49 protein-coding genes, 1 tRNA gene and 2 pseudogenes (1 of these 52 running past the window's edge) are annotated in these 57,671 nt (G+C 45.2%); 28 read left to right on the top strand and 24 right to left on the bottom strand.

The features are described 5' to 3' along the window. Window positions 1-401: the 3' end of an N-succinylarginine dihydrolase gene (gene astB, locus ACVA58_RS10980; protein ID WP_446510485.1), read on the top strand. The gene continues 946 nt to the left of window position 1, outside the view; only the last 401 of its 1,347 coding nucleotides appear in the window; its start codon lies off the left edge, out of view; it ends in the stop codon at window positions 399-401. Window positions 402-526: 125 nt separating this feature from the next. Then, complete coding sequence (locus ACVA58_RS10975; protein WP_446510484.1) at window positions 527-1,048, top strand: DUF2058 domain-containing protein; 522 nt, start codon at window positions 527-529, stop codon at window positions 1,046-1,048. A 60-nt stretch (window positions 1,049-1,108) separates the two neighbouring features. Here the strand turns inward: ACVA58_RS10975 and ACVA58_RS10970 are convergent, their stop codons facing one another. Together ACVA58_RS10970 and ACVA58_RS10965 are read right to left on the bottom strand one after the other, a co-directional pair. Further along, window positions 1,109-2,026 carry an alpha/beta fold hydrolase gene (locus ACVA58_RS10970; RefSeq protein WP_446510483.1) on the bottom strand — a complete coding sequence of 306 codons (918 nt, stop codon included), beginning with the start codon at window positions 2,024-2,026 and terminating at the stop codon, window positions 1,109-1,111. Continuing rightward, window positions 1,977-2,948 (bottom strand): LysR family transcriptional regulator, encoded by a 972-nt coding sequence (locus ACVA58_RS10965; RefSeq protein ID WP_446510482.1) that lies wholly within the window; start codon window positions 2,946-2,948, stop codon window positions 1,977-1,979. The genes ACVA58_RS10970 and ACVA58_RS10965 overlap by 50 nt, the downstream gene beginning before the upstream one ends. A gap of 285 nt (window positions 2,949-3,233) precedes the next feature. Here ACVA58_RS10965 and fabG point away from each other — a divergent pair, with 285 nt between their 5' ends. From fabG to ACVA58_RS10940, 5 genes are all read left to right on the top strand, one after another. Beyond that, the gene (gene fabG, locus ACVA58_RS10960) at window positions 3,234-3,968 is read left to right on the top strand and encodes a 3-oxoacyl-ACP reductase FabG (RefSeq protein ID WP_446510481.1); all 735 of its coding nucleotides are present in this window, start codon (window positions 3,234-3,236) and stop codon (window positions 3,966-3,968) included. A gap of 230 nt (window positions 3,969-4,198) precedes the next feature. Further along, window positions 4,199-5,524: a serine/threonine protein kinase gene (locus ACVA58_RS10955; protein ID WP_446510480.1), complete on the top strand. Its 1,326-nt coding sequence runs from the start codon at window positions 4,199-4,201 to the stop codon at window positions 5,522-5,524. Window positions 5,525-5,573: 49 nt separating this feature from the next. Beyond that, on the top strand, window positions 5,574-7,010 hold the full coding sequence (locus ACVA58_RS10950) for a chromosome partitioning protein ParA (RefSeq protein ID WP_446510702.1): 1,437 nt from the start codon (window positions 5,574-5,576) through the stop codon (window positions 7,008-7,010). Continuing rightward, entirely contained in the window at window positions 7,010-7,582 is a 573-nt protein-coding gene (locus ACVA58_RS10945) for a sigma-70 family RNA polymerase sigma factor (protein WP_446510479.1), read from the top strand. The genes ACVA58_RS10950 and ACVA58_RS10945 overlap by 1 nt, the downstream gene beginning before the upstream one ends. A gap of 6 nt (window positions 7,583-7,588) precedes the next feature. Further along, a complete protein-coding gene (locus ACVA58_RS10940; protein ID WP_446510478.1) occupies window positions 7,589-9,280 on the top strand; it encodes a hypothetical protein in 1,692 nt (563 codons plus the stop codon). A 54-nt stretch (window positions 9,281-9,334) separates the two neighbouring features. Here the strand turns inward: ACVA58_RS10940 and ACVA58_RS10935 are convergent, their stop codons facing one another. Continuing rightward, entirely contained in the window at window positions 9,335-10,195 is an 861-nt protein-coding gene (locus ACVA58_RS10935) for a hypothetical protein (RefSeq protein WP_446510477.1), read from the bottom strand. Window positions 10,196-10,434: 239 nt separating this feature from the next. Between ACVA58_RS10935 and ACVA58_RS10930 the strand changes: the two genes are divergently transcribed. Then, entirely contained in the window at window positions 10,435-12,741 is a 2,307-nt protein-coding gene (locus ACVA58_RS10930) for a hypothetical protein (RefSeq protein ID WP_446510476.1), read from the top strand. Between the two features lie 526 nt (window positions 12,742-13,267). On the opposite strand, the gene ACVA58_RS10925 is transcribed toward ACVA58_RS10930, so the two are convergent. The 6 genes from ACVA58_RS10925 to rbsD form a co-directional block, all read right to left on the bottom strand. Next, window positions 13,268-14,272 (bottom strand): substrate-binding domain-containing protein, encoded by a 1,005-nt coding sequence (locus tag ACVA58_RS10925; protein ID WP_446510475.1) that lies wholly within the window; start codon window positions 14,270-14,272, stop codon window positions 13,268-13,270. A gap of 44 nt (window positions 14,273-14,316) precedes the next feature. Then, window positions 14,317-15,237 carry a ribokinase gene (rbsK, locus tag ACVA58_RS10920; RefSeq protein ID WP_446510474.1) on the bottom strand — a complete coding sequence of 307 codons (921 nt, stop codon included), beginning with the start codon at window positions 15,235-15,237 and terminating at the stop codon, window positions 14,317-14,319. Between the two features lie 185 nt (window positions 15,238-15,422). Next, on the bottom strand, window positions 15,423-16,301 hold the full coding sequence (gene rbsB, locus ACVA58_RS10915) for a ribose ABC transporter substrate-binding protein RbsB (RefSeq protein ID WP_446510473.1): 879 nt from the start codon (window positions 16,299-16,301) through the stop codon (window positions 15,423-15,425). A 61-nt stretch (window positions 16,302-16,362) separates the two neighbouring features. Continuing rightward, complete coding sequence (rbsC, locus tag ACVA58_RS10910) at window positions 16,363-17,346, bottom strand: ribose ABC transporter permease (RefSeq protein ID WP_446510472.1); 984 nt, start codon at window positions 17,344-17,346, stop codon at window positions 16,363-16,365. Next, window positions 17,343-18,848: a ribose ABC transporter ATP-binding protein RbsA gene (rbsA, locus tag ACVA58_RS10905; RefSeq protein ID WP_446510471.1), complete on the bottom strand. Its 1,506-nt coding sequence runs from the start codon at window positions 18,846-18,848 to the stop codon at window positions 17,343-17,345. The genes rbsC and rbsA overlap by 4 nt, the downstream gene beginning before the upstream one ends. Window positions 18,849-18,890: 42 nt before the next feature. Beyond that, window positions 18,891-19,310 (bottom strand): D-ribose pyranase, encoded by a 420-nt coding sequence (gene rbsD / locus ACVA58_RS10900; protein WP_446510470.1) that lies wholly within the window; start codon window positions 19,308-19,310, stop codon window positions 18,891-18,893. A 380-nt stretch (window positions 19,311-19,690) separates the two neighbouring features. On the opposite strand from rbsD, the gene ACVA58_RS10895 reads away from it, so the two are divergent. Next, entirely contained in the window at window positions 19,691-19,936 is a 246-nt protein-coding gene (locus tag ACVA58_RS10895) for a hypothetical protein (protein ID WP_446510469.1), read from the top strand. Window positions 19,937-19,963: 27 nt separating this feature from the next. Here ACVA58_RS10895 and ACVA58_RS10890 read toward each other — a convergent pair whose 3' ends face one another. Then, window positions 19,964-20,797 carry a TOBE domain-containing protein gene (locus tag ACVA58_RS10890; protein WP_446510468.1) on the bottom strand — a complete coding sequence of 278 codons (834 nt, stop codon included), beginning with the start codon at window positions 20,795-20,797 and terminating at the stop codon, window positions 19,964-19,966. 137 nt (window positions 20,798-20,934) lie between these two features. Here ACVA58_RS10890 and ACVA58_RS10885 point away from each other — a divergent pair, with 137 nt between their 5' ends. After that, on the top strand, window positions 20,935-21,300 hold the full coding sequence (locus tag ACVA58_RS10885) for a DsrE/DsrF/TusD sulfur relay family protein (RefSeq protein ID WP_446510467.1): 366 nt from the start codon (window positions 20,935-20,937) through the stop codon (window positions 21,298-21,300). Window positions 21,301-21,325: 25 nt separating this feature from the next. Here the strand turns inward: ACVA58_RS10885 and ACVA58_RS10880 are convergent, their stop codons facing one another. After that, window positions 21,326-22,225, bottom strand: coding sequence for a LysR family transcriptional regulator (locus tag ACVA58_RS10880; protein WP_446510466.1), 900 nt, complete (start codon window positions 22,223-22,225; stop codon window positions 21,326-21,328). A 124-nt stretch (window positions 22,226-22,349) separates the two neighbouring features. On the opposite strand from ACVA58_RS10880, the gene ACVA58_RS10875 reads away from it, so the two are divergent. Beyond that, on the top strand, window positions 22,350-22,715 hold the full coding sequence (locus ACVA58_RS10875; RefSeq protein ID WP_446510465.1) for a YybH family protein: 366 nt from the start codon (window positions 22,350-22,352) through the stop codon (window positions 22,713-22,715). A gap of 108 nt (window positions 22,716-22,823) precedes the next feature. On the opposite strand, the gene ACVA58_RS10870 is transcribed toward ACVA58_RS10875, so the two are convergent. The 4 genes and pseudogenes from ACVA58_RS10870 to ACVA58_RS10855 all read right to left on the bottom strand — a co-directional run bounded on the left by ACVA58_RS10870 (window position 22,824) and on the right by ACVA58_RS10855 (window position 27,227). Continuing rightward, entirely contained in the window at window positions 22,824-23,597 is a 774-nt protein-coding gene (locus ACVA58_RS10870) for a DeoR/GlpR family DNA-binding transcription regulator (protein ID WP_446510464.1), read from the bottom strand. A 29-nt stretch (window positions 23,598-23,626) separates the two neighbouring features. After that, window positions 23,627-24,148 (bottom strand): annotated as a pseudogene (locus ACVA58_RS10865) (PfkB family carbohydrate kinase). 166 nt (window positions 24,149-24,314) lie between these two features. Beyond that, window positions 24,315-25,802, bottom strand: a complete 1,488-nt coding sequence (locus ACVA58_RS10860) for an oligopeptide:H+ symporter (protein WP_446510463.1) — start codon at window positions 25,800-25,802, stop codon at window positions 24,315-24,317. A 27-nt stretch (window positions 25,803-25,829) separates the two neighbouring features. After that, a complete protein-coding gene (locus ACVA58_RS10855; RefSeq protein ID WP_446510462.1) occupies window positions 25,830-27,227 on the bottom strand; it encodes an aminopeptidase in 1,398 nt (465 codons plus the stop codon). An 899-nt stretch (window positions 27,228-28,126) separates the two neighbouring features. On the opposite strand from ACVA58_RS10855, the gene trxB reads away from it, so the two are divergent. The 12 genes from trxB to ACVA58_RS10795 all read left to right on the top strand — a co-directional run bounded on the left by trxB (window position 28,127) and on the right by ACVA58_RS10795 (window position 40,500). Next, window positions 28,127-29,338 carry a thioredoxin-disulfide reductase gene (gene trxB, locus ACVA58_RS10850; RefSeq protein WP_446510461.1) on the top strand — a complete coding sequence of 404 codons (1,212 nt, stop codon included), beginning with the start codon at window positions 28,127-28,129 and terminating at the stop codon, window positions 29,336-29,338. A gap of 10 nt (window positions 29,339-29,348) precedes the next feature. Beyond that, the gene (trxA, locus tag ACVA58_RS10845) at window positions 29,349-29,675 is read left to right on the top strand and encodes a thioredoxin TrxA (RefSeq protein ID WP_446510460.1); all 327 of its coding nucleotides are present in this window, start codon (window positions 29,349-29,351) and stop codon (window positions 29,673-29,675) included. Between the two features lie 139 nt (window positions 29,676-29,814). After that, on the top strand, window positions 29,815-30,282 hold the full coding sequence (gene grdA / locus ACVA58_RS10840) for a glycine/sarcosine/betaine reductase complex selenoprotein A (protein ID WP_428648860.1): 468 nt from the start codon (window positions 29,815-29,817) through the stop codon (window positions 30,280-30,282). A gap of 14 nt (window positions 30,283-30,296) precedes the next feature. Next, window positions 30,297-30,761, top strand: coding sequence for a glycine/sarcosine/betaine reductase complex selenoprotein A (grdA, locus tag ACVA58_RS10835; protein WP_446510459.1), 465 nt, complete (start codon window positions 30,297-30,299; stop codon window positions 30,759-30,761). 76 nt (window positions 30,762-30,837) lie between these two features. Then, window positions 30,838-32,379: a glycine/sarcosine/betaine reductase complex component C subunit beta gene (gene grdC / locus ACVA58_RS10830; protein ID WP_446510458.1), complete on the top strand. Its 1,542-nt coding sequence runs from the start codon at window positions 30,838-30,840 to the stop codon at window positions 32,377-32,379. 12 nt (window positions 32,380-32,391) lie between these two features. Continuing rightward, on the top strand, window positions 32,392-33,555 hold the full coding sequence (gene grdD / locus ACVA58_RS10825) for a glycine/sarcosine/betaine reductase complex component C subunit alpha (protein ID WP_446510457.1): 1,164 nt from the start codon (window positions 32,392-32,394) through the stop codon (window positions 33,553-33,555). 131 nt (window positions 33,556-33,686) lie between these two features. After that, entirely contained in the window at window positions 33,687-34,730 is a 1,044-nt protein-coding gene (gene selD / locus ACVA58_RS10820) for a selenide, water dikinase SelD (RefSeq protein WP_446510456.1), read from the top strand. 104 nt (window positions 34,731-34,834) lie between these two features. Next, window positions 34,835-36,127 (top strand): glycine/sarcosine/betaine reductase component B subunit, encoded by a 1,293-nt coding sequence (locus ACVA58_RS10815; protein WP_446510455.1) that lies wholly within the window; start codon window positions 34,835-34,837, stop codon window positions 36,125-36,127. A gap of 14 nt (window positions 36,128-36,141) precedes the next feature. Then, window positions 36,142-37,440: a glycine reductase complex selenoprotein B gene (gene grdB, locus ACVA58_RS10810; protein WP_446510454.1), complete on the top strand. Its 1,299-nt coding sequence runs from the start codon at window positions 36,142-36,144 to the stop codon at window positions 37,438-37,440. A 417-nt stretch (window positions 37,441-37,857) separates the two neighbouring features. Beyond that, window positions 37,858-38,274 (top strand): hypothetical protein, encoded by a 417-nt coding sequence (locus ACVA58_RS10805; protein WP_446510453.1) that lies wholly within the window; start codon window positions 37,858-37,860, stop codon window positions 38,272-38,274. Then, window positions 38,246-39,535 (top strand): cytochrome-c peroxidase, encoded by a 1,290-nt coding sequence (locus ACVA58_RS10800; RefSeq protein ID WP_446510452.1) that lies wholly within the window; start codon window positions 38,246-38,248, stop codon window positions 39,533-39,535. Before ACVA58_RS10805 ends, ACVA58_RS10800 begins: the two co-directional genes overlap by 29 nt. Next, on the top strand, window positions 39,532-40,500 hold the full coding sequence (locus ACVA58_RS10795) for a hypothetical protein (RefSeq protein ID WP_446510451.1): 969 nt from the start codon (window positions 39,532-39,534) through the stop codon (window positions 40,498-40,500). Before ACVA58_RS10800 ends, ACVA58_RS10795 begins: the two co-directional genes overlap by 4 nt. A 58-nt stretch (window positions 40,501-40,558) precedes the next feature. On the opposite strand, the gene ACVA58_RS10790 is transcribed toward ACVA58_RS10795, so the two are convergent. Further along, window positions 40,559-41,044: a VOC family protein gene (locus tag ACVA58_RS10790; RefSeq protein ID WP_446510450.1), complete on the bottom strand. Its 486-nt coding sequence runs from the start codon at window positions 41,042-41,044 to the stop codon at window positions 40,559-40,561. 211 nt (window positions 41,045-41,255) lie between these two features. On the opposite strand from ACVA58_RS10790, the gene ACVA58_RS10785 reads away from it, so the two are divergent. Then, window positions 41,256-42,413 (top strand): winged helix-turn-helix domain-containing protein, encoded by a 1,158-nt coding sequence (locus ACVA58_RS10785; protein ID WP_446510449.1) that lies wholly within the window; start codon window positions 41,256-41,258, stop codon window positions 42,411-42,413. A 62-nt stretch (window positions 42,414-42,475) separates the two neighbouring features. Here ACVA58_RS10785 and ACVA58_RS10780 read toward each other — a convergent pair whose 3' ends face one another. From ACVA58_RS10780 to ACVA58_RS10765, 4 genes are all read right to left on the bottom strand, one after another. Beyond that, the gene (locus ACVA58_RS10780) at window positions 42,476-42,772 is read right to left on the bottom strand and encodes a hypothetical protein (protein WP_446510448.1); all 297 of its coding nucleotides are present in this window, start codon (window positions 42,770-42,772) and stop codon (window positions 42,476-42,478) included. Between the two features lie 70 nt (window positions 42,773-42,842). Then, the gene (locus ACVA58_RS10775; RefSeq protein ID WP_446510447.1) at window positions 42,843-44,366 is read right to left on the bottom strand and encodes a hypothetical protein; all 1,524 of its coding nucleotides are present in this window, start codon (window positions 44,364-44,366) and stop codon (window positions 42,843-42,845) included. A gap of 72 nt (window positions 44,367-44,438) precedes the next feature. After that, window positions 44,439-45,998, bottom strand: coding sequence for a bifunctional metallophosphatase/5'-nucleotidase (locus ACVA58_RS10770; RefSeq protein ID WP_446510446.1), 1,560 nt, complete (start codon window positions 45,996-45,998; stop codon window positions 44,439-44,441). A gap of 265 nt (window positions 45,999-46,263) precedes the next feature. Continuing rightward, window positions 46,264-46,707: a GrdX family protein gene (locus ACVA58_RS10765; RefSeq protein WP_446510445.1), complete on the bottom strand. Its 444-nt coding sequence runs from the start codon at window positions 46,705-46,707 to the stop codon at window positions 46,264-46,266. A gap of 345 nt (window positions 46,708-47,052) precedes the next feature. Here ACVA58_RS10765 and ACVA58_RS10760 point away from each other — a divergent pair. The 4 genes and pseudogenes from ACVA58_RS10760 to ACVA58_RS10745 form a co-directional block, all read left to right on the top strand. Next, window positions 47,053-47,144 (top strand) — tRNA-Sec (locus ACVA58_RS10760). 209 nt (window positions 47,145-47,353) lie between these two features. Then, window positions 47,354-48,718: an L-seryl-tRNA(Sec) selenium transferase gene (gene selA / locus ACVA58_RS10755; protein ID WP_446510444.1), complete on the top strand. Its 1,365-nt coding sequence runs from the start codon at window positions 47,354-47,356 to the stop codon at window positions 48,716-48,718. Further along, on the top strand, window positions 48,718-50,532 hold the full coding sequence (gene selB / locus ACVA58_RS10750; protein ID WP_446510443.1) for a selenocysteine-specific translation elongation factor: 1,815 nt from the start codon (window positions 48,718-48,720) through the stop codon (window positions 50,530-50,532). Before selA ends, selB begins: the two co-directional genes overlap by 1 nt. Before the next feature lie 204 nt (window positions 50,533-50,736). Further along, window positions 50,737-51,427, top strand: a pseudogene (locus ACVA58_RS10745) (IS66 family transposase); the annotation flags it as partial. Between the two features lie 177 nt (window positions 51,428-51,604). On the opposite strand, the gene ACVA58_RS10740 reads toward ACVA58_RS10745, so the two are convergent. From ACVA58_RS10740 to ACVA58_RS10725, 4 genes are all read right to left on the bottom strand, one after another. Then, complete coding sequence (locus tag ACVA58_RS10740; RefSeq protein ID WP_446510442.1) at window positions 51,605-52,411, bottom strand: endonuclease/exonuclease/phosphatase family protein; 807 nt, start codon at window positions 52,409-52,411, stop codon at window positions 51,605-51,607. Window positions 52,412-52,499: 88 nt separating this feature from the next. After that, window positions 52,500-54,128, bottom strand: a complete 1,629-nt coding sequence (locus tag ACVA58_RS10735) for a PTS transporter subunit IIBC (RefSeq protein ID WP_446510441.1) — start codon at window positions 54,126-54,128, stop codon at window positions 52,500-52,502. Between the two features lie 59 nt (window positions 54,129-54,187). Then, entirely contained in the window at window positions 54,188-55,921 is a 1,734-nt protein-coding gene (locus tag ACVA58_RS10730) for a glycoside hydrolase family 13 protein (RefSeq protein ID WP_446510440.1), read from the bottom strand. A 68-nt stretch (window positions 55,922-55,989) separates the two neighbouring features. After that, entirely contained in the window at window positions 55,990-56,955 is a 966-nt protein-coding gene (locus ACVA58_RS10725) for a LacI family DNA-binding transcriptional regulator (protein ID WP_446510439.1), read from the bottom strand. Between the last annotated feature and the right edge of the window lie 716 nt (window positions 56,956-57,671).

The raw sequence follows: 57,671 nt of genomic DNA, 5'->3' as shown, positions 1-57,671 counted from the left end.
TGATCACTACGCCTAACGGTGATAATGTGTTGATCTTGCCAGAAGAGTGCCGGAATAACCCGAGGGTGTGGGCATACTTAGAGCAGCTTCTAGCTAACAAGCAGGGTATTGATGAAATTAAGGTTTTCGATCTAAAACAGAGTATGGCAAATGGCGGGGGGCCGGCATGCTTGAGACTGCGTGTTGCGCTAAATCAGGCTGAGTTGGCAGCTGTAAACCCAAATACAATAATGTCCGATGCTTTGTACAAACAGTTATGCTTGTGGGTAGAAAAAAATTATCGAGATCAACTGGTTGAAACGGATTTAGCTGACCCTTCTTTGTTGTTGGAGTCTCGTACGGCTCTTGATGAGCTTACCCAAATCCTCAATTTAGGCACTGTCTATCCTTTCCAGCGTTAATATTCTGATTTGCGGTGCGATCGTACCGCTTATCTTGCTTATAGTGGGCAACACAAGGTTGACGAGATTCAAGCGACAAAGGGATAATAGGGGGATTAAAATTTAATGCCCGTGACGGAGTCGAAATGGCGAAACTATCCCTTCAAGAGCAGATGCTAAAAGCAGGCCTCATTGATAAGAAAAAACTAAAGAAAGCGGGCAAACAGTCCAAAAAATCCCGTACTCTTCGCAATGAAGCTAAAGCAGCCGTTGAAGCTAACAAGACTGCCCAGCTGGAGCAGGATCAAGAGCTTAACCGTCAAAAGCAGGCTGAGGCTGACAAGAAAGCGATCATATCTCAAGTCAAGCAATTGATTGAAATGAACAAAATTGATATCGCAGACGGAGACATCGGTTATAACTTCACCGATGGTACGTTAGTTAAGAAAATTTATGTTAATAAGCAAACCCAAGATCAGCTTGTTAGTGGACGTTTAGCAATTGCCCGTTACCTGGAAAGCTATGCCGTGATCCCGGGTGTTGTTGCCGATAAGATCAGCCAGCGTGATGAAGCGAGCATTATTGTGAACAATACCTCTTCTGAGCAAGAGGTCGATGAAGACGATCCGTATGCAGATTTCCAGATCCCTGATGATCTAATGTGGTAATACGCTACTGACGATCGTAAAAGCCCAGCGAATGCTGGGCTTTTTATTATCTGTTGAAAATCATTGATTGAGGAACTCGGCTATATGGCAATAAACTTGCTCGCAGCTATCTGGTGTTAGATCCTCCAAGTTTAGAAAAGCGTGAGTCATATTGCTGAAGTGATAGTGCACGCTATGGATCCCTAACATTTTTAACCGCTCGATATACCGTTTTCCTTCATCTTGTATCGGATCAAAGCCCGCTGTTATGAGTATGGTTGCAGGGTGGTTGCTGGGTAATGTTCCAAACAGTGGTGACGCTTTTTTGCGGTTTTTTTCCTGCTGGAAGTATTGGTCAAAATACCATTGGATTTTTGCCGTCTCCAAGATATACCCTTCACGGAAATCAATTAAAGACTCACTAGAGAATGTGTAATCGAGGCTCGGGTAAATCAAGACTAATTGGTGAATGGCATCTGGTTGACGCTGGGCAAGCGTTGCAGCCAATGCACCACCGGCTGAATCACCTGCAATCGATATCGTTGGCTGAAAGGAAATATTCTGTCTCACCAGAGTGTTTACTATCTCTTCAAGGCTCATAATGCAGTCTACTAGGCCTTTTGGGTAAGGGTGCTCGGGAGAGAGCCGATAATCAATCGTGATAACGACGTGCTGGCTGTGATGTGCGAGGCGACGACTTATTGGGTCGTAGACCTCAATACTGCCACACATGTGGCCGCCACCATGGACGAATAACAATATCGGTAATTCATTATCCGGAGACGGGTGGTAAATTCGGCATGGAATTGACGTCCCATGTATGTGTGCATCAATAACTTGCTTTATGGCTACCGGGGTTGTGACACACTGCTGAGTGATAGCCGATAGCCCTAACCGGGCCATCTCAGGCGTTGGCGGAATCTCCATTACCTTTGCTTGTGCTAGGGCATCATTGAATGATTTTAGCCATACTTGCAGGCTTTGTGGCATGTCGGCCATGCGAGCTTCCTTGTTGCTTCAGTCGTTCAATTTCGGGAACGCGTTCGATGAGATAATCTTTGAAATTGGCACAACGCGCTGGCATGTATTTTCGTGGTTTAAAATAAAGGTTTAGCTCAAATTGGCTACTGACGTAATTTTCCAAAACTGGCTGTAAAGTTTTCCTGTCGAGTTCGTTGGCAATTAAACTAAAAGGTAAATACGCAATTCCCCCTCCATGTATGGCTATATTCTTGAGAATTTCACTGTCATCGGCCTCCACTGTCTGAGCTATCTCAACGGTGGAGTACTCGCCATTCAGTTCGAAAATCCAGCGATTACCACCAACCAATGTACTGGCATACAGACAGCGATGGTGTTTGAGATCATCGGGGACAATAGGTCTGCCGTTTTTTTGGATATAGGCCGGCGAGCAGCATGCCATTAATGGCTCTCTCAACAGTGAACGCTTAACTAGCAGGCTATCTTTGTCTTGAAAGCCGCGATAGGTGGCGTTGGCTCGTATTGCAAAGTCAACATCATGAACATGATCAACTTCAAATGCCGTTTCTAGCACGACAAAGTTAATCGATGGGTGAAGTAACAGGTACTCACCGATGATCTGACTCAGATAGTGCTTGGCAAATAACGGGGTACTGGCAATTTTGATGGTACCTTTGTCCTCGCTGCTCATGTTCTGGACTTCGTTGAACACATCGTCAATTTGGGTATACAGCAAGCTGAATCGGTCGAACAGTCGTTGCCCGGCTTGAGTTGGCGTAATTTTACGTGTTGTGCGCTTGAGTAAGCTAACCCCCATCTTTTCTTCCAACTCATTAAGCCACCGACTGGCAGCGGAAGGGGAGATATTATTGTGCTTTGCCGCTTCGCTGATCGAACCGGTTCTCACAACGTGAAGAAAGAAGACAACCTTGTCCAACATGAGTACATCCTAAAATCCATTTACCCTCATACAGTTATAGCAAGAAAATGCAACAAAATGATGAATAAATGCTCAGGCGGCAATGAGCACTGCATGCTGAAGAGGAAGGTATATCGTCATATTAGCAAAGCTGATTTGCATTAATGTGAGTAATATATTGGGGGGAATCCTCTAAAATACCAGAATACAGTGAGTTGTGTTGCCCGTCACAACTGCAGGCACTCGCTAATACCAGTTACAACCGTTTTGATGTCAACAGTTTGGTATTCATATAGGGGAATTAAAATGCTAAATAACAAAGTGTGTATAGTGACAGGTGGTGCCCAAGGGATTGGTCGCTGTATTGTCGAAACCTTTGCTAAGAATGATGCAACTCAGGTGTATGCATGTGATATGAACGCATCCGCCATGACGGACTTAGAAGCCAAGTATCCTAACGTTACAGCCGTCGAGCTTAATGTTTGTGATCGAGATAATATTGCAAATTTCGTTAAAAAAGTGAAATCAGAGTACGGTAAGATTGATGTGCTCGTTAATAATGCTGGTGTAACACGGGACAACCTGATTGAAAAGATGACAGAGGAAGATTGGGATTTGGTTTCCGATGTCAATTTAAAGGGGGTCTTTAATATGACCCAAGCCATTGCGCCAGTGATGGTTGAAGGCGGGGTTGGTTCAATCATCACCATGTCTTCAGTGGTGGGGACTGACGGGAATATTGGTCAATCCAACTACGCGGCAACCAAAGGTGGTGTGATTGCCATGACAAAAGGTTGGTCCAAAGAGTTCTCGCGTAAAGGTGCCCAAGTGAGGGCCAATTGTATTGCACCTGGATTCATTGAAACACCCATGACTGTCGACCTGCCGGAAAAAGTGTTGGATTACATGAGGCATAAAACACCGTTAGGCCGTATGGGTAAGCCGCAGGATATTGCCAATGGTGCCTTGTTCTTAGCTAGTGACAATTCAGCATTTGTTACAGGCCAAACATTGAAGGTTGATGGTGGATTAGTTATTTAAGATAACATGATTCGTCATTATTTTGACGGTTGCTTTGGCAGCCGTTTTTTATTGAACGCTGGTTCATTAACCGTGGTTAGATTTGTTTTTATATATTGAGTGTAATATAAATAATATGTTTATCATATTGTGATAGTTATATCAAAAACCCCTCGAATAATAGCTTTACAAGCATATTGCTACTTTAGTAGATTACATATCATATTTATACTTAGAATAAAAAACAGATAGTGCAATCACGCTCAACAGCCACAGAGTTATTCTATCAACTCCTCGATGCTAATGATGAAGACAAATGTGTGGTTTTGTCTAAGTTAGCGAATGAAGACTCAGATGTTTATAACGAGCTTCAACAACTACTTGAAGTTAGCGATAGGCAGCCTTTAACATCGATTATTGGTTTCTATGCTCAGCATGCGATGGGAGATGAGCTCGATTTTTCAGGACAGATAGTTGATAAATATCAACTTACTAATGAACTAGGTAGAGGGGGCATAGGGGTCGTTTATGCTGCTCACCGGGCAGATGAAACATTTGAACAGCAGCTAGCAATAAAGTTTATCCAACCACACTTAACTCAAGTTTTGGGTAAGCGAGCTTTATTTTCTGAAGCACAGTTATTGGCGCGTTTGAATCACCCCTGTATTGCTAAAGTCTTTGATGGCGGTGAACATCAGGGATGTGTTTATATTGTGATGGAATGTGTTGAAGGTGACACATTAAACAGATATGTGCAGCAAAAAAGATTGTCTGTTGTCAATAAGCTAAAGCTTTTTCAACGTATTTGCTTGGCGATAGAACATGCCCATCAAAATCATATCCTGCATGCTGATATAAAGCCTGAAAATATTCTTGTTGATAGCCAACATCAACCAAAACTTCTCGACTTTAATTTAACCCAGGCCATCAACAATAATGTGGAAAAGCAGGAAAGCGAACTTGTGGCTTTCAGTCGGGATTTCGCAAGCCCTGAGCAACAAAGTGGAGGGTTTCTAACCCAACAGAGCGATATTTACTCGCTGGGTAAGCTGCTATTGTTTTTATTTCCGCAGTCACGAGTTGATATTAAAGCTGTCATTGACAAGGCAACCCTAGATGAGCCTGCACATCGGTACAGCAGTATGAGTGAGCTTCGCGGTGATATAGATAATATCTTAGCGAATCGCCCCATATCAATGATGCAGAATATGCCGCTGTATTGTCTGGGTAAGTTTATTCAGCGCCGCCCTGTTCCCTTTTTGTCAGGGCTTTTATTGGTAGTGACTATCGGCGTGTTCACCGCCACTTTGGCCGTTCAAAATCAACGTTTAGTAGCAGAGAAAATCATTGCTGAAAATATGATGTATGAAGTGACCAGCATGATGTTTCATTCAAAAGGTAGTGATCAGGCCCTGATGTCGGTTGGTGCGATGTTGGATATTTCCCGCCGTCGAATTTTATCCAATCCTGATCTTCCGAAGCATATCAAGCAAAAGCTATTAATGATCATGATGACGCCGACACCGGATAAACACAAGATGGAACTGACGAGCAAGCGTAAGCCAGAACAACAATAACAATGTAACGAAGCAAAATACTAAAGGAAGAAAAACGATGAAATTTTCGATGTTGACTGGTCTTGCTATTGTTACTGTTTCTGCCATTGCCGCTGAATCTGTTTATGCTGCCGAACCGCATACTGGGTACTTCATTGACGCGCCTGTGACGGGGTTATTCTACGTCACAAGTTCCAATATAAAGGGTTTTACCAATAAAGGGGCGTTTCAATACCAGACCGGCGATGTGGTTAGCTTCTTTCTGGGAAACAATGAGAAAGGTCTGTTGCTCACTAAACTCTCTGGCCAACAGGTGATTACGCCAACACTATCGTCAACCAGTCCGAGCCGAAGTACCAACTTGACTCGGTTGTTGCTTTCTTTGGACAGTACTCCGCAAGACCGAGAGGAGATTCTGTTGTTGAGTGATATGTTGGCCGAGCCCAAGTTTCAACAGCAGTTGCGTCAACTTGATCTTAATATCATCGACAGCATTAAAGATACCATTGATATTGATTGGGTTTCTGCCAAGGAAGCGGTGGAGCATCTTAATCAAAGCCAGCAATACATTGAGTCCCATTTCACCTCTGATGAGGTTGTTTATTCACCGCTTAACAAACGGTTCCGGAACGTAGTGATTAAGAAAAAGGACCCACAGGGAAGAGCGTGTCTGGTGGATTTACGCTATATCGACCGAGCTAACTACAATACACCGATTGGTGAACTCGATTATAAAATTACATCATCTCATTTAATCCAGTACCCCAGTACCGGGGACTATTTCCGTAACTGCTACCTTGACCGTTCAAAGGGGTTAGAAGCGGTTCTTGAAGAACCGATCGCACATTTTGTTAACTTCAAGGGGCTAGTGGGCTGCAGTGCCCAAGGCTGTACTCGCCATGATTTAAACGGTTTTGCAATTGATGATCACGATGATGAGGGGGATTGGAAGTACCGAACGATGGCGATTAACTTTGATCCCACCACCGAGCTTTTGATGGAGAAAGTACAGGGACTAGGGCCTAAAGCGGAGGTCCGTCATGCTAATCGGGGTGAGATGCTCTGGTTTACCTATCCTGAAGAGCTGGGGCATCAAATTCCAGTTGAAGGAATATGGAAGCAGACAACATATATCGATTCCGATATTGAACAGCGCTGTTTGAGGGTTGGTGGAAATCAGGTTTGGTTGGGGGCTGAAGGGGGCGAGGATTGCCCGAAACAACGCGCTGAGTATACCCAAAATGTGACTGATGAATATGCGGACATGTGGTGGCTTAAAAATCCTTCTGCGAAAGCAGAGCTGGCACAGATGAACGTGATGGTTCGCTGGTATCCGGCAGGGCAGTCCCCAAGGTACACCACCTGGGAATATCTGCCAGCTGGAAAGGGGTGGGATCAGGGGATCTTATACCGTTTTCAGCAAACCATTACACGTCATCAGGATGGTTCTGATCAGATCCAAGCCTATGCGATATCAGAATTTAAGAAAGTGTTCGGAGAAAAATAATGTCATCTGAAAGCGCAGAAATTACGCAGATCATTCAACAGTGGCAGGCTGGAGATAAACAAGCAGAGAGCCAACTGTACCAGTTTGCTTATTTGCAACTGCGCACTATTGCCAAGCAGGAAAGAGATCGCAGTGCAGAGAAATATGGTCTTGAGAATGATGTCTTGATAGATAGCGTCAACAGCACAACAGCACTGGTTCATGACGCTTATTTGAAATTGTCGAATACTGATATGGCTGATGTTGATAGCAAGCGAGAGTTCTATCTGATGGCTGCCAAGGTGATGCGGCAGATTTTGATTGATAACGCGAGGTCGCTACAGGCGCAAAAGCGCCAGCAACTGACGATGTTGCCTGAGTCCAACGATGATAAATTCGAACAATTCATGATTATGGATAAAGCCATTGAGCGCTTTAGTGTGCGTTACCCTCGTCAGTCAAATGCCCTCAAACTGAAGTACTTAATGGGAATGCGTACCCAAGAAATCAGTGATTTACTTGAATGTAGCGCAAGTCTGATTGAGAAAGATTTGAAGTTCTCTCGCTGTTGGCTCCAGTCACGGATGGCATAATCAAAGATGAAATCGTCAGTTTCGAAGGTTGCGGTCAGCGTAGTGCTGGCTGCAACTGGTTGGTGGTTGTATCAGACACCGGCTATCGCGTTTTTTAGCCTTGAGCCAACGGAAAGTGTATTGGTCAGCATGTCAAAAAAGCACTCTCTGCGAGATATGGCTTCCCCTTTGGGAACTCTCGTTAGTGCGCCAATCACCATTCGCAAAGTTGAAGAGGGTGTCAGCAAGCAGCAAGTCGATATTGAAAAAGCACAACTTGAGCTGCATCGGCGGTATGAAAATAAACCGCAGAACGAGCAATTGTCCTTATTATCTAATGAGTGGCAGTCGGAAAGTGACGCACTGCAAATACTGCCAGCATCTTCATTAAACATTTCAGCCTTGAGTAAAGAGGCTAGCAATCGCTCGGGGGTTTTTGAGGCAAGCAATATAGAGGTAAGGTTGGAGGATGTGAACCTCGAAGCTGCAGGTGGCAACCATAAGCCGCGAGTAAACCCTGCGGTATTAAAGCAATTGCAGGCAACGGTCAACCAATGGAGCTTTTCACAAGAAGTACCAGCCCGCTATAGCTTATCGTTAAATGGCCTGTTTACTGATCCTGAAGGGGATGCATTGACCCAGCAAGCCAACATTAACATTGCTGGATTACAGGTGAGTGGCAGCAATATGCTAATGATCCAGGGGGTACCGCAATCTTCCGTGTCTACGCCATTGCTCCGCTTGGCGGCAAGGGATGATTATCACGGTACCAGCCAAGCCGCATGGGCAAATGTCAGTCTCTCGTTGCCTGCGGTTGAGCTACTAACGGAGGAGTCACTTCACCCCTTAGAGGGAAAGACGTTATATCGACTTGAAACGACTCAACTGTTAGCCGGGGTTTATTATAACTACGAGGTAGTGTACTGCGAGGCGTGGCGATTTATTGATGGTATCGCTTACTTTGCCGCGTCGGATAATAGAACCCAGTGTCCCTTGGATGTTCAGTTGCAGGAGATTGGTTACTATGACTTTGATGAGAACAATGATTTGGTTGTAAATAGCAATGCTGAAGGCATGCGGCAACAACGTTGGAAACTAAAAAAAGAATACCCTTCAACCCTACAACCAGGTGTGACAAATTATTTTACGACTGTTTATGGTAACTCAGGTAGCGAAACATATACCTTGCAGGCAAGTAAAAGTGCCATGGAGGCAAGATTGAATATCAGGACCGGCGAATATGTGTATCAAATGAGATTCTTTGATTACCTCTATCCGCAAGCCAATGGGCAATATGTTTTGGGGCAAATTGGTAACTATATTTATGATCGCAGTGTGATGAATGATCCACATGTTGTAATGGATTCCGATTTGAATATGCAATCTTGGCTGACTGATTTGTCTTGTGCACAACTTCTTCCTTATTGGCAGAGCAATACGTTAGCAGGTCAGGGTGAAACCGGCGATATTATTTCTGAATCTGATAACCCATGGGGAGACAACTTAGACCCTATTCAATGTGGTGTCGTAAGGCACCCTGATTGGCTAAAGGATTATGTCTACATGGGATTACACTATAGTGACTATGATATTTTTGTACCCGGTGAAATTTATAGTTATGTGCTGAAGCCAAAACCAGAACTTGCCCATATAGTCGAGGAGGTAAAGCTCAATTTGCATTATCATGAGCCTTGGCCGTGGCCTCACAAACAACAATAAACCTGCAAATACTAGAGCTTGGGCAGTAGGAGGCCGCCCAAGCTGTGCGCTTTGTTAAAAATGCCACAATGCCTGAATACCGGTATTGAAGCTGTAGGTTTCAGCATCGGGTAAAATGGCTATCCCTTGTTTTACTTCACCTTGACTATCGATGAAGCTGACTGGTTCTGGGTCTGATTCAAAGCGCTTTTCATAGCCCATCATGACATACCAACCCAAGTGCAACCCAGGCATGACTTCATAGCTTAGGGTGCCTTCTAGCGATGTGCGGAAGCCAAAGTCATCAAAGGTTGTATCAACAAACTTAGTATTTTCTGTTTTGCTCCAAATTGGAACGCCAATTATCCAGCGACCGCTGAACTTCCATTTGTTGTCACCAAACAGGGTGCCATTATCATAAGCTACGCCTGCATCAATGAAGATATCCGTTGATTTTTCTTCCCAGGTATCACCTTTGCGAAATACTGGGTTTTCATATCCATTTAGGCCCTCAAGACCATACCGTTTGTAAGATTGGTAAGTAAGGGATGGCCCTGCCACAAGACGCCAGCACGGTGTCCATTTGTAATGAAGCAAGATATTGGTTGAGGTCTTGAGGTATTCAAATTGGTTTTTTTGATATGCCTCTCCAGTATTTCCGTGCCAAGTTTCGGTTGAACTGATAGGTGAAAATGTTGCCAGCGCATCTATCGAGAAATCAAACCTTTCATTGATTTGATAGAGGCCACCCGTATTAAGCATCGGGCTAGATGCTGAAACATCAGACTTTGCTACGCCTTGACCAGAGTAAGATTCTTGATAGGTGATATTCTCAACACCCATTGTTATATAGGAATAACCATCCTTATCACTGGCAAACGACGGGATCGCCAACGAAATGGCTGGAAATAAACCAAGCCAACACCATTTATTCATTATTTTGTCCCTGACGGAATGTTGGCCGAGGATATTAACGGACAGATTATATTTTCCAACCTTTGGCATAGAAAAAAATAAAAATAAATTTTACGGATTTTTTTTTGTTTTTCGTTTCTTGAATAAAGATCATAAAGCCATAAAAATACGCACCTTTCCTTGTGGCAGCGATGCTTTGCGAGGAAGGCTAAAACAAAAAATGACAAAGGTTTAATCAAATCCATCAAGGGACGTAATTCATGAAAAAGATTTCTGTGCTTGCAGCATCTGTCGCTATTGCCTTAACTGGTTGTGGTGGCTCCGACAGTAATTCAGATGCAGGCGGTAATACTGGGAATCCAGATATTCCAGCACCGGGTGGTGCCGTCGTTATTACCGGCTTTGACGGCTATTTTAAAAATGCTGTACTTTTTGTTGATAGCAATAATAACGGTGTTTGGGATACCACAGAAAACGCTCTTGGTGTGACCGATGGTAATGGCCAGGTTGAGCTAGACAAAAAACCGGAAGGTGTATTGGCACTGCAGACGGTTGTTCCAAATACTGATATGCAAAAGCGCATGATCGCGATTAATCCTGAGAAATACGCTGGTGGTTATACGGTGGATATGGACCACCCTTCTCAGCCAATGGCTCATGAATTAGTGTTCCGTGCTCCGAACTCGTCTGATGTTATTTCGCCAATTACCGACTTGGTCGCGATTGAAATGGCGAAAAATAAATCCAAATCAGAAGAAGAAGCCAAGCAAGCTGTTAGCGAGGCACTGGGTGGTGATGTCGAAGCGCTTTATACTGATTTTGTAACGGGTAAGCACGCCGATGCAGTATTGCATAAAACAGCCCAGATTCTGACTGAGTCAAAAGCAGCCAATACTAGCTACGAAGACAAGGCAATGGACTTTGCTAAAGAAGCTGACACGGTTGTTGGAAATATGAGTGAAGAAGATGTCAAGAATAAAGACATCAAGCCTGTGATTAAGGATGATAATCCTTCGGGGGATATTTTTGATCCAGTTGTTATTACCAACAGTAAGCTGATTGTTGATAAAGCTATATTTGATAAAGCAGATGCAGGCATCCCGTCAAGCATCAAGGAAAATGCCAACTTTGGTGGTGTGACAGTATCCGTTGAAGGTCTGTTTACTGATGCTGATTTGGAAGATGCTATTGTACCAAAATTGCAGCATACGCTTGAAGGTACAGGTATCGTGGCGGTGCTATCACTAGATGGCAAGATGCTTACCCTTGAGCCTGCTAACCCAGTAATGAAACCTGGCCACTACACGATCACTCTGACAGCAACTGACGTGAACTCAGAAAATACGCAGGTAGGTACGTCCAGCGCTGTATTTGAAGTTGAAATCACTGCAAACAACCTAGCTCCAGAGGTGGATGATGCTGAAAAGGTTGCGCTGCAAGCAGAAGTCGATGCTTGGTACTTAGAGCAAGGCGAAGTCTTTGAACAGTCTCTGAGTGTATCCAATTTGTTCTCAGACAAAGATGGCACCATTGAAGATCACAGCGTTACTGATCTAAAAGTGTCAGGTTTAACTGCCAAAGTTGAAAATGGTATTGTGGTTATCGCGGGTACACCAAAAGAGCAATATGCTGCAGGCCAAACATTCAAGGTGACTGCAACAGATGACCGTGGTGCGACAAGTGACGTGCAGTTCATCCTGCCTGAAGTCAAAGAAGGCGTAACGCCACCGCCAGCTTCGCATCCGCTGGAAAACCAAACATGGTATGTCCTAGAGCATGGTAGCGATGATGGTAACGATAATGATGACCTAGATTACAGCCGTGTATGGTGTGACTCGTACCGTTTTGAGGATGGTCGAGTTTATTGGGGCGGCCGTACTATTGAAAATAAGGATGTGTGTTCTGAAGCAACGATCCTAGAAGAAGGCGCTAGTTACCGTATCGATAATGATCAGTTTATTGTGACTTTCCCGAGTGAAGAAAAACGAGGAGAAACCGAAGAGTATCTATACACGATTGCCCAGGATGCGGATTACCTTTCTAAGGGGGCGAAGGTTGTATTGTTCTCTGACCTTGATCAAACTGAAGGTGAGCGTTACAGCTGGTTGAGCAGTAAGTCAGATGCTGAAGCTCGATTGAAGCTACAATCGGAGGCAGGCTATGAAGATCGTGATTTCCCAATGTATGTCCCTGCTAGCGAAAATGAAACATATGCTGAAGGTCAAGTCAGCTTGCAGATGACCAACTTTGGTGGTCAAAGCCGAGTTAGCGTATTTATTGACACAGCAGACAATGAAACGTTCTCATGCGACGATTTGCGTGAATTCTACCAAAGCTTCTATGTATCGGCCGATAGTATTGAGGGCCACTATGCTTTCGCAGATATGCAGTGGGGTTGCTACGATGAAGAATCACCACAAGGTGCAGCTATGAGCATTGATATGCCAAGTGAATTTGTTGATGGTGAAAAGTACAGCATTATCGGTGCAGTGAAAGATAGCCAAACCAAGTACATCGAAGCGATCAAGTTCAACATGGTGTGGACTGGCGAAGGTAACAACGAATAACTAAATAGGTTTGGCTAGGAAAGAATAATCCCCTGTTTAACGACAGGGGATTTTTTATGTGTGCTATTAAATCTAATGTGGCGGAAATGCTGTGCTGCTTGCGATCAAAAGTGATTGGAAAAGAAATCGTTCTCCCATTGAGTGGATAGGGAAGAACCGAGTAAGCGAAGTTTAATCCAGTGCGTAATGCTATCTAGCATGATGCTGTCCTTTTGCCAGAGAACTACTGGCTGTTAAATTGAGACCCAAAGGTATATCACTAAAATTCAGCTTACAGTTGTACGCTGAATTTCTTGGCCGGTCAATGAAATAGTGTTCATTATTATGGCAAATTGTTAATGACGTATGCCTAGTTCATTTTTTTATAAAACTTTCAGCAGTCAGATTTGCTAGTTGCAAGGTGGAAAAGTTGTTCTGATAGGTTTAAAAATCACAAAAGCCCTACTAATTAGGGCTTTATGTGTATAACTGAGTGATCTTGTAGTGAGTCGTGTTCTGGACTTTCAGTCGCTTGAGTTCAGACAACCTACGGAATGTATTTCACGCTATCGCGCTTAACCAGCGTTGGCTCTAGCTGGATCACCTTGTTGGTTTCATGCTTATTCTGGATTTTCTCGAGCAGAACATCGACCGCTTGCTGGCCCAAACGGTGCTTCGGCTGGTGGATAGTGGTCAATGATGGGGTAATGTACTTCGCCAGTTTAATGTCGTCGTAGCCGACAATAGAAAGATCTTCGGGTACACGGATCCCTTGTTTGCTGGCGGTGTTTATCACACCCATTGCCATCATGTCGTTACAGACAAAAAGTGCTGTCGGTAACGGGCCTCGACTCAAAACGTCGTTAAAGGCGATTTCTCCGCCTTCACACTCGAAGTTGCCTGATGCAATCCACTGTTTATTGACATCTAAACCGGCTTCTTCCATCGCCTGCACATAACCGGACAAGCGTTGTTGGGCGGTCAGCTTATCAAGCGGCCCTGTTAGGCAGCCAATCTGGGTATGGCCTTGCTCGATAAGATGCTTAGTGGCGAGGTAGCCGCCATGGTGTGAGTTATCTTGGATCTTGTCGCTTGGGAAATCGATCGGGCCCCAGTCCATGACCACGGTGGGCACGGGTTGGTGGCGGGAAAACAGGTCGAATGCCTGACCATCGACCTCGCTGCACATCAGCAGCAGGCCGTCGACACGCTTTTGCAGCAGAATATCAAGGCTGTCGCGCATTCGGGCAAGATCACCCTCGGTGTTACAGAGGATCAGGTTATAGCCTTGTTCATAACAGCGTCGCTCAACCCCTTTTACCACTTCACCAAAAAACGGATTGGTAGAGGTGGTGACTAACATGCCGAAAGTACGGGTGTGGTTAACCTTCAGGCTTCGCGCTAACGCCGACGGGGCATAGTTCAGCTCTTTCACTGCCGCCATCACGCGGACAGAAATGTCTTCACTGACAAAGCGGGTTTTATTCAGGACGTGGCTAACGGTGGATGTTGATACTCCAGCATGCTTTGCTACATCTTTGATTGTCGCCATAGGTTCTCCCTGAACCGTGCCACGATGGGCACGGTATCAATTACTTACTGGTGCTCAATAAGAAAACGTTCCACTTCACGACGGTGCGGAATAGACGTTTGAGCACCCATTCGGGTGACTGAAATTGCAGCAGCAGCATGGGCAAATCGGATAGCATCGTCCATCGCCTTGTTTTCCTGCAGACCGGTCAGCAAGGCACCGTTGAAGGTATCACCAGCTGCGGTCGTGTCTTTGGCATCAACACGATAGCCTGGAACTTGGCGGCTTTCACCGTTTGCACTGATCCATACCCCTTGGCTACCTAAGGTGATCATAACCTGTTTGATGCCTTTGTCGTGAAGGGCATCGGCTGCCTGCTGTGCGCTGGTAGTATCGGTAACCTTGATACCTGTAAGCAATTCCGCTTCAGTCTCGTTAGGCGTAATCATATCAATATGTTGCAATAAGTCATCCGATAATGGCTGAGCTGGTGCTGGGTTGAGCACCACGCGAGTTCCTGCCAGTTTGGCCACTTTAGCCGCAGCTTCAATAGTAGCCATCGGTGTTTCTAGTTGCATCAGTAGTGTATCGGCCTGTTTGATCAGGTTGTGATGCGGTGCGATACGAGCAGGGCTCAGGCAGGCGTTGGCTTCAGCCGATATGGCGATGCTGTTCTCACCGGTTGCCGCTACCTGAATCATTGCAATGCCGGTTGGCATCTCTTTTTCAATCATTACACCATCGGTATTCATGCCTTCTTTGGCAAATTCTTCACGCATCTCATGACCGAAGCTGTCATCACCAACACACGCGATGAAGGCAACATCAGCGCCTAGGCGAGCGGCTGCTACTGCTTGGTTCGCCCCTTTACCGCCAGGGATTACACAGTAGCTATGGCCATGCAGCGTTTCCCCCGGACGAGGGAAAGAAGCAACTTGCAAAACATGATCGGCGTTCACGCTGCCAAGAACGACTAATTTATTCATATTGGGACCTTTCTCATTCTCATTGGCCAAAATGTATGGCTTAGCAGGTTTGGTATGTTGCTAAGCGATAGATTTTGAACACTTTCTGGGGGTGGGGGGCAGGGTATAACCCGAAGATCCGTTATACCCTGCCCGGCTATTGGCTTTGAACCTGTTACCAATCGCCACTAGCCTCATGCCTTCTCTTATTCTGAAATCACTTTCAGAGGAACTGGGATGTTTGCTTCAACCTGCTCGCCTTTTAGCATTTTGTCGGCAGTTTCTACACCCAATGAACCAATCAGATCTGGCTGCTGGGCGATAGTTGCACCGAGCATGCCGCGTTTAACTGCTGCGATACCGTCTTCAGTACCATCGAAGCCGACGATTAGGACTTCTTTGCCTGAAGCCTGAACAGCGCGAAGGGCACCCAGTGCCATTTCATCGTTCTGGGCAAATACCGCTTGAACATCTGGGTTCGCGGCAAGCATGTTTTCCATTACGTTCAGACCTTTAGTACGGTCGAAGTCAGCTGGCTGGCTTGCTAGTAGTTCCATACCGCTGCCATCAACGGCTTGCATGAAGCCTTTACCACGTTCACGGGCTGCAGAGGTACCTGCGATACCTTCTAGCTGGATAACGCGAGCTTGTTCACCCACTTTCTCCATGATGTATTTACCGGCCATCTCACCACCAGCAACGTTGTCAGAAGCAATGTGGCTGACCACTTCACCACGGCTTGCACCACGGTCTAGTGTCAGGACTGGGATCTTAGAGCGGTTTGCCATGCGGATAGCATTAGAAACTGCGTCAGAATCGGTTGGGTTGATAAGAATTGCCTTCACACCACGAACGGTAAGATCTTCCACGTTGGATAGCTCTTTACTTGGGTCGTTTTGTGAATCAAGAACAATCAGGTTATAGCCCAGCTCTTTTGCTTTTGCCTCAGCCCCTTCCTTCATGGTGACGAAGAATGGGTTGTTCAGCGTTGATACGACCATAGCCATAGTGTCCTGCGCGGCTGCCGTAGAGCTGAATGAAGCTGACAGTACAGCGGCAGAGATCAGGGTTGCTAACTTTTTCATTCTATTTTCCTTTCTACATATGTCGGGTAAAAGCGGGCAGGGGGCTACCCGCATACAGAGGTTACTTATTTTTGTTATCTACAAGGACTGCCAGCAAAATTACCACTGCTTTTGCAATCATTTGGTAGTAGGAGGAGACATCCAATAGGTTAAGGGCGTTGTTCAAGAAGCCGATGATCAGAGCACCAATCAAGGTACCCATAATGCGGCCTTTACCACCGGCTAGGCTGGTACCGCCAAGGACAACAGCAGCGATAGCATCAAGCTCATAGCCCATACCAGCCGTAGGCTGCGCTGAGGACAGGCGTGAGGTTACGATGAGACCGGCAAGTGCAGCAAGCAGACCACAGATGGCGTAAACACCAATCTTGACGCGATCCACATTGATACCAGATAGGCGAGCCGCTGATTCGTTACCACCCAGTGCATAGATGTAGCGGCCGAAACGGGTGTGGTTTAGCAGGTACCAAACTGCAGCGAATACAATCACCATCAACCAGATAGGGACAGGGATACCCATAGCGTAACCCGTACCGAACCAAGCAAAACTGTCTGCCACATCAGTAAAACCGGTAGAAATAGGTCGACCATCTGTGTACACCATGGTCACACCACGCAGCAGCGTCATGGTAACCAAGGTGGCAATAAAGGCCTGGACTTTACCCTTGGCGATAATCACACCACTGATAGCGCCGAGCGCTGCACCGGCAAGTAATGCGGTTGGGACGGCAATCAGTACTGGGACCTCCATGCTAATCAAGGAAGCGGCAAAAGCGCCACACAAGGCAAGGACGGAGCCGACACTCAGGTCAATACCTGCTGTCAGGATTACCAGAGTCATACCCACTGCAATAATGGCGTTTACCGAGGTCTGGCGCAGGATGTTAAGGATATTGTCGACAGTGAAGAAGTTCGGGTTCAGGAATGACACCACGACAATAAGGAAAACCAGTGCAATCAGAGACTTCTGTTCGATAAGCCATTCTTTGCTAAATAGCTTGGCGCTACCGGTGTTTTGTTGCTTGGTCATAGCGTTGCTGCTCATGCTGCTACCTCGTTGATTTGTTTACCCACAGCGCAGGCAAGAAGTTTTTCTTGGTCGGCATCTTCAGCCATGAATTCGCCACTGATTTTACCTTCGTGCATGACCAAAATGCGGTCACTCATGCCGAGTACTTCCGGCATTTCAGAAGAAACAAGAATGATGCTCATCCCTTCTGACTTAAATTGGTTGATTAGCTGGTAGATCTCTTTCTTGGCGCCGACATCAACACCGCGAGTCGGTTCGTCAAGGATCAGAACTTTAGGCCGGGTCATTAGGCCCTTAGCGATGGCGACCTTCTGCTGATTACCACCAGAAAGGTTACCGATGATCTGGTTACGGCTTGGGGTCTTGATGTTGAACAGGCGAATGAAATCTTCTACTGCCGTCACTTCGTCGTAGTGTCGAAGCTGGACACCTTTTGACAGTTGTTCCAGTGAACAAAGCGACATATTTTCTTTCACGGATAGGCCGAGGATCAGGCCGTCACCCTTACGATCTTCAGAAATGTAAGCGATACCATTGGCTAGGCCATCTTGCGGGCTTAATGGGTTGATTGCTTTACCATCAAGCACAATATCACCGGATTCACGTTTTAGAGCGCCGTAAATGACTTTCATCAGTTCGGTACGGCCAGCACCCATCAGGCCGGATACCCCCAATATCTCACCGCGATCCAACGTAAAGCTGACATCTTTAACCCCTGCGCCATTTAAGTTTTTCACCTCAAGGCAAGTGGTACCGTGCTTCACATCGACTCGAGGGTATTGTTCGTCAAGGCGACGTCCCACCATCATCTCGATCATGATATCTTCATCAATATCTGCCACAGCTCGTTGACCGATGAATTTACCATCGCGAAGTACCGTGATGTCATCACAGATCTCGAAGATTTCTTTCAGGCGGTGGGAGATATAAACAATGCCAGTGCCTTCTTCACGCAGCTCATTGATCACTTTGAAGAGGGACTCTGTCTCGGTATCGGTGAGGGCGTCTGTCGGTTCATCCATGATGATGACTTGAGATTTGAACGACAGCGCTTTGGCTATCTCTACCATCTGTTGTTCGCCAAGGCTCAGCTCGCCAAGCAAGCTACGCGAGCTGTGCTTAACGTTTAGGCGTGCCAGTAGGGCATCTGCTTCCTTGTACATCTGTGACCACTTGATACCACCAAAAGAGTTGGTTTTTTCGCGGCCAAGATAGATATTTTCGGCAATGGTCAATTCAGGGATCAGATTCAACTCTTGGTGAATGATACTGATGCCTGCTTCCTGCGAATGGCGTGGCCCATTGAAGTTAACGGTTTCACCCTGGTAGCGAATTTCGCCGGCGTCCATATGGTAGATGCCCGTTAACGCTTTCATCAGTGTGGATTTACCAGCGCCGTTTTCACCCATCAAGGCCATAACCTTGCCCGGGTAGACATTCAGGCTGGCTTTATCCAACGCTTTTACGCCGGGGAATGCCTTTTCGATGTCTTTGAGTTCTAGAATTGGCTGAGTCATAGGGAGTCCTTGCAACTAGGCCTTAGTAACTACAGGGTGCATTTAAAACACAACGCCGGCTTGGAAAATGACATTGGCATACGGGGTGCATTCGCCCGTGCGGATCACCGCTTTACTGTTTTGTGTGTGCACTTTGAATGCTTCGTGAGGAACATAAGCGATGCTGATTGTTTTTCCACACATGGCTTCTTCTTCACGGAGTAGGGCAATCAGCGTATCGTGATGCTCAGGGCTGACTTGCTTGAATTCTTCTGCCATCACCACACCTTCAATCTGCATTTCGCCCAACAAGGCTTTAACCGTTTGAATGAAAGTTGGGACACCAGGGATAAGGGCAAGGTCAATACGTTGGGTTTCATCTGGAATCGGTAATCCCGCGTCACACACTGTGACTTCATCGGTATGGCCGAGAGTAGCGACCAAATAAGACAGCTCAGAATTGATGAGTGCGCTCTTTTTCATGCTTGCACCTTAATTATTGATGGTGGTGATGCTTCTAACGTCGTTGCCAACCTTGGCTGTGTCATCCGTGTCATAAATTACCATCGAAACGATTACGCAAACGTTTCGATGGCTGTAAATGTAAAAGCAAACGTTTCGATGCGCACTAATTATGGTTGAAAAATGTGATTGGGCTCAGAAGAAATATGCTTTGGGTGAATGTTTTTTGTGCGTCGTCTAGAAATCTATGTAGAGGTTATGTGATTTTTATGTAAGGTTTTGCAAAGGTCGCGACTTTACTTTGATATCGGGTATATTAAAAGCGTATTATTACAGTGTTATATCCTCAGGCAACTTGCCTTCCTTGGGGATAGATTTTTAATCACCCAAATGGATTTATCGTGATGGTAACCGTGCTTCAGCTTCAACCTATTCTTCTCAGTATTGCTCCCGTTTCGGTGGCAGTTATGCTGTATTCCATGAAGAGCAAGAAATTGTGGCTAATGCGGGTTTCACTGATAGGGATGGTGATTTCTGTCTTTCTGTTGTTTGCATTTCAGTATCTTGATTACCGTTATCTGGAAAACTGTTTGCTGCAAGGGGAAGTCTACAACCCTTTTCAGAGCTCCTGTCTCAAACTCAATTAGCGATAGCGTGTTTTTCTTAATGCCAAATCAGCTCAGTGTTGCCAAGATAACCTGTGCACTGGGGAAAGCGGCATAGGCTTCATCCCCGATACAAAGCTGTGAAACATCTTCGCTCCCTTTATCGATTAGGGCACAAATCTCATCTTCTTGATTCAGCGTTAAGGTAACTTCAACCGAGTTGTCATCCGCATCAATTGCTTTCACCCTTCCTTTCAACCAGTTTTGTTCAGATGTGGTATCAGATTTTTCTGCTTCTGAGGAGAGCGAGGGTAGTGACTTGGACATTAATGAAGGTAGCTTGATATCAATGGCCGGCCCTTTGATAAGAGCAACCACATCTTTACCCGGGTGAAGGTTCAACCGAATCGTACTGCCATGTGTAATAGTGGCGGTTAACTCAATGCCGTCTTGTAAAACGACAGTGATCAGATCATGCAGGGCATGGTTTTCAATTTGTTTAATTGTGCCAAACAGTTGATTCCTAGCACTGGTTTGTAGTGATAGTTTACTCATAACGCCCAGTAAGCTGTGTAGCGGAACTGAGTCATCATTGAGGGCTTCTAAGCCCATAGACTGGATTTGCTCTAATAGTTCATACATCTGCACTAAGCGGTGGCCATGATTTGTCAGCGAAGCGCCACCACCGCCTTTCCCTCCTTTTTCTGACTCGATGAGAGGGTGCTCTGACTGGTTGTTCATTTCTTTAACAGCATCATAAGCCGCCTTATAGCTGATCCCAGCTTGCTTGGCACCTTGGCTAATCGACCCTGTTGAAGCAATTGCTTTTAATAGGGCAATACGACGGGGATTAGCGAACATTTTGCCTTGTTGTGACAAGGTGAGAATTGCGTCGAAATCCATAGTGTTATCCAATGCCTTTTAGCCAATGTGTGCCAGATCATAAACCGCATTAATGCTTTGTCGTAGAGTATACCCGACTTTAAGTAGTGATTGATTTATAAAACAAAAATAATCAATAGATTAAGAGATACGAAACGATGAAACCAAAGCAAACCTTACTATTTATTCTTAACGATGCCCCTTATGGTTCAGAGCGTTCATTTAATGGCTTACGGTTAGCCATTAATCTCGGCGAGCAAAGTGAGGCCGACACTGAAATTAAGATCTTTTTGATGTCTGATGCTGTTAGTTGTGCACTGCCAGCCCAAACGCCGGGAGAAGGGTACAATGTCCAGCAAATGCTTGAGATTTTACTGGCTCAAGGTGCTGAAGTGAAATTGTGCAAAACATGCTGCAATGCCCGTGGTCTTTCGTCATTGCCGCTTATCGAAGGGGCTGAAATAGGCACTTTGGATGAGCTAGCGCTATGGACATTACAGGCCGATAAGGTCGTGACCTTCTGAGGTACTCATTTCGCAATGTAATTGATCAATCCGGTTTGGCTTTCAGGCCGGATAACTGTTTTTCGATAGCAGCAATACAGGTAGTAACATTAATTGGAGGCTGCTTAGGGTAGGGGTGAAGGGCATACACCGGGTTTTGACCAAGCTGGTGGTTTGGAAATAAAACCGAGAGGTGCGGTTTTTGATGAAAAATGTAGTCGGGGATGAGGCCAATTCCCGCACCGGATTCAATCAAGCTCAAACAAGTATGAAATGAATCGGCTCGGCAGGTGATATTCGCAGTGAAGTCGTGCTTTTCACTTACCATCTCTGTGTCACTCTGTAGAGCAGGCATGGTGGTAAATTGATGATGGATAGATACGGGCTGCCATTGATTGGCAATGTAACCTGCCATATCACCATCATTTTCTATCACGCCCTGAGTACCACAAAGTACATCCCTAAATTCTCCAATCCGCCTTTGCATTAATGTGTTTTCCGATGATGAGCCTACACGAATGGCAAGATCGATATGGTTTTCCATAAGGTTTAATGGTTGATCGCTACTGATCAGTTCTGGCCTTAGTTTGGGATAGGTTTTCAATAAACTGCTTATAGCTGGGGCCACTAAGGTCGCCATCAGGGCATCTGATGAGGTGATGACAATCTTGCCCTGTGGTTCTTGCTGGCTGTCTAAGGCTTGCTGCCAGGCAAAGTCTGCCAAGTCATTGAGCTTTTTGCACTCAGTGTAAAAGGCTTGGCCAGCCTGAGTCAGTGTTTGCCGCCGGGTTGTACGCTTAAGTAGACTGATCCCTAGCTCCTGTTCCAGAAGTTTAAGGTGCTGGCTGACGACAGATTTTGACAACCCAAGATTCTCGGCGGCGGTAGTGATTGAGCCGGATTCGACAATATGGGCAAACAAGGACATTTGGCGTAGGCGGTTCACTTTACTTTTTCTCTCTTATTGTCCGTAAAAACAGAACAGTCATTTCTTATACGCTTGTTTTTCTATATTAATTGAGTGCCTACACTTAGGGCAACTTGATTTAGTAATGAAATAAGGAATTGAAATGGACACATTAGCGCGTTGTAAGGCAGGTATTGCGGCATGGCAGCAGGCATTCAACCAGCAAGACGCTGCAGGGTGTGCGGCGCAATACACTGAAGATTGTGTGATGGAAGCCAAACCGTTTGGTGTTTTTGAAGGACGCGAAGCTATTCAGGGGTTTTGGCAGAACATTATCGATCAGGGTTTTGCCGAGGTTGAATACAGTGATGTTCAATGGGAAGCAGAAGGTGAAAGCGGCTTTATCTTGTCGTCTTCATGGACCATGAATAAGGCATTTGGTGTTGTACATCGTGAACATTGGGTAGTGCAAGACGATGGCAATGCTCGTTTGGTGAGTGATTACTTCGAAGTACAGGGCGAGCGGTAAGTTAGTAAAGCTTCTAGCTTCTACTTATTGGTGATGATTTTGATGAGTTGGGAGCGAAAGGGAACAGAGTTAGGCTACTCCCCATTCCCCTAGTGTGGTCGTGCTATCTCAGTGTGCGACCATAGGCTCACAGATTTTTATATCTGTACTCCCTTGTTTTGCTACACCCTCAAGATTGGTGTTTAGCGGCTGATCGGTAAAGAGGTAGGCTGCTTCTTTAATATGACCAAGCTCAATCGACCCTTTCGGAATAAATTTAGACGAGTCCAGTGCGATGATGACATGACGCGCTGACTTCATCACTGTTTGGGTGATTACGGTTTCGTTTAAATCGTATTCCAATAATGTACCGTCCACATCCATTGATGCAGCACTGGTGATCAGGTAGTCGAAGCGGAAGTGCGAGATGAAATCCAGCGCTTCTGTACCGACGATACCACCGTTAAATGCTTTGATCTTGCCGCTAGGTATTAGCACGTCAATGCTTTTATTGCTATGCAATACGTTAGCAACCCGTAAGCTATTGGTGATCACTTGAAGGTTATTCTTATCCGCAAGATGACTAGCTATCACTTCGGCCGTAGTACCGATAGTAATGAATACCGTTGAGCCATCTGGGATCAGCTCAGCAATAGCCTTGCCGATAGCATGCTTTTGCTCTGTCGCTGAAACCTTACGGATTTCGTAGTCTAGATTAGTTTTACTGGCTGGAGAGCTTGCCCCGCCATGGTGACGGATCACTAACCGGTCTTCGCTGAGCTTTTTGATATCTCGGCGAATAGTCTGTGTCGATACGTCAAGCTTCTCAGCCAGCTCTTCTACGGTGTAATAGCCCTTGTCTATTACGAGTTTTATCAGTTTATCTTGTCTTGGATTCGTCACGTTAAATCCTTTACCGCTTATATTTACCGCTATTTATTATGTAGTTGGCTATCCACTTCCGATCTTGTCGGGATGCCTTCACGACCAACACGTTTGGTGCATTTTATTGCGGTGACCGTGTTAGAGAAAATCACCGATTCACGTACTGGTATGGCCTCAGCAACGGCTACGGTCAATGCACCGTGAAAGACATCACCAGCCCCCATGGTATCAACCACGTCGACTTTAATATCAGGCTGGTGGCAGAGTTCTTCGTTTTCGAATCAGCTACAGCCTTTTGAGCCGACTGTCACATAAACTTTGCCTTTTGTCTGTTTCTGAGCGATTTTGAGCCCATCTATTGGGTCACTACTTCCAGTGAACTTTTCTAGGCCCGGTTCAGAGAATGCCACATGGTCGGCTAGCTTGAACAGATCATCTATCGTATCCGGTGTGATACCTGCGTCCAATACCGAAGGAATATCATGTTTCTTGGCTTGCTCAAGGGCGTATTTTGCCCCTTCTACCCATCTTACAGCTGGCCTTTTTTGACGGGAGATAAATACAACCATGATTAATGATAAAGGAAATTTAACCGCCAAAGCACAGAAGTTCCTGCATGGGCTTATGATCAGTTGTTGATTGGGCTAGAAAAAATAAAGCGAGGGGCTATCCCTCGCTTTTTCGTTATTGAGTCATACTGAATTGTCTTTGGTGGTAACCGTTACGTGTATTACGCTACGCGGTCTGTGTGTCTTTCGTTGTTGTTTCTTCCGTAACATCCGTCTCGATAAGTTTGTTGAGACGGGGGGCAAGGTAAACACAAACCAAGCCAACAACCGTAGAGGCGATAGCCAAGGCGTAGAAGTAGTTTCCGTAAGACGCCAAGCTCTCGACCGGCGTCATTTCTACTTCACCCGTCGACGACAACCCGGCCACCCAAGCGCCAGCGACGGAGGCCAGTGCTAAGGTCATATTCCACGCGCCATAGATAAAGCCACGGATACGGCTCGGGAACAATTTGGCAATGGCGGATAGACCAAGGGCTGAAATCAACAGTTCACCAATCGCGAATAGGAAGTGAGGGGCGGCAATCCAGAATGGATTGAGCATGCCTTTTTCATCTCCGAAGTACTGTGAGAAGCCTGCCAAACCAAAAGCTGCCGCACAGATCAGCATCCCCAGTGCAAACTTACCCGGCATAGACAAGTCTTTGCCTTTCTCGCCCAGTGTTGTGTAGATATGAGCCAAAACAGGGCTGAGGAAAATAATCCATAACGGGTTGAATGACTGATAGGAAACCGGGTTGATGGCAATACCAAAGATCTCCGCTTCCACATTATTGATGGCAAAGAAGTTCAGCGAGGTTGGCATCTGGTTGTACAACACAAAGAACGCCAAGGCTTGCCCCATTAATACCAAGCCTACGATCATTCGTTTGCGACTGGTTGGCTGCTCTTTTTTCATTTCCTTAGTGATTAAGAACAAAATGACCAGTGCAGCAAGCGCTAACATAAACTGTGCCAATGGCAGGTTGGTTAGTAGGTAGCTGGCGGTTGCAACGGCGATCAACGCACCTGATAGGAATAAAGAGTTCGTCTTGAACGGAATTGCTCGCTTGTCGGCTTCGGTTGCCTGTTTGATTTTCTTGTGAAGCAACAAGTAAGTGATCACATTCACAGCCATACCGACACCCGACAAGATAAACGCCGATGTCCAGCCTATGCTGTAAGCCATAATCGGCGCGCCAAGCTGAGCGACAAAGGCACCGATGTTGTTGACCATATAGAATAAGGTGTAGGCACCGTCAAGGCGTGGGTCATTTTTGTCATAGGCAGAGGCAATGATCGTCGGTGGTGCAACACTACCGATACCACGGCCGACTGCCACCGTACCTAAACCGACAAACACGAAATGCGGTTGGGCAGTGATCGCCGAGTAAGCAATAATAAAATAACCGAGGCCTTGGAAGAAGAAGCCCCAGACCAAGGTTCGCTTCGCGCCAAGAATTTTATCGGCTAGCCAACCACCGACAAACAACATCGCTGCGCCGAGAGCGGCGAATGCACCGAAGGTGGCGAATGAGGCTTTCTGATCAATCCCCAGCTCTTCCCCCAAGAACACAGGCAAAATGGCCCATAGGCTATAGAAAGACAACGCCCACCAAAACTGACAGGAGCATAATATATAGAAGGTTAACGGGTGTTTAGAATGATTCTTCTTCATGTGCGGAGTTCCGTTTAGCTATGCGTTTTATAGGCCTTTGGTGAAGAAAGTCTTGTAGGCTCGGTAGAGCTCATAGACATCAAATTTCGAAGACAACTCAAACGGAGAGTGCATGGAGAGCAACGCAGCTCCCGCATCAATGGTGTTGATGCCATAGTGCGCGAGGTATTTAGCCACAGTACCGCCGCCCCCTTCATCGACTTTACCCAATAGGCCGGTTTGCCAGGTGATTTCATGTTCATCGAAAATACGGCGCAATGCTGCAACATATTCGGCATCGGCGTCATTGGATGCGACTTTACCGCCATGGCCTGTGTATTTGGTCAATACCAAACCGTACCCCAACTTGGAGGCATTTTGAGCGTCATGTACTGATTCAAACAGTGGATTAAGCCCAGCATTTACATCAGAAGATAGCGCGTAGGAACGCCATAAACAGCGGCGCAGTAATTGGTCGTTATAGTTGTTGCCAGCTTGGCGGAGCAGTAACTCGCCGACAAAGAACTCCAAGTAACGAGACTCCAATCCCGTTGCACCGGATGAGCCAATTTCTTCTTTATCTACCAAGAAGCACACAGCTGTTTGCTCTGGGGTAGGGATATCAAAAATAGCTTCCAACGAGGTATAGGCACAAATACGATCATCTTGGCCGTAAGCGCCGATCAGTCCTTGGTCAATACCCACATCGCGGGCATTGCCTGCTGGTACAAGCATGAGCTCTGCAGAAATGAAATCTGTTTCGCTGATCTCATATTTTTCAAATAGCTTGGTAAGAATGTGGTGCTTCACCTTGTCTTTGACTTTCTCATCATCAAAGGCCATAGGTACTGAGCCGACAATGATCTGAAGCTCTTCACCTTTTAGGACTTCGTCAGCTTTGCGCTCGCGCTGGACTTTGCGATCGAGGTGCGGAAGTAGATCGGGAATGGTGAATACAGGATCTGACTCTTCTTCACCAATCACAATATCAACACTACGGCCTGACTTGGTCACCACAATACCGTGGAGGGCGAGGGGCCGTGATGCCCATTGATACTTCTTTATGCCACCGTAGTAATGGGTACGCATCAGTGCCAGCTCATTTTTCTCATGCATTGGATTTGGTTTTAAATCCAGTCGTGGAGAGTCGATGTGCGAAACAACAAAACGGATTCCATCTTGAATGGATTGGTGACCAATAATAGCCAGTACAACGTTTTTATTTCGATTAATGAAGTAGACTTTATCGCCGGGTTGTAATTGCTCATATTCTCCTATTGGGTGAAAACCATGTTGCTTGGCTTGTTCGATAGCGACATTGACGCACTGCCGCTCTGTTTTACCTTTATTGAGGAAGTGTTTGTAATCTTCGCAGAAATGATTGATGTCATTAATTTGAGTGTTGTCGAGATTTAACCAACCATTTGTATATTGCAGCGTTTCCATTGCTTATCTCCATAAGGGGGATGAGTGCTCGATGCGAAGATTATCATTCTGGATTTGTGATTTAATGTGAGTTTGATCTGCTTACAAAGACAAAATTATTAGATTTTAGTGCTGATTTATTGACTGGTTTGTAATTAATTATTCCGCAATTCGTGTTTTTGTGTTGTTTGCGGAGAAATGCTTGTCTGTACCGAAAATAAAGAGGTCTGTTGCATTTGAATGCCTATTGCTCGCGAAAGTTTCATCATGAAAATTAAAAATAACAGAAAGTGAAAGGGGGGTATTTCGGATAGATAACCTGCAGAAAATGGTAGCTTGTATTTACAGTGGAATAACTATTATCGCGTCAATAAAAGCACAATACTTTTATTGAGTTAAATGATTAGTTTTTCTAATCCTTTATTTGATCTGACCTAAAGTACTGCATTTATAAAATATTGTTGAATCATGATCACACTTGTTTCCTTATCGAGTATAAATTCACTATAAGTAGAATAAATACGTCAATATTCACTATTGGAACATTTTTACTATCATGCTGGTAACGGTTCATTCACGTAAGAGCGGTTTTTATAAGCATTAATATGACTTGGGTATCATAATAGTACGTGATGCAGAGTTTTATACTGGAATTGGGCTTTGCTCACAAAAAATATGACATTACTAATTATAATCAACCGTAAGTTTTACGAACAAGAAGCTAATACTGGGTAAGACTTGAAGTATAAGATAAAAATCTACCCTAGAGAGATACAGCAGTCCATTTGGTGGTTCAAGGTATTGGATCTTGATATTTGGTTCTCATGCAAAGTTGGTCTGCACAAACTGATTTGTTCTATATGCACTCTTTCTATCTATTTATATAAGAGTGTGGTGTGAAATAGTAATCGGTGAATAATATGTCAGAACTTTACGATGTCATTATTATCGGTGGCGGGGCTGGTGGAATGTCTGCTGGTGTCTATGCCGCGCGCGGTAAAATGAAAACCCTGATCATTGAAGATAAAAGGAATACGGGTGGTCAGGCAGCAACAACAAACGAAATGGAAAACTATCCCGGTATTCTGGAGGCTACTGGCCCGCAGTTGATGGATATGTTCCGTGAGCACTGTAATAAATTTGGTGTGGATTTTGTTCGTGGTTTGGTTACCAATATTTCTATTGCTGAAGACGGCTTTATTAAAACCCTGACCACAAATAAAGGCGAAACGTACCAGACCAAAAGCATTATTGTCGCAACGGGGGCGACACCTCGCATCCTCGGCATTAACGGTGAGTCTGAGTTCCGCGGTAAAGGGGTCTCTTACTGCGCCACATGCGATGCTGACTTTTATGAAGAGCTAGATGTAGTAGTGGTTGGCTCGGGAAATACTGCGGTTGAAGAGTCCGTTTTCCTCACTAAGTTTGTCAACAAAGTCACCATGATTGTACTGCATGATCAAGGCATCCTTGATGCGGATCGTACGGCACAGGAGCAGGCTTTCGCCAACGATAAAATTGAGTTTGTCTGGAACTCTGTGGTGGAAGAAATTACCGGTGATGAGTTGGTTAGTGGCGTTAAGTTAAAAAGCCTTAAAACAGGTGAGATTACTGAAATTGCAACAGACGGTGTCTTCATGTTTGTCGGTACCGTGCCAAAAACGGATTTCATTAAAGAGCAAGTGGCGTTAACCCCGCAAGGTTATGTCATGACAAATGAAAAACAAGAAACAAACGTGCCGGGTATTTTTGCGGTTGGTGATGTCACTGACAAATTCCTTCGTCAGGTGGTTACCGCAGCAGGTGATGGTGCTGTAGCAGCCGTGGCTGCTGACCGCTATATCGAAGAAGAAGAAAACTGGCGTAAATCAGTCTCTGAATTCGGTGGTACGGCGATGGTGGCATTTTGGAATCCGCTAAGTAAAGAAAGCTTAGATGTGATTAACCAGCTTGAATTAAATTGCCAAGATAACCCCGATCAGCGTGTTGTGACTATCGATACCTATAAGAGCCAGAATATTGCGAGTCGATTTTCGGTATCTGAAGTGCCTGTTGTGATCCGATTTGACGCTGGGCAGGAAGCCAAGCGAGTAGATGTTAAGGATATTACTGAGTTAGAAACTCTGTATTAAGGGAAACGCAATGATAGAACTAACCAAAGAAAACTTTGATGCTGAAGTCAAAACTGATGGCATCGTATTGGTGGATTTCTGGAGCGAAAACTGTGGCCGCTGCATCGAACTGATGCCAGAAGTTATGGAACTTGCTGAGAAATACGGCAATGAAATCAAATTCTGCAAGCTAAATATTCAGGGCAACCGTCGCTTGGCGATGGCGCAGAAAGTGATGGGCCTTCCGTCTTTTGTTTTCTACCGTAACGGGGAGAAAGCTGAGCACCTATCTGGTGAAGAATTAGAAATCGAATATGTTGAAAGCATGATCGAAAGCTTTGTGGCCGAAACGGCCTAAGATAGCAACGAATTTGTATTGAATGGGTGATCAGCCCGTTGGCACAAATAAACCGGTGAGCAGTCACCACACAGTAAAAGCTTTGTAATTCAGAGCTATGTAATCAAAAACTATGTAATCCGTACCCTTGGAGTGAACAATGCTCAAAGATAAGAAAGTGATTATCTTGGGAGACAGAGACGGTGTACCAGGACAAGCTATTGAAGCTTGTATCAAATCAGCTGGTGCGCATGTTCTTTTCTCTACAACTGAGTGTTTCGTCTGAACCAGCGCAGGTGCTATGGATCTGGAAAACCAAAAGCGGATCAAAGGTTTTGCTGACGAGTTCGGCCCAGAAAATCTGGTTGTCGTCCTTGGCGGTGCAGAAGCGGAAGCTTCTGGCCTCGCATGTGAAACCGTAACAAACGGCGATCCTACTTTTGCCGGACCATTAGCCGGAGTCCAGTTGGGACTCTCTTGTTATCATGTGGTTGAGCCGGAAATAAAAGACAATGTCGACGCTGCTATCTATGACGAGCAGGTCAGCATGATGGAAATGGTACTTGATGTCGATGCCATCGTGGCAGAGGTCAAAGAGTATCGTGAGCAATTTGGAATGTATGTTTAATCGGGAGAAAGATTGTGTTCGCTAATAAAACAGTGATCATTCTTGGAGACCGCGATGGCGTACCTGGGCAGGCAATCGAAGCTTGCATGAAAACCACAGGTGCTCACGTTGCTTTCTCTACTACAGAATGTTTCGTCTGAACAAGCGCTGGCGCAATGGATCTTGAGAACCAAAAGCGGATTAAAAACCTTGCAGAGGAAAAAGGCGCAGAGAATCTCGTTGTGATTCTTGGCGGCGCAGAAGCAGAAGCTTCTGGCCTCGCATGTGAAACCGTCACCACCGGCGATCCGACTTTTGCAGGACCATTGGCGGGAGTCCAGTTAGGACTTTCTTGTTATCACGTGGTTGAAGACGAAGTTAAAAATGCTGTCGATCCGGTTGTTTATGAAGAACAAGTTGGAATGATGGAAATGGTACTTGATGTCGATGCTATCAAAGCGGAAATGCAACAATACCGCAGCGAAACTGCATTAGCATAAGTATATCTCAATGCTGGTTCGGGCCTGTTTATAAACGGGCCCGAACCTATTATCCGGCTCGGATGCAGGAGTAACAATGGGATACGCAGTAATCAAAGGCGTGAGCTATATGCTCGCCCATACCCCAGATGTATTGATCCAACACGGTTCGGTGCAAGTTCAGACTAGGGCAAAAGACCCATCAGATGCCTACTTGCAGCAGTTGAAAGACCACCTTCGCCCATTTGAAGAAGTGGTATCTTACCCCGCGAACCAGTGCTACATCGGAAACTTGACCCCAGAGCAGTTGGCCGACATTCCCCTTCCTTGGTTTGAGAATAAGGAACATACCTCTGAGCAAGGCAAGTTTGGTGAAATCTATAGCCAGCCACAATTTTATGCCATGTTGAACCACGTCGATGTGTTCAACTTGGTCCACCTAACCCAAGAATTCATTGATGCCTACCAGTCCAGTGTTGGTCAACACCCGCTATACGGAGAGGTGGATTTACTGGCTGGCCACCTGGTGATCAGCAAAGATGAGATCTTGGCGTTGGTTGAGCATCATCAGGCCGAAGTGCTGATGATGAATGGTGAGTTGGTCGGTTGTGTGAAAGCCGCTCACGACGAAGACGAAAACTTATCTGCCCATATTATGCTGGAAAACCTATGTACCAAGGCATCGGGTGTGATGGCGGCAATGCACCTCAAGCAGCAGGGCATTGAGCTTGATAACGTTGATTACATTATCGAGTGTTCAGAAGAAGCCTGTGGTGATATTAACCAGCGCGGTGGCGGTAACTTCGCGAAAGCGATCGGTGAAGTTGTCGGTTGTAATCGTGCAACGGGCTCTGATGTCCGTGGTTTCTGTGCCGCACCAGCCCATGCCCTGACCTTGGCTGCAGCACTGGTTAAATCAGGCGTGTTCAAGAACGTGATGGTCGTCGCTGGCGGTGCGGTTGCCAAGCTGGGCATGAACGGTCGTGACCATGTGAAGCAAAACATGCCGGTATTGGAAGATTGCTTGGCAGGATTTGCCTGCATGGTGACTGAAAACGACGGTGTCAGCCCTGAAATCAATACTGACATTATCGGTCGCCACCAGATCGGTACGGGGTCATCGCCTCAGGCTGTAATGACCGCCCTGATTGCTAGCCCGCTCAAAGCCGCAGGCATGAAAATGACCGACATCGATAAATATTCGGTCGAAATGCAAAACCCAGAAATCACCAAGCCTGCCGGTGCCGGTAATGTGCCTGAATCAAACTACAAGATGATTGCGGCATTAGCGGTCAAAGAAGGCCAGATGGAGCGCACTCAACTCCCTGCTTTTGTCCAGCAGCATGGCATGACAGGTTTTGCGCCAACCCAAGGCCACATCCCATCTGGGGTACCATTCCTTGGCTTTGGCCGTGAAATGATCGTCAACGGTGAAATCAACAATTTCATGATGGTCGGTAAAGGTAGCTTGTTCCTAGGTCGTATGACCAACCTGTTTGATGGCCTCAGCTTTGTGGTACAGAAGAACAGCGGCAAGCAGGCAGAAGCCTTTGACGAAAAGCAGGTTAAACAAGTCGTTGCGCAGGCGATGCGTGATGTGGCTGAGAACTTACTGACCCCTCAACAGGGCAAGCAGTAACCGGAGGCTGAGATGGCGAATATTAATCAACAGCTGGCCGATACTTTCAATGCCATGGCAGATGGTTTGGAGAGTGGTCAGTTTGGCAAAAAACGTCGCATCGGCCTGAGTCTGATTGGCAGTGAGCACGGCTGTGAAGAGTTGCTGCGCGGGGTGCAAATGGTCGCCCGCCAATACAGTGATATCGAACCTGTCTTGATTGGTTGCGATAGATCAGATTGTGATTTCGAATGTTATCCGGCTGCGGATCTGCATGAGTGCCACAAGGTGATGGAAAAGCTGTTTGCCGAGCAGCAGCTCGACGGCTGTGTCACCCTCCATTACGCTTTTCCTCTAGGGGTTAGCACTATGGGTAAGGTGGTGACACCGGCAACGGGGCGCGAGATGATTATCGCCTCAACGACAGGCACGACAGATACCCAGCGTCAGGCGGCCATGCTGAAAAATGCGATTTATGGCATTGCTCTGGCGAAATCAACAGGGATCGAAAAACCGACTGTGGGTGTGCTCAATGTTGATGGTGCGGCAGTGTGCGAACGGGCACTGCGTGAGCTCCAGCAGGGTGGTTATGACATTCAGTTTGCTGAGTCTGGACGGGCCGATGGTGGTATTGCCATGCGTGGCAACGATCTGCTTCAAGGCACGCCGGATGTGATGGTCACGGATAGCCTGACAGGTAACCTGCTAATGAAAATGTTCTCGTCATTTACGACTGGTGGTAGTTATGAAGCTTCTGGCTTTGGCTATGGACCGGGCTTAGGTGAGGGCGCGACGAAACAACCTGTGAATATCATCTCACGGGCGTCAGGCGCACCGGTCGTGGCTGGTGCCATGAGGTTGTGTGCTGACGCAGCGAGAGGAGAGGTTATGAAGCGCGTTGAAGAGGAATGGGAAGCCGCGACACTATCAGGGTTAAACAGTGTACTGACCAAGTATTGTACGGCGAAGCCGACCGCTGAAGTGAAAGATGCGGTGGTTGCCCCACCAGAGAAAGTCACTGATGCAGAAATAGGCGGGATCGACATCCTCACTATCGAAGATGCCTGCCAGGCACTGTGGAAAGCGAAGATTTTTGCCCGCACGGGGATGGGCTGTACAGGCCCTATTGTGCTAGTGGCAAAAGATGATTTGGAACAAGCAAAAAACCAGTTAGTTGAGGCAGACTATATCAGCTGACATGGATTTATGCTTTAAATCCAGATAATTACGCTATTCTGTTTTATTGGAATAGATCATCGGGTACTTAGGTGTTTGTAGTTGTTACAGCTTGCTGAGTACCCTTACCGTCCACTTTAAAGGAAATAGAGATGACAGAGAAAGTACGTCTGACGCAGATGACCAAGAAAGCCGGGTGAGCAGCTAAAATAGGCCCCAAGGCCATGGCGCAGGTTCTGCAGTCCATTTCACCCCTTTTTCCCGAACAAGCGTATCCCAATCTGATGGTTGGGCTGACGGTAAGTGATGATGCTGCCGTCTACAAAATTAACGACGATGTTGCCGTTATCCAAACATTGGATTTCTTTACTCCAATTGTGGATGACCCCTATGACTTTGGTGCCATTGCAGCGGCGAATGCCCTCAGTGATGTCTATGCCATGGGCGGGCAGGTAACACTGGCAATGAATATCTTTTGTGTGCCAACCGACCTTCCACAAGAGGTTGTCGGCCAAATCCTCAAAGGTGGGGCGGAGAAAGTCCGTGAAGCTGGCGCGGTATTGGTAGGCGGTCATACAGTGGAAGACAGCGAGCCGAAATTTGGCTTGTCTGTCATGGGTACCATCCACCCGTCTAAAGTGCAAACCAAGGCGGCGGTGGAAAGTGGCGATGTACTGGTACTGACCAAACCGATTGGTACCGGACTGATCTCAACAGCTGCGAAACGCGATAAAGCGAGTCAGGCGGCGATTCAAGCCTCTACTGACAATATGAAAAAGCTAAACCGCAAGGCGGCCGAGATTTTTGCCAACTACCCCGTTAAAGCTTGTACTGATGTTACTGGTTACTCTCTGCTAGGCCATGCCCATGAAATGGCAGAGAAAAGTGATATCTGTATGCACTTCAAGGCGGAGCAGGTGCCGTTCTTACCAGAAGCTGAAGACTATGCTGCCCAGGGGTTATTCCCGGGTGGGGCGAAACGCAACCTCGATGCGTATCGTGAAGACATAGCTTTCGACGATGGTTTGGATGAAAGTTGGCATCGCAAGCTGTGCTGCCCGGAAACATCCGGTGGCCTGCTGGCAGCTGTACCAAAAGATTGTCTGGATGCGTTATTAACTGAATTTAGCAGTCAAGATGAACCCTGTTGGGTTGTCGGGTTTGCCGAGGATGGTTCTGGCCTTAAGGTCAGCTAACTCGGTATCTAATCAGGTTGTCCGGCTTCAGCCGAAGCCGGCACCTTGCTAAATCAATTCTATCTTGGGATCTCCTCCCATTTGACGCTTGTTTGGAGAAACACATGAAACTCGAACTAGGCAATATCCATGTTCGTGGTCTGGCCTTTGGTCCAGTAAGCGAAGTCAAAGAAAATACCGTGGTCATTGATCAGCAGGCATTAATTGCCCATCTGACTGAGTTGGATCACCGTATCACCGCGTTAACTCTTTCTATCGCCAAACCTGGCGACAGTGTTCGTATTATGCCGGTTAAAGATGTTATCGAACCGCGAGTGAAAGTTGGCTGCGAGGGTAACATTTTCCCTGGCCGTCACCTTGGTGAAGAAGCCATGGTCGGTGAAGGCCGTACTCACGTGCTGAAAGGTATGGCGGTAGTGACTACCGGTGAGATCGTTGGTTTCCAAGAAGGGATCATCGACATGAGCGGTCCGGGTGCTGACTATACGCCGTTCTCATCAACACTGAACTTGGTAATTCAGTGCGAAGTTGACGAAAGCTGTAACCAATACGATCACGAGGGCGTGGTTCGTTTAGTGGGTTTGGAAGCCGCCCGCTGGATTGGCAGCTTGGCTGAACATATTGAGCCGGAAGACATTCAGACTTACGAAACCAAGCCATTGCTGGAGCAAGCGACAGAGTTCCCTCACCTGCCTAAAGTGGGTTATGTTTACATGCTGCAAAGCCAAGGTTTGTTGCACGACACTTACTACTACGGTGTCGATGTAAAAGGCATTCTGCCTACGCTGATGTATCCAACAGAAGTCATGGACGGTGCGATTATCAGTGGTAACTGTGTATCGGCCTGTGACAAGAACACCAGTTTTGTTCACCAGAACAGCCCGGTAATCTACGACCTATACCGTCATCACGGTACCAAGTACAACTTCATGGGCGTTATCGTGACTAACGAAAACGTTACCTTGAGAGACAAAGAGCGTTCGTCGAACTTTACCGTCAAGCTTGCCAAGCAAATGGGCTGGGATGCTGCCATTGTCAGTGAAGAAGGCTTTGGTAACCCAGATGCTGACCTCATGATGAACTGCGCCAAGTTGGAAGCTGCAGGCATCAAGACCGTACTTCTGACCGACGAATACGCTGGCCAGAACGGTGAAAGCCAGTCACTGGCCGACTCACACAAGAGTGCGGACGCGGTGATCACCAACGGTAACGCCAACCAGCTTGTCACGCTGCCAGCAATGGACACCGTGATCGGTTATGACCGTTACGCCGATGTGGTTGCCGGGGGCTTCAATGGCAGCTTGCATGAAGATGGCTCGATCACTGTAGAACTACAGGCGATTATCGGCGCGACCAGTGAGCTTGGTTTCCATACCCTCACCACCAAAGCTAGCTAAGCGAGGACACTCAAATGACAATTAAAGTCGTATATTACTTAAACCAGTTCTTCGCCCAGAAAGGCGGTGAAGAGATGGCCCACATTCCGATGGAAGTGGTTGAAGGTACTGTTGGTGTGGGCACGCAAGTGAACACCATGCTGCAGGACAGAGCGGAAGTGACTCACACCATTATCTGTGGTGACTCTTACTTCAATGAAAATGAAAGCCTATGCTGTCATGGCCTGCAGGAAATCCTTGCGCAGCTAAAGCCAGATCTTGTGGTTGCGGGCCCAGCTTTCAACGCAGGTCGTTACGGGATGGCTTGTGGTACGGTTGCGAAAGTGGCACATAAGATGGGTATTTCAACCATTTCGGGTATGTACATCGAAAACCCAGGCTACGAGCTTTTCCGCCAGTATGCCTACATGGTAGAGACGGGCAATAGCGCAGCGAGCATGCGTAAAGCGATTCCTGCCATGGTTAAAATGATTAACCGCTTCATCGACACTGAAGGTGAAATGGGCTCACCAGAAGAAGCTGGCTATATGCCTCGCGGTATCCGTGTTAACTTCTTCGCACAAAAACGCGGTTCAGAGCGTGCTGTCGATTTGCTTATCAACAAGCTTTCGGGCGATGATTTTACCACCGAATACCCAATGCCTGTCTTTGACCGTGTTGAGCCTCAGCCTCCGGTTGACATGCTGAGCACTGCGAAGTTTGCGTTAGTTACTTCTGGTGGTGTGGTGCCAAAAGGTAACCCTGACCATATTGAGTCTTCTAGTGCGTCTAAGTACGGTGAGTACAGCATTCAAGGCTTGGAAATGCTGACGGAAGATACCCATGAAACAGCGCACGGTGGGTATGACCCAGTGGCATGTAACCAAAATCCTAACCGTGTATTGCCAGTTGATGTGTTACGCGACATGGAACGTGAAGGGGTTATCGGTAGCCTGTACGACACCTTCTACACAACGGTAGGTAATGGTACTGCGGTAGCGAAAGCCAAAGAATATGGCGCAGAGATTGCGATGAAACTGCAAAAAGCCGGGGTGACCGCAGCTATCTTTACCTCTACTTGAGGCACTTGCACACGTTGCGGTGCAACGATGGTCAAAGAAATCGAGAAAGTTATGCCTGTAGTTCACATTGCAACTGTTGTTCCTATTTCAAAAACAGTCGGTGCGAACCGTATTATTCCTGCTGTCGCTATTCCTCACCCTCTGGGGGATCCGAAAATGCAGCCGAAGGAAGAAAAATACATGCGTCGTCAGTTAGTTGAAAAGGCACTAAGTGCTCTTCAAACTAAGATTGATGACCAAACGGTATTCTAAGTCGATCCTTGTGTAATTGCCAAATTACATGAGACCAAGCCAGCCGGAAACGGCTGGTTTTTTTATATATCATCACATGTTTATGTAATTCCGAAATGTAATAAAGAAAGTCATTTGTGAACGTGGTTATATAACCTCTTTTATATTATGGTTATTAATGGTGTCTTTTGACTAAAAGGTTATACACCGATGATTGCTTTTCTTTAATGTGTGACTTCGCTTCATAAATAAAAGTTTGCAACCAAAGTGAGATAATTCTCAATGGCAAAATTGTTAATTTATATATTAAGAATATTATGAGGTGACCTTGAGTATTTAATTATTTTTAATTGATTTATTTTGTCATTATTAATGATTTTATCAGTGTTAAATTGATAAATAAAACTTAAGGATAAATTTTAACAACTAAAAAATCATATGGTAAATTTATTTATGGTTGGGTTTCAAAGGCTAATAGTTGCCTTTAGTTTAATTTTACATAGTGCGTTTGCTGCACCATTAGTAAATGTTGAAGCAGTGAGTGAATACGGTTGGCGAGCTGCTCAGTTAACGACAGGGGTAGGTCTTCCGATTAACCAAATACATAGTTGGCACTTGATGATTACAGATGGCAACGGCATCGCAGTAGATTGCCGTCCGCAACAGGTAAGCGGAGGGATGCCTGCCCATCGTCATGGCTTACCCACTCAACCACAGTGGCAACAAGGGGAGAAGGTGGGTAGGTATCAAATCGATGGATTGAAGTTTCAAATGCCTGGTTTATGGCAAGTGATCTTATTGTGTAAAGATGGCAGAGAGCGTAATCATGAATTTACTTTTGATTTTATGCTTTAAAGTTGTCATTTTTTTAGCATTTTGCACGGTAGTTATTGGCTGCCTTGATGAGGAATTTATTCCCCGCCATCAATGGAGTCCGGCAGAACTAAAGCAACTGCAGTCATTGCATTTAGCCAGTCTCCCGACGGTGACTGATCCCGGCAATGCGTATTTAGACAGTGATACTGCAGCTGAGTTTGGTCGAAAATTATTCTTCTCCCCGTTGCTTAGCCAAAATGGGGATACTTCTTGTGCTCATTGCCATCAACCTAAGCATTATTTCACCTCAGGTAAGCCTGTTGATGGAAAACGCAATACGCCGACTGTCGTTGGTGCGGCAGCTTTTACTTGGCAGTTCTGGGATGGCCGGGCTGATAGCTTATGGTCTCAGGCTTTATTTCCGCTTGAAGACCCTAGTGAACATGCGCTGACCCGGCTTGAAGCGGTTGATATTGTTCTTAACCATTTTTTAGCAGACTTCATAGGCGTGTTTGGAGAAACGCCCGCATTAACGTGGTTCCTCCAGCAGCAAACCGCGCGTCTAGATCAAGGTTCTGCTATACAAACTTCTTCATCCAGTAATAACGGAAATTGGGAGGCGTTAAGTGAAGATCAACGAACTCAAGTAAACCAGCTTTTTGCCTCTATCGGAAAAGCCTTAGCTGCTTACCAAGCGCGTTTGATGCCTGATTACTCACGGTTTGATCGGTATGTTGAGGCGGTCGTGGGGAAGGACTTCGAATCGGCAAGCCAATACCTAAACCCAGCCGAAGAGGCGGGTCTCCGTATTTTTATTAGCGAGCGAGGGGGCTGTTTCCGCTGTCATAATGGCCCGATGTTTTCTAATGGTGATTTTACATCAACTGCCGTTCCTAAGAGTATTGATGATGAAGGACGACTAGCCGCAATTCCACAAGTCACTTTTGGTGAGTTTAACTGTTTAAGCCAATATGCCGACAGGCAGGGAGAAAATTGTGATGAGCTCATCTACATAAAAACAGAGGGTGAAGAGCTACGTCATGCCTTTAAAGTGCCGTCACTGAGGAATATCACCCTGACCGCCCCCTACATGCATAATGGCTCATTTACTCATCTCAGCGAGGTCTTGGATTATTATAATCGCTCTCCTCGCAATGGTTTGAGCCATACAGAACTAGAGCCACTTTACCTTTTTCCATTTCAACTTGAACAACTCGAACAATTTTTATCATCACTTGAAAGTGGAATAGCCCCTTCATTGGTGTGGGGGCTTACTCACAACAAGGAGAAAATAGAATGAAATTGATTTTACTCTTCGTTTTTGGCTTGTTTTCGTTACCTACTTGGGCTCATGTTCGATGGTTTGTAAATTCATCGGAGTATACTGATGCCACTTTGCCGATTGATGTGTTGTTTGCCTCGATTTTAACCTTTGTTCTTGGATTTTGCCTTATTGCATCCATTGTCACCCGAAGAGGCTTGTTGGGCCCGCTCACATCAAACCCCGTAATGACCGATACCTTTTTTTTCTGGCGTATCTTAACTGTTGTTATGGCTTTGTTTTTCATTCTTAATGTTGTACTTGGAGAGTTTATTGCACCGAACCTGCAGTTAAATACCGGCCAAGAAATGATTGGTATCAGTCTGCAAATCGCGGTGTCAACAGTTATGGTATTTTCTGTCACCACCAGCGGCATCGTCATAATATTAATCGCGGCAGCATCAAGTATATTATTGCCTTTTTCGGCTGTTATCGATTACTTGCCGGAATTGTTAGGGATTGGTGGCGCACTGATACTTATTGGCCCTTATATTTCACCGTTTGATAAGAAAATGTTCTCTGGCGTTGTATACCAACTGGGTGGCCGACAGACAGCAGTAAACTTGTTGCGAATGATGTTGGGTTTACAATTGCTGATATTGGGGCTTCACAATAAATTAATGTTGCCCGGTTTATCGCTTACTTTCCTTGATATGTACCCTTACTATAATTTCTTTCAACTATTCGGATGGGAGAATTTCACCAACCATCATTTTGTCTGGTTTGTGGGATTAAGTGAAACGCTGCTTGGCTTGATGTTGATATTGGGGTTAGCCAACCGGTTAGTGGTGGGGCTGCTGGCAACGATCTTTGTGATCACAACCTATGTTGCAGGGCCGAAAGATGTTTTGGGTCATCTGCCCATTTTCGCGATTGCGTTTATTTTGCTGTGTGAGTCGGTGAATAGTACAGCAAATGTATTGCCCTTGAAGACAGCGAGTTGATGCTAAATTAAATGACAAAGCCAGCCTTAAGAGGCTGGCTTTTCTTCTTTTCAATCTGTTACTCGTAATCAGACGCGTAGGTCTCTTCGTACGTGTGAGAATAAAGCTCAAACAGGTTGCCGAACGGGTCTTCTAGGTAAACCATTTTCGCTGGCTTGTTATCATCTTCTGGGTGGTAGCGCATGATATCCATACGTATTTTGCCTCCGAACGTTTCAACCTTCTCAATAACACCCGCGAAGTCATCGGTCTGAAGACAGAAGTGGAAAATACCGAGGCGTGAGAAATCGACTTCGTGACGCTCTTGGCGCTCTTTCATTTCAAACAGTTCAACACCTATGCCATCGGTTGTTACTAGGTGAGCAATGTTGAAGCCTTTGAACCCTTCACCAAATACTGCAATACACATTCTTCCGATAGCTGTTTCACGCTCTTCAACAACTTTAGTGTTACCCATAACGATTTTTAGGCCTAGAGCATTGGTATAAAACTCAACAGCTTTATCCATATCGCCGACCATGATGCCTACGTGATTCATTTTCATAATTTGCTCCAGACTCTGTGATTGTTGCGTGATTCGTTTTGATGGGATGAGTATATGGATAAAACAGCATTAACTTAAATTATCAAAAATTATAATTTTAATAATTTAAGGTTATACAATAGGGAGGGATAAATGAAGTGCGATGGACAAGCGGAACAACAATGGCGACAATCGGTTGGTGTATCAAGGAAAGGCAAGTTGCTGAGTTATTATGACATCACTTTCTATTACTGAAGCCAGGAAACTGGTTTTGTTATCGCAAGGCCTTCTAGCTAAACAACAAAGAGGTAGTGCATACAACAAAACCTTATCGTCTTTTTCCCGACTTGGGTATGTGCAAATAGATACGATTTCAGTTGTTCAGCGAGCCCACCACCATACCCTGTGGAGCCGGAATCCAGACTATCAAGTTGAACACCTTGATCAGTTGGTTAAGGACAAGAAGGCTTTCGAATATTGGTCTCACGCAGCATCCTATCTAATAATGGAGGATTATAGATTTAGCTTACCCCGCAAGCAGGCGATTAAATCTGGCGCACAGAACCATTGGTTCAAGAAAGATACTCAGTTGATGGCCAGCATTTTAAGTCGTATTGAGGCCGACGGCCCGTTAATGGCGAAAGACTTCGAGTCACAGCGGATAAACAGGCATGGCTGGGGAAGCAAACCGACTAAGCAGGCGTTGGAAATGCTCTATATGCAGGGCGATTTAATGATCTCAGAGCGGCGTAATTTTCATAAGGTGTATGATCTCGCGGAGCGAGTATTGCCAAAGGGTGTTGATACCTCAGTACCAACGGAGCAAGAGCACGCGAAGTTCCTTGTGATGAGTTTTCTCAAGGCCCATGCATTGGGCACTGTGGCTGAAATAACCTATTTACTTAAAGGCGTTAAAACACAGGTTTCAGTGGCGTTGGCAGAGCTTGTAGAAAGTGGTGCGATTGAAAAGGTTAGCATCAACCGTTCTGATTATTTTGTTTGTACGGGTTCACTATCTTTACTCAACCAACGGCTTTCGCGGAAACAAGCCAAAATACTCTCTCCGTTTGATAATCTGGTGATCCAAAGAAACAGGGTAAGCACGTTATTCAATTTCGACTATCTGTTAGAGTGCTATGTCCCAGCAGCCAAGCGTAAATTTGGCTATTTTTGTTTGCCAGTTTTGTGGGATGGCAGATTGGTTGCCAGAGCCGACTGCAAAGTTAACAAAAAGGCTTCAAGACTCGAAGTGATCAACTTATATTTGGAAAGCTCACTCAAAGCAAAAGAAGCGTTTTTAGCGGCGCTCGATCAAGAGTTGCAAGCCTTCGCTACATTTAATCAATGTGACGAATATTCCATAGAGAGAATCTCACATGACTCACGTTAGGAAGCACCCATCCACGAGGTGCTTTTAGATAAACTTAACCAAGCAGGTTGAGTGGTACTTGGTTAAGTTCTGCTGTATTTCGCTTTTCGCAGCAAGATCTTCTCTAAATCTTGAATAGCGGTAGATAGCTTGATACCACTGGCTATTAACCCGTGTTCGTGGAATAGAACAGAAGGGATCCGCTTCAAGTTATATTTATAGCAATCAGCAGCTGTCGTGATGATGATTTCTACCTCGGCAATCTCTATATCATGTAACCAATTCAATTGATGCTCTGAACAAACAACGGTAATTCGTCCCAGTTGCTCTATCTGCCAAGTACGGTCATCTATCGAATTTTTAGGCTGTAAATTCGACATGTCATCCCTTAATTTTTGAATACCCGTAATTATTCTACTTTCTTTTTAATGAGTTAAAGTTAGAGTTATGTCATTTGATGTAATAGTCATTTACTAAATGCACTAGCATTTCAATTGACCGCCAGCGAGAGCCTTTCGGCATACTTCTTCTCATACCCAATGGGCGGCACTCTAAGTAGCCCTCTGAAAAGTTATACAGATACCGAAAAATACTGATCAATTGTATAAGCTGAGCATGGCTGATCTTTTGGCGGTGTGAAACCGGTAGCCAAGTATCAAAATGAAGCCAGAAATGAGAATGCCAATCAGGCCGGGTTGGCACAACACGTTGCTTGGTTGATACATCAATGGTACTGGTCTTGGTCAGTACCCCGAGGCCTAACTGCCAATCTTCGTTGTGATAATGATGAGCAAACTGATACCACTTTTCATGCCACCAACTGAGTGTTCTCTGACTACTTAAAGGGCGCTGGCTACCTGGTGCCGTAGGCTGTGATGAGGATGGTTCAATACTTCGAAAAGCGTGCAGGTAATATAAATGTACATTTCCTTCTGAATCAGCCTCTGCATTTTTTTGTTTTACCTGTTCAGCAAAAGCAGTGATAGCAGCGCCTCGAATAAAGCTTTCATGCTCCAAGACTAAATCGATGGAAAGGTGAGCAGGCAGCCGCTGTCTGAGGTGCTGCATGTGAGTATGGGCTGCATAAACAGGGCGTAGCAATAGCCCTTCATTGGATTTGGAGAACTCTTTATTACAGTAAGCCAGCTTATCAAACTGTTGGCGTGACATGATCTTCTGATAAGTCTTTTTCGCCGTCGTTAAGACATCCTGCGACGATGGGATAGGTGGCTCAATCTCATTTAACGTGTATTCCCCGTTTTCGTTGTTGTCGGGCGCGTCACTGATGTCCGTTCTATTAGATGCAGACGGTAACAGGTTATCGCTGATTAAAAACTGGTAACCCGTTTGACTCTCATTTGTGGTGAGAGTCCAGCAATCAAGGCCAAGATGTTTTGTACGAGTTAAACCAGATCGGCAGCGGACTACGTGGCTGTGAGTGTGCAATGTCAGTGAGTGCTGTTGAGCGAGCCAATCTTGCTCATAGATATGGCTTGCTGCCTCGAACAATCGGCTGAGAGTGCTCAGACGTTGGTAGAACATTTTTTTGTTCAAGCCTGAGCGGGGCAATAACGCATTGGCTGGGCATCCTGACAGTAACAGGTCCATGAGCGGTTGCAGACTGTTAGCAAGCTTGTTGGGATTGGCAAGACTGGCAACAGTTTGACATTGGGTACATTTAAGCCGCTGAGTACCAATGCGGGTTTTATCATAGCGTTTCCATTGACTTTGACTTTGGTTCTGGCATCGGCATTGTGGCGTGAATGTGGAGATGGCTTCACTTCTTTGCTGGTGGATATATGTAGCAAGTGCGAAGATCGGTTGATTGAGCAGCTTGGGTGGGTAAGCGCCACATTTAGGACAGTAATAGGCAGGATAACCTAATCGTGTAGAAGGCGTGTAAAGGCTGAGATCAGGATTACCTAGGTTGTCACAGCCGAAGGTTTTACAGCCGTTGTATTCGGTTCGAAACACATACCACCTGTGAATAAGAAAAGAGATATAGAATGATGGCTATCGCCCTATATCTCTATTTTAAAGCTTAATTTACCGGCTTACATCAATTTGGCGGCCAAGTTCAGGCACCGAGACGTTCTTTTGCTGCTTGAACGCGTCGATCAATACCTGCATCACCAAGTCACCTTCTGACTCTTTTTTACCTTCGGCAAAAACATGGTAGCCATCGCCGCCGCTAGCCGCATAGGAGTATGTTGCCACACGGTAGTTCTGGGCTGGGTCAACGGTTTCGCCATTAATATTAAGGCTCAGTAAACGCTGATTTTCTGGCTTGGTGCTATCATAAGTGGCTTCAATACCCGCAAACTGAGCAAGGCCGTAAGGTAATGTATAGCTGTATTCAAGTAATTCTTTAACTTGCGCACCGGTCAGTGAGACGACCGCGAGGGTGTCGGTAAACGGGAATACGTTCATCACGTTTTCCATAGTGACCGGGCCTTGATTGAGGTCAACACGAATACTGCCTGAGCTGATCATCGCGATATCGGCTTTACCGGCGTCTTTCATCATGTCGGCGACCAAGTTACCGATATTGGATTCACGGTAATAACGGCGGGAAGCGGTGGCATCAATGGTAGCCAACTCTTCAGTAAGTTGTGGATATTGCTGACGTGAATCTTCGATTAGCTGGCTGGTTTTTGTGTCCCGTACTAGCTTGTCAGATTCAACCGGGATCAGCTTTCCGTCCAGTAACTTTACCGATTTTTTGTCGGTGTCGATTTCAAACTTGGTGTAACCAAGGTATTTACCCTGCCCAAAAGTCAAACCGATGACTGTACCAGTTTCAGGGTGAACAACAGGCTCCCACAAGCCGTGATCAGAGTGACCACCGAAGATCACATCAACGCCTTCTAGCTTGCCGGCCATCTCATAGTCTTCTTCGAAGCCGCGCTGTACTTCAGGATCCGCTTCCTTGTCGGTTTGCATTGGAGCTGTTTTGTTCTGGTGGGTAAGTACTACCACCATATCGACTTCATCACGGATTTCATCAACCCAGTGTTGTGCGGTTTCAATAGGGTCTTTAATGGTCAGGCCTTTACGGTTGCCTTTCCACATGGTGTTGTAGAAAGCATCAATACCCATGACGCCGACAACGCCGATTCGAACACCATCACGTTCGAGAATGGTGTAAGGTTGGGCAAACTGCACATCACCTTTTTCATAGACAATATTGGCATTCAATACCGGGAAGCGTGCTCGAGGCATGGTGTCACGTAGCGACTCCCAGCCATATTCGAACTCGTGGTTACCCAAGGTGATCACGTCATAACCCATCGCGCTATAAAGGTCGAAAGAAAGTTTTCCGAGGGTTTTCTTTGAGAGTGAGCCAGTATAAATATCACCCGCATCAAGCAAGAAGCTAGTCCCTTCCTCTGCTTGGACTTGTTTGATAAGCGTTGCGAGGTAGGGGATCCCGCCAATCCGGCTAATATCGTCATTCCAGAAGGCGTCAACCGGTTCATATACGCTTTCAATATCGTTGGTGTGTAGCAGGGTAACTTCTTTAATTTCTGCCAATGAAAGTGAAGAAAAACCGGTCAGAGATAGCATCATCGCCACCGCTAATGGCTTACGTGGGATCAGTGTCATAATGTTGTGCTCGCAGTAGTTAATCGATTGCGTGTTGTAGATGCTGCGACTTTAGTGATCTTTACGGGTTAGAAGTTTGATGGTTCTCACACAATGAGAGGCCTATCGAATCGATAAATTTAGAAGTTACCTTTTGAGTGGTAATGAGTGGTAATGAGTGGTTAAAGGGATGATTAGAAAGTTTGAAAGAAGGGGTGAGTGACGTAAGAGGCTTTGTATTCCGGTAGCCTCTTAACGAGTCATGGGTGATGTTGGGCATGCATTGTTAAACAACGGCAGCTTGATATTCGGCAAACCTTATACCTAATGCACTCAGGCTGGATTTGATCAGTTGTAGATCAATGAACTGGAAGTCACTGTTCTGTTTCTCAGGAAACACCCGGTGAATATCTGCTGCAGTTAAGGTCATGTGGTTTGGGTTGGGTTTACACAAGATTTGGTAGCGCTCGATGGCCTGCTCTATGGTGCTCAGCGATTCCATGTCTAAGCTATCTCGCTGGTTAAGCAATACAATACTCCGGTAAGGGGTTTCATGGGGCTTAACGCTACCTGCTAAAGGGTGGGAAACTAATCTTGCGCCTAGATGAATTTTGTCACGGGCTAATGTTAATACATCCAGAATATGATCTCGGTGAGTGATGGTGACGTGGGGTGATAAGGTCGCAAGGCTCAAGTTGTTGCTGATAATTTCTAATCTGTCGTATCTCACGTTTTAATCCATTATTTTTTGTTATATGACGCTGTATTATAATTTCATTCGTGATGCACAAATTTGATCTTGTTTGTTATTTTATCAAAAAATTAAATACTAAAAGAAATCTAATGTTTCAGATAAGTTAATTTACATGTAATGTTAATTATCTGTAATTACCCTGTATTTAAAACTGATAAAAGATAAAGGTGGAAATAAGAGAGGAGTGAAGTAATGTTAACTAGCGCACAGTTAAATACATTGTGTTGCATAATATTTTTACTTTGCCTAGAAGCTCACATAACGGCTAATTATGTCTTTAACTTGATGATTAATATGATTATATTTAGCTCATCGAAACGCGGAAGTGGATGGGGTCTGGTGGCCCTCCCGGTCTTCAAAACCGACGTGAGCTGAATAGGCTTTGGCAGGTTCGATTCCTGCTCCTTCCGCCAACTCATTTCTAATAATTCGGAAATTATAAAACATCGAAAATTCGCATGTTTTATTCAGGGGTGAAAAATGACGGCGGCATTTTAGTACCACTGATTCTTTTATAAGTCTTCATTTGTTATTGTCCCTGACTTTTTCAAAGCCCTACTTAATTCATAATCTTTGGAATCTTTATTCTGAGGGTTTTATTTTTAACTAATGGGGCTTTATCATGGCAGTAAGCACCTTATCGTCAATTCCACAGATTGAAAAAATTCTTCAGCAAGCCTTCCTTGCTCCTTTCATCGAGCGTTTGAGCCGACCTGTAGTGGCGGACGCTGTCCGAGAGCAGGTCGCTTCATATAAAAAACTGCATTTGCAGGATCCTGATAAGCATCCTTTTTCCCTTGAGCAGCTTTACCGTAACATAGAGCGGGCATGTTGGCTGTTCAATCAGCAGCGCTTGCAGCGAGTCGTTAACGGAACTGGGGTTATTGTTCATACCAACCTGGGGCGCTCACCAATCAATGCTGAAATCTGGCAGCAGGTGACAGAAGTAAACACCCATTACAGTAATCTAGAAATTGATTTGAGTACTGGCAAGAGGGGAAAGCGTAAGGGGCTTCTTCAGCAGTTGATGCAATATCTCGTCAAAGCAGAGAATACCCTTGTCGTGAATAATAATGCCTCTTCAATTTACTTATTGCTCCATGAATTGGCCAAAGGCAAAGAAGTGATTGTGTCTCGTGGTGAGCAAATCCAGATAGGTGGTGGTTTCAGGATCCCGGATATCCTTGCTTTGTCGGGTGCCAAGCTCGTGGAAGTCGGTACCACCAACATCACGACCACGCAGGATTATCTCGATGCCATCACCGATGAAACGGCGATGGTGCTGATTGTGCATACTTCAAACTTTAAGATCCGCGGCTTTACAGAATCGGCGGATGTTAAAGAGCTAGCACATGCATTACCGGAACACGTTATTCTTGCCGTCGATCAGGGGTCGGGTACAACGACAGAGCAGATGCCAGATGAACCAACCGTTGCCAGCTATATCGATGCTGGGGCGGATTTGGTGTGTTATTCGGGTGACAAGATCCTAGGCGGTCCACAAGCAGGCATGATCTCGGGGAAATATGCGTTAATACAGCAACTGGAAAAGAACCCGATGATGCGTGCTTTCCGTCCGAGCCGGATTGTTTATTCATTGCTGGAAGAGTTGGTGGTGAGAAAGCTTAACCAGCAGGAAGAAGGAAGGGGCGTCGCTGAAACAAAGAGTCATGCTGATCTTAAGTGTCTTGAGCAAAGGGCTGAAGAGCTTGCCGTTGGATTTAACGATCAAATATCGGTTGTCCAATCTGAAATGACGGTTGGTGGAGGAGCTCTACCTGATCAAAATATGCCGTCACGATCTATACAGATCACCCCCAATGACCCTAAATACCAGCGTTCTGCGGAAAAATTGCTTGCAGTCATGAGGCAGTGGCCATTGCCGGTGATCGGTGTGATCAAGCATGACAGGGTACAGCTCAATATGGCGACAATCGAGCCCTCAGAGATCCCATATCTACGGAGCCAACTGGCGGAGGTACTGTAATGAGTTATGTTGTTGGCACGGCAGGACACGTTGATCATGGTAAATCGGCGTTGATCAAAGCCTTAACCGGGATAGATACCGCGCATTTACCACAGGAAAAGAAGCGGGGCATGACCATAGATTTAGGCTTTGCTTATTTCAAGCACCAAAATGGTGAGCCTATTGGGGTGATTGACGTGCCTGGCCACGAGCGCTTTATCCGAAACATGGTGGCTGGGGTATGGAGCCTTGACATGGTGTTGTTTGTGGTTGCGGCCGATGAAGGCTGGATGCAAATGTCTACCGATCACCTTAAAGTTATCGTATCGATGGGGATTGAAAATGTCACGTTAGTGATCACCAAATCGGATCTGGTTGATGATGATATGTTGGCCTTGGTCGAAGAGGAGTCTCTTGAGCAGTTTCTCGATATCGCCGGCTTTATTCCTGATTCGGTTACGGTCTCATCGCATCAAGGCAAAGGTATCGATGGTCTGAAGCAGCATATCTGCCGTAAACTGGATACAGAAATAGACATAGAACGCGAAGATCATGAGCGCCATGCTCACCTATATATAGACCGTGTTTTTACAGTCAATGGGGTGGGGACAACGGTGACTGGTAGTCTTTGTGGGGGTGAATTTGCGGTTGGGCAGAAGCTTTATATGCAGCCGGTCGGACGAGAAGTGCAGGTTAAAAGCTTGCAGTCCTATCACCAGAATATTGAGCTGGCCAAGCCGGTATCGCGTGTGGCGATTGGCCTAAAAGGCATCAAGAAAAAAGAGGTTGAACGGGGATTCTGTTTAACCAGTCACAAGGAGGCCTCATTCGTCACCGATGAGCTGATTGTCCGATTAGATAGTCAATTTTTTGAAGGCTCTTCACCTGGAAGGCAGTGCAGAAATAACAGCGAAGTAGAAGTGGCCTTTGGTACATTCAATACGCTCGCCAAGATATTTGTCTTCAAAGGCACCAACCTCGCGCGGCTGCGCTTGAAAGAGCCTGCAAGCTGCTTTTGGAATCAGCGAGCGTTGCTTATTCAACACGGTGGAAGCCGTATCTTAAATAGTGGTTCCATCGTCTGGTCTGGTGTAGTCGCTAAGAGTTACCGCAATAAACTCTATGATTTGTTAATGGCGATGCCTGAGCACCCTGCTTGGGAAGATTATGTCACTATCAATATGGCCTTGTACGGGTTTGCTAAACGAGGTGAACAAGCACTTGATGAGTCAGGTTATAAGATTTGTGGTGACTGGTTGTTCACTGAAGAATGCTTCAATCAGATTCACCAGAATGTCGAAGATATCCTAAAGCAAGGCCAGATCGACCTGTCAGTGAATGAGTTAAGCGGTAAGTGTCAGATGGCTGTGGCACCATTGGCCGCGGCGCTCGACGCGTTGGTCGAAGAGGGTAAATTACGTCGCTCTAATGAGCTTTACTCACTTGGAAGCGGTCAGAGCGAAGCGCAACTGTCGTCAACAGCGAAAAAGATCCTAGAGCATATGGAGCTGGCTGGTAAGCAAGGATATGAAGCAGACAAAGAGAAAATCCCTGGAGCCCAGAAGGAGCTGAGAAACCTTGTTCGGCTTGGTTTTGCGGTACCGATGGAAGGGAAGATTTACTACTTGGCTCCTGTTTACCAAGGTTTAGTCCACGGCTTGCTCCAAGATCAATCCGTCGGTGATCGCTTTGCCATCTCTGAAGCGAGAGAGCGAACTGGGCTATCTCGTAAATACATGATCCCATTGTTAAATCGTATGGAAGTTGAGGGATGGATCAAGCGGGTTGATAATGTTCGGGAAGTGTTGAAAGCGCTTGAAACTGAGTGTGTCTAGTGATTCTCTCCTGTTCAGTTTTTAGGTAAATATAAGCCGGTGCTTAGATTGATCATCGGCTTGATCACACGAGCTAGCTGCTAGGGCTAGCTCACTTCTGGACATTTCCGTTTTAGCAAGATTGTTAATTTAGTAAAACATGAATTACTGTAAGTATGGAAAAAGTCGCTTACGTGAGAGTTCAGTATCACTGGAGCAGATCAAGCATTACACAAACACTTGCTTGGACAGGTTGTTATCCAGGTGGATGAGACACCACTGACGGTCCTCAAGGAAGATAAACAATGCTATATGTGGGCCTACTGCTCCGGTGCTAACTCACTTTCCGCCACACTGGATGGGATGAAAAACATCGTCTTATTCGACTACAGGAACAGCCGTGCAAGAGCTTGTCCAACAGCTTTTCGTGGAAAGTACGGAGGCTATCTTCAAACTGATGGTTACCAAGCCTATGTGGCCTCACTCATGTCAAGCACCTTGGTTGCCTAGCGCATGCCCGGCGTAAGTTCAAGGATGCTAAGAAGCTACAGGGTAAAGGCTAGACAGGTTGAGCGGCAGAAGTTAGCAAAACCCATGCTGGCCGACCTTCACCAGTGTCTGACCTCACAAAAGGTTGTCCCATCGAGTCAGTTAGGCAAGGCTATCAAGTACACGGTGGGTCAATGGTCGGAAAAATTGGCTGTTCGCCAATACACCGAAAGTTGCTGAAGCCAGTGCCATGAGCAGCATCATCGAAACGGCTAAAGCTAACGGGCTTATTTTGTACGACTATCTGGTTAAGTGCATGGAAGAGTTGGCCCAACCAGAGCCTGACCTCGACTCCTTACTACCCTGGAACTTCGCTTATTATTACTCGCCCCGTGGGATCATGGGGCGGATACTTAATAGTTTCTAGTAATGCCGAATGTGATTCATTGCATTCAACTTAATAAGATGGTCAGACTTTGCGTAGTAAAAATCGTTAAGGTCAAGTCGTATGCTATCGCTATTTTGACAAGCAAGAGTGACTAGATACTTAGCCGGATTGGTGTCAGTATTAGATTTTATATAGACTGCGATAAGTTAATAAATATTAAGCAAGTTCTACTTCCACCAACACCCCAAAGTGATCCGATACAGCCGGATAAAAATCGTTATTAAAAATCACCTGATGCTGCTTTACCACCACCAATTGATTACTAAGGATCAAGTCAATCCGTAACGCCTGGCTATTTTGTTCCCAACCATCAATATTTTTAATTACAGTGATTCCGGCATCTTTTTTTTCTGCCATTTCATAACAATCAATTAAACCGCGCTGCAATACATAATCATAACCTTCATTACGTATATGGCTTGGGTTGTTGAAATCACCTAATAGAAAGCTCAACCCTGTCGATAATGTTGCCGTGATTCGGTTGAACTGTTCCTCAAATGGGTTCTCTGAATCATTCCACCAGCCACAATGACAATTATAAAAATCTAATTCACCTTGTTGATAATTGACTTTAATACGCACTGATCGCCTATGTTTCCAAAAGCTCACATCATAGTTATCATTTAAGTCAATGACCTCATGTTCCAGAATTGGCAATCGCGTCAAAAATGCAAGCCCCTCTTGATATACTTCATAACTTTGGTGAACGAAATCCCACGTAAGTTGGTAGTGATAACCGTATTCTATGAGTTTTTGCTGTAATAAATAACCATAGTTATTAGCTAACACAGTGTGATTAGTTAATATATTGGCATCAACGACCTGGCTATCTTGATGTTGATTAACTTCTTGTAATGCAATCACATCGCACCCTTGTTCGATAATGGCTTGCGCTACCATATCCAACTTTTCTAGCTGTTTATCTTCTTGCCAACTGTGGGTATTTAGCGTCATTAACTTCATTTATTATTCGCTTATTTAATGTACTGAGATAAAACGCAGCCTTGAAGCTGCGTTTCTCGAGGTTGTTCGATCTAAGATAGAGAACGAACTACACAGGTTGTGCTGAAAACTTCTGAAGTAACCTAGATTTAATCACATCCACCCCAGGACCATAAATAACTTGTACTCCCTGTTCTTTAACCACCGCTCCAAGTGCTCCCGTAGGCTTCCATAACGAATATTCAGCAACCAATTGCGGATCATCAACCGTAATACGCAAGCGAGTCATACAAGCATCAATCTCAGCAATATTGCCACGCCCCCCTAAATTCTGAATAATAATGTCAAGCTTCTCATCTTCCGACATGGCTTCTGCACTTTCATCTAGGTAGTTACCCATACGGCCTGGTGTTGGTAACTTAAACTTCACAATTAGCAAGCGGAATAATCCATAGTTAACAACAAAGAAAACAATAGAAACCAATGCGAAACGAATTAAATCACCACCGATGCCCGCTGAAACCATCATGGGTATACGAGTGAATAATTCAATCAAACCAAAGGCATGTATACGCAGGTCCATCACATCCACCAATGCAAATGCAACACCTGTTAACACCGCATGTGCAACATACAAAACGGGAGCAATAAACATAAACATGAATTCCATAGGCTCAGTCACACCGGTTAAGAACACGGCAAGACACGCAGATAAAAACATCGGTTTATATTGCTCTCGTTTATCACTATCAACACAGTGATACATCGCAAGACCAATACCAATCAATGACGATGCTGCGATAATGACTTGACCCGCTTTAAAACGTGCTGGATGTACCGTATCTAATAAGTGCTGGTAAGTTGTCGGATCGCTTAATTTAAGATTATTCAAATCACTTATCCAAGCAAGCCATAATGGATCTTGACCATAAACACTTGAACCCGCACTCGTCCCAGTCAAAAGCTCATAAGAACCACCCAACTCGGTGTAATTCATTGGAATGGTTAAGGTGTGATGTAAACCAAACGGCAATAATAAACGCTCTAACGTACCATACAAGAAAGGAGCCGCGATGGGCGCAGTGTCTTTAGAGGTTGCAATCCATTGACCAAAATCATTAAGTGCACCTTGAATTAAAGGCCATACTATCGATAAACCAAACGCAATGATCAGCGAATAGAAAATAACAACAAAAGGAACAAAACGCTTACCGTTAAAAAATGCTAATGCCTGAGGTAACCGAGAGAAATCATAATAACGGTTATATAAGTTGGCACCTAAATAGCCGGACATAATGCCGATAAAAACACCCATATTGAGTGCAGGGGCGCCTAAAATATTAGTGAAAAATTGAGAGACGGGTAGCTCAGAGCCAAATAAGCTCATCACAACCGCCTGAGGATCACTCAGCATAGCGTTATCTACACCCAGTATAACCCCAGTGGTACGATTAATTAATATGAAGGCAATGATCGCGGCAAATGCCCCGCCTGCACGCTCTTTTGCCCATGAGCCACCAATAGCGACAGCAAATAATAGGTGAAGGTTAACAATAATCCCCCAACCTATGTTTTCCATAATAGAGCCTAATGTTTCAATGGCACCGATACCACCCGCGTACATTGCGACAACTTTACCTAGTGATATCATGATACCAGCTGCAGGCATCACCGCGATAACAACGATAAGGGACTTCCCAAATCGTTGCCAAAACTCAAACGATGGTAACTTAATCATAAATAGTTCCTTTATAGAAATACAGGCTAACGTTAGCAACGCCCTGCCATAAACATAATTTAATGCTTTCTTACAAATATATACGCTGCATAAGCGGGGGCTATTTGCGTCGTTATAAAATCCGAACGAATGTGTTCATTATTGAGATTTTGGTTATCAAGCATTAACTCCCCTAATAGCGTGCTATCGATATTAACGATGCTCTCTTGTGCACTTAAATTGGTAATAATAGTCCATGTCATATCTTGAGCAATACGTTGATAAGCATAGATATTAGGATCGTTAGGTAGCAGTAATTGATAACGGCCAACCACTAAGCTTTCATTTGATTTACGCAGAGTAATCAATTGCTTATAAAAATTTAAAATCGAATTTGGATCTTTCTGTTGTTGCTCAACATTGATATCTGCGTACTGTTGATTAACAGAAAACCAAGGTTGCACCTCAGAAAAACCGGCAAAGTCCTGGTCACTCCATTGCATTGGTAAACGACTATGGTCACGGGAGACTTGATTTAACAACGCTAAGATATTTTCGTCGCTGTGCCCTTGTTGCGCTAACTTTTGAGTTAAATTTCTAGCAGACACATCATTAAAGTCGTTAAGAGAAGTAAACTGATGATTTACCATGCCGATCTCTTGGCCCTGATAAATAAACGGAGTACCTTTCATCAAGAAATAACAAGTTGCTAACGCGGTAGCACTGCCATACCAATAATCAGGATCAGCAAAGGTATCAATACTACGTGCTTGATCGTGGTTCTCTAAATAAAGCGCATTCCAGCCTTTGCCTTCTAATGCATCTTGCCAACGCGATAAAATGCGTTTGAATTCCACTAGATCAAAATGCTTGTTGCTTTGCTCTTCCGACCATAGTTTCATGTGTTCAAACTGAAAAATCATGTTAAAAACACCACCTTGATCATGCTCGGTAGCTTCGGCAACCCAAGGTAATGCGTTGTCAGCAGTAACCCCATTTGCCTCACCAACTGTCACAATATCAAAGGGCGAAAACGCCTGCTCTTTTAACTCATACAGATGCTTCTCAATACCTTTAACATTCATATGATAATCAAATGAAGAGACATAATTTTCACCCTTCGGATTGGGTAAAGAGGGTAAACCAGCTTGTTTCTGAATATGGCTAATCGCATCCACACGGAAACCATCAATACCACGTTCCAACCACCAATGAATCATTTGAAATAATGCTTGTTTAACTTCAGGATTTTCCCAATTAAGATCAGGCTGTTTTTTAGAAAATAGGTGCAAATAATATTGTGCAGTTTTGCTATCATATTCCCATGCACTACCATGAAAAATACTTTCCCAGTTATTTGGTTCGCAAGTCGGTTTTTCATCTGTAGGCTCACAACCATCACGCCAAATATACCAATCACGCTTAGGGCTATCTCTGTTATCTCGAGATTCGATGAACCATGGATGCTCATCGCTGGTGTGGTTGATCACTAAATCCATAATAATGCGAATGCCACGTTCATGAGCAGCAGTGATTAATTTATCCACATCCTCAAGGGTTCCAAAGTCTGGATGAATTGCTTGATAGTCACTAATATCGTAACCGTTATCATCATTCGGTGATGCATAAAATGGACAAATCCATATTAAATCAACGCCCAAATCAGCAAGATAATCCAGCTTGGCAATGATTCCATTAATATCACCAATACCGTCTTGGTTTGTATCATAAAAACTACGGGGATAAATTTGGTAGGCGGTCGCTTTCTTCCACCACGCGAGTGGTTTTGAGTGCATATTATTGGCGTGTGTCATCTATTCTACTGCTTGTGTTATCGTTAACACATGAGATTAAATGGAATTTATTTAGACTCAATCTAATTTTAAAGAAACTGTGAACTCTCTCTCATTTTTAAATCGAATGTGCCTTCAACTGAACTGAAATCACGCTTTATCAATTTTTTAACAGCTTGGTAGCCCACTTGATAATAATTAAAAGCGACAGTAGTAAGGCTGGGTACTAATAAATCGCTGTAGTCATAGTCTCCCATGCCTACTATCCACAAGTTATGACCAATTTTTAATTGCTGTTCTTTGGCGCGACGATATAAACGAATGGCAATATTATCGGTGGCACAAAAATAGACATTATTGGGCTGTAATTGAATTGCTTGGTAGCCAGTTTTTTCCTCCGAGTTGGCCAGTGCTTGTAACGAAAAATTCAACTCAGGTACGGTGTCGGTAATGGTTGTTTGCATCAATTTAGTACGGCTTGAAAGCATACGCTCATCATAAATATAATGTACGGCTGCAAGCGGTGCCTGCTGCTGTTTTAACTGAGTGATGGTTTGTGATACTAAAGCTTGAATCGCGGCTTGATCTGGGTAATATAAACAGCATTGGTGGGGTGTATTTTTTCCAATAAATATCACATTGTCTAAGGTTTGATAAAAAGTCTCTTCGACACTGTGCTTTGAAGCAATAATAATAGTGCCCAATGCATTTAAGCCATTAAACTCTCTCACTGCTTGGCATTCTGACTCATGGTTAAACCCTGAGGCATGAAACAGCATTCGTACTTGTGATTCATTGGCAGCTGCCAGCGCCCCTTTAATAACTAAGCTGGTTGTATATGACTCAATACGAGGAGCCACGAAACCAATAATATTAGATTGGCTACGAATGGAACGAGCAAATATATTAGGGGTGTAATGACTTTCTTTGACGATAGCATCAATTTTAAGGCGATTTTCAGCCGAGACATAACCGTTATTAAAGTAACGTGACACGGTCATTGTTGAAATCCCAAGCTGTCTTGAAATCTCCGCCATGGTCATTTTTTTACTCATCACATTTTTCCTTAAATAATGTATCATTGCCATATTATCCAATATATTGGCTGACAAAACAGTAAATAAAACAGGGTGACCGCATGAGTGTTTAATTTTCACTCACTACATTTAGGCCTGCACTCAAGGCGGCCTATAACATCGCTGTGTTCATCATGCAACGCTTCTGCTTTCCAACGATACTGAGTTTAGTGTATACGCCCCATGATACCACGGGACGAGTATAAATGAGCGAAGCTCCAGGGAAGTAAAGAGTTTGCACTCTCTATGGTACGAGGTACTGATAATAAGTGATATTTAACGATAATGTTGAGATATGTTGCTCAATACAAATAACAGCTTCATATATTTAAAATTTCTGTTTGTCACATCAACGTCGAGTACAGGTATACGGCAGGCTTAACAGGATCACAGTTACATTAGCTTTACTAGTGATAAATCATATCAACAGTGATTTTGATAGAAGAAAGCTAACATTAAAGGCTGGAAGGTCGCGCCTTCAACAAAAGCCGAATATATGCAAGCATCTTAACTTTTGCGATTCGTCACTTTGTAAAACCGTGGATTCCATATAAGGAAAGGGGCAAAACCTTGTTAGCGATGATCACAATGTTAGCGATGAGCGTGCTGAGAAGCCTCTGTCGGATAGGCGACACCTGTTACCAAGTGCCGCCCTCCTAAGAACCGTACGTGCAACTTTCACTGCATACGGCTCA

Source organism: Photobacterium sp. DNB22_13_2 (assembly GCF_052873915.1).
Note: the sequence above shows the minus strand (reverse complement) of the source record. Positions and strands in the feature narration are given on the sequence as shown.

Bases quoted from the DNA above. Each gene is read 5' to 3' on its own strand.
- ACVA58_RS10940 (WP_446510478.1), top strand. From the start codon at position 7,589: ATGAAATCGTCAGTTTCGAAGGTTGCGGTCAGCGTAGTGCTGGCTGCA.
- ACVA58_RS10860 (WP_446510463.1), bottom strand. From the start codon at position 25,802: ATGAAGAAGAATCATTCTAAACACCCGTTAACCTTCTATATATTATGC.
- ACVA58_RS10790 (WP_446510450.1), bottom strand. From the start codon at position 41,044: ATGAAAATGAATCACGTAGGCATCATGGTCGGCGATATGGATAAAGCT.
- rbsD (WP_446510470.1), bottom strand. From the start codon at position 19,310: ATGAAAAAGAGCGCACTCATCAATTCTGAGCTGTCTTATTTGGTCGCT.
- rbsK (WP_446510474.1), bottom strand. From the start codon at position 15,237: ATGAATAAATTAGTCGTTCTTGGCAGCGTGAACGCCGATCATGTTTTG.
- ACVA58_RS10780 (WP_446510448.1), bottom strand. From the start codon at position 42,772: ATGTCGAATTTACAGCCTAAAAATTCGATAGATGACCGTACTTGGCAG.
- ACVA58_RS10965 (WP_446510482.1), bottom strand. From the start codon at position 2,948: ATGTTGGACAAGGTTGTCTTCTTTCTTCACGTTGTGAGAACCGGTTCG.
- ACVA58_RS10875 (WP_446510465.1), top strand. From the start codon at position 22,350: ATGGACACATTAGCGCGTTGTAAGGCAGGTATTGCGGCATGGCAGCAG.
- selB (WP_446510443.1), top strand. From the start codon at position 48,718: ATGAGTTATGTTGTTGGCACGGCAGGACACGTTGATCATGGTAAATCG.
- rbsB (WP_446510473.1), bottom strand. From the start codon at position 16,301: ATGAAAAAGTTAGCAACCCTGATCTCTGCCGCTGTACTGTCAGCTTCA.
- ACVA58_RS10740 (WP_446510442.1), bottom strand. From the start codon at position 52,411: ATGAAGTTAATGACGCTAAATACCCACAGTTGGCAAGAAGATAAACAG.
- selA (WP_446510444.1), top strand. From the start codon at position 47,354: ATGGCAGTAAGCACCTTATCGTCAATTCCACAGATTGAAAAAATTCTT.
- fabG (WP_446510481.1), top strand. From the start codon at position 3,234: ATGCTAAATAACAAAGTGTGTATAGTGACAGGTGGTGCCCAAGGGATT.
- ACVA58_RS10735 (WP_446510441.1), bottom strand. From the start codon at position 54,128: ATGATTAAGTTACCATCGTTTGAGTTTTGGCAACGATTTGGGAAGTCC.
- ACVA58_RS10770 (WP_446510446.1), bottom strand. From the start codon at position 45,998: ATGACACTGATCCCACGTAAGCCATTAGCGGTGGCGATGATGCTATCT.
- ACVA58_RS10855 (WP_446510462.1), bottom strand. From the start codon at position 27,227: ATGGAAACGCTGCAATATACAAATGGTTGGTTAAATCTCGACAACACT.
- ACVA58_RS10925 (WP_446510475.1), bottom strand. From the start codon at position 14,272: ATGGCGACAATCAAAGATGTAGCAAAGCATGCTGGAGTATCAACATCC.
- ACVA58_RS10800 (WP_446510452.1), top strand. From the start codon at position 38,246: ATGAATTTACTTTTGATTTTATGCTTTAAAGTTGTCATTTTTTTAGCA.
- rbsA (WP_446510471.1), bottom strand. From the start codon at position 18,848: ATGACTCAGCCAATTCTAGAACTCAAAGACATCGAAAAGGCATTCCCC.
- ACVA58_RS10930 (WP_446510476.1), top strand. From the start codon at position 10,435: ATGAAAAAGATTTCTGTGCTTGCAGCATCTGTCGCTATTGCCTTAACT.
- ACVA58_RS10805 (WP_446510453.1), top strand. From the start codon at position 37,858: ATGGTAAATTTATTTATGGTTGGGTTTCAAAGGCTAATAGTTGCCTTT.
- ACVA58_RS10730 (WP_446510440.1), bottom strand. From the start codon at position 55,921: ATGACACACGCCAATAATATGCACTCAAAACCACTCGCGTGGTGGAAG.
- ACVA58_RS10815 (WP_446510455.1), top strand. From the start codon at position 34,835: ATGAAACTCGAACTAGGCAATATCCATGTTCGTGGTCTGGCCTTTGGT.
- ACVA58_RS10885 (WP_446510467.1), top strand. From the start codon at position 20,935: ATGAAACCAAAGCAAACCTTACTATTTATTCTTAACGATGCCCCTTAT.
- ACVA58_RS10725 (WP_446510439.1), bottom strand. From the start codon at position 56,955: ATGAGTAAAAAAATGACCATGGCGGAGATTTCAAGACAGCTTGGGATT.
- ACVA58_RS10890 (WP_446510468.1), bottom strand. From the start codon at position 20,797: ATGGATTTCGACGCAATTCTCACCTTGTCACAACAAGGCAAAATGTTC.
- ACVA58_RS10795 (WP_446510451.1), top strand. From the start codon at position 39,532: ATGAAATTGATTTTACTCTTCGTTTTTGGCTTGTTTTCGTTACCTACT.
- grdD (WP_446510457.1), top strand. From the start codon at position 32,392: ATGGCGAATATTAATCAACAGCTGGCCGATACTTTCAATGCCATGGCA.
- grdC (WP_446510458.1), top strand. From the start codon at position 30,838: ATGGGATACGCAGTAATCAAAGGCGTGAGCTATATGCTCGCCCATACC.
- ACVA58_RS10975 (WP_446510484.1), top strand. From the start codon at position 527: ATGGCGAAACTATCCCTTCAAGAGCAGATGCTAAAAGCAGGCCTCATT.
- ACVA58_RS10785 (WP_446510449.1), top strand. From the start codon at position 41,256: ATGACATCACTTTCTATTACTGAAGCCAGGAAACTGGTTTTGTTATCG.
- ACVA58_RS10970 (WP_446510483.1), bottom strand. From the start codon at position 2,026: ATGGCCGACATGCCACAAAGCCTGCAAGTATGGCTAAAATCATTCAAT.
- ACVA58_RS10950 (WP_446510702.1), top strand. From the start codon at position 5,574: ATGTTGACTGGTCTTGCTATTGTTACTGTTTCTGCCATTGCCGCTGAA.
- rbsC (WP_446510472.1), bottom strand. From the start codon at position 17,346: ATGAGCAGCAACGCTATGACCAAGCAACAAAACACCGGTAGCGCCAAG.
- ACVA58_RS10935 (WP_446510477.1), bottom strand. From the start codon at position 10,195: ATGAATAAATGGTGTTGGCTTGGTTTATTTCCAGCCATTTCGTTGGCG.
- trxB (WP_446510461.1), top strand. From the start codon at position 28,127: ATGTCAGAACTTTACGATGTCATTATTATCGGTGGCGGGGCTGGTGGA.
- ACVA58_RS10945 (WP_446510479.1), top strand. From the start codon at position 7,010: ATGTCATCTGAAAGCGCAGAAATTACGCAGATCATTCAACAGTGGCAG.
- trxA (WP_446510460.1), top strand. From the start codon at position 29,349: ATGATAGAACTAACCAAAGAAAACTTTGATGCTGAAGTCAAAACTGAT.